The sequence below is a fragment of the Larkinella sp. C7 genome, from assembly GCF_006149005.1.
Classification (GTDB): Bacteria; Bacteroidota; Bacteroidia; order Cytophagales; family Spirosomataceae; genus Larkinella.
On the sequence record NZ_VBSL01000002.1, the window covers coordinates 1 to 57218 of the forward strand.

A 57218-nucleotide genomic window follows, 5' to 3' on the forward strand; every position below is an offset into this window, starting at 1 on the left:
CATCATGGCCCACGAAGTGGCGCACCAGTGGTGGGGCCTTTTTCTATCACCCGCAGCGGTCGAAGGCGCCGGTGTACTCGTCGAAAGCCTGGCGACTTACTCGGCGATGCAGGTGGTGGAAAAAACACTGGGTTATGAGCACCTGCTGAGGTATTTATCCCAGATGCGACTGGAGTACGAAGTGCCGCGCTCCCGGGCGGCTCCACCCCTGCTGCGCGCCAACAACCAGTTCATGAATTACCGCAAGGGACCCTTCGCGCTGTACGCGCTGAGAAAGTACATTGGAAAGGATCGGGTCAATGATGCGCTCCGGCGGATGCTTCGCGATTATTCGCCCAGTCCGCCCTTGCCAACGACGCTCGATTTCTACCGGGAGTTGCAGTCAGTAACACCCGATTCCTTACAAACACTGCTGCATGATCTCTTTGCGGCAAACACCTTTTGGGAACTGGAGACCCAAACAGCCACTGCCAAACAACTCAAGGAGGGTACCTGGCAAGTAATCCTGGAAGTGGAAGCTCGGAAGATGACCGTCGACAGCATCGGCAAGGAAACCAACGTTCTAATGAAGGATTGGATAGAAATTGGCGTTTACGCACCACCTGTCAAAGGCCAGAGATCGGAAAAAGTTCTCTACCTTCGAAAGCATCGAATTGGCACTGGTAAGCAGACCATCATTCTCACGGTTCCAGAAAAGCCCGGGCGTTCCGGCATTGATCCGAATCACCTGCTGATTGATTTGAACCTAGAGAATAACGTCAGCAAGGTGTCGATCTAAAGTCAAAATGAAGTGGACTTGTCGGACGAATAAGGCAAGACATTGTACCGATCGATAAAAAGCTCGATCACATAACTAGGATTCTTTACGGTGGACATTTAGAATTTAAGACCTGGATACATTTGCTTATACTGTTCCTTGAGTTCAGGAGTCAACTTAGTTACAAAGTCTGCCTGTTTCCGGGCATAGTCGTCGTTCGAATCAGGGGTTGGTTGCGCCAATATACGGTTGGCATTATTCAGCGTATTCTGAATAATTATCTTCTGGTTTTTAACGGATTCTTTTGCCAGATCAATCTGGCTTTGTTGGAGTTGCTGAAACGTAGAATTCGGGCCGTAAGCCTGGTTATACATTTGACGATCATGAATATTTTGCATTCCACCCGCGATGAGCCCCAGTCCGGCCACCTGCCGCCCTTGCTCCCGTTGCAAATCATTGCCGTACAGGGTTCGGGAAATTTCCAGGTCTTGATTGGCCATACTCCCGTACTGGGCAAAGTTTTGGTTTCGCCGTGCCGCATCGGCTGCGGCCAACACAGACTGCTGACCGGCCTGCTGACTGCCCAGGTTATTCAATCCCGCGAGCACAACGCCCGGGTTGGCACCGCCCCCGACACTTTGCGTTAAAGCCCGCACACCTGCGCCATAATTACCGGCAATGTTCTGATTGGCCAGCGCCATTTCTTCGGATGACAGCCCCTGATTCTTTCTGGCCTCCACGGCGCGCTGCCAACTGGTAAATAGGGTCGATGGCTGCCAGTTTGAAACCGGTTTTCTGGCAATAGCTGCCCCGGTAATAATGCGGCTAATATCCATCATGGTACCTAATCCAATGCCGGGTGTCGATGATGAAGACGAGGACGTTCCCGCTACCGGCGTAATTGCCCAGTTTGGTATCTGCGGTTTTCCCATTGTAAACATATTGCCAGCCTGAACCTCCTTCCCGCCCACGCGCCGGGTGGTAATCTCACTCATTGGAGCCGCAGGCACATACGGCTCTGGCCTTAACCGAAGTACCTGGCCCGGTTCGATCAAATTCGGATTGGCAATTAGACTACGGTTGTAATTGAGCATCTCGGGCCGCGTTGTTCCCGTCATCTTTTCAATGCCTGACACTGTATCTCCCTGTTTCACCGTATACGTATCACCTACATACCGTGCAAGTGGCGTGGGCGACGCCGAAGCCCGACGGGAGACCTGTGGAATGGTGGTTCTGCCACCGGTTAAATTGCCACTTCCGGAAGTATCGGTTGGAGGTGGCGGAGAGATGCTCGCCGGACTTGAATTAGAAGAAACCGGTGCAGGGGAATTTGCCGCATTTAACGCCCAGTTCAACACCCGGCCATTGGTCAACCAGGTCGAATACCCACTTTGCAGGGGAGTCTGTACGCCAGACGAACGTAGATGCTGAATCTGATCCCTGTAGAAAGATTCCTCCGGGCTACCTGATTTAGCGGTCCGCAATAGCTCTTCAATTTCCGCAAGCTGGTTGCCTTGATCGATCCCCGGCGTAGGAGCCGGTGGCAAAATACCCACCGCTCGCATCTGCGGAATAAAGTCGGAGGTGCGAGCCGTTTTTTTTGGTTCGACCGGCCCAATGTCGGCAAACCGGGCAAGATCCATCATCCAATGTAGTCCGGGCATTGGATACACTTCACCACCCCGGGCAAAACGCTGGGGGGCAGGGTCCGGCTGGGAGGTCTTCATGGGTTGTTGGGAGATTGCCGGATTTGTACCACGGCTCCCAAGCAAACTAATCTCCTGATAAATGGCCCACTTTTCTTCCCGCTCCTCTTGTGTTTCAGTCGGTATACTTCGCAACTCCTTCAGGCGTTTTTGAAGCTGTTGAACTCTGGACAAGTCGGGCGTATTTCCCGTGTTAAGCATGTTCTTTGTTGTTTATCTCGGTTGTTCAGGCCGACTAAGCTCATTTGCAAAACACTCAACTAACAATGTGATTGAGTGTATTTGTTACATATAACGTGGGGTTATCGATTGAGAATAAGCAGGCAACTGTATCAGAACCGAATACCTTAACATATCCTTTTGATTAGCCTTTTGAAATAATTAGAAGGCCCCCAGCACTATTAACCTTAATTGCTGGGCAAATTCATAGGTCACCTTAAAGCGATAATAAGTCCGACCATCTTCCAATAACTTGCATTCTCCTTCGCTAATCTCCTTTTGGAAGTGGGGAAGCACCTTGTTACAAAAAATCTCAACGGACTTGGGAGGTAACCTAAGCCTACACACGTAGACGTTTTGGCCGTTTAAGGTATCTGGAAATAGGAAAGTCTCTGTTACGAGTGGTTCCATGATGAAGTGTTGATTAATTGTTTTTCTATTCATGATACGAAGGCGGCTTTCTAAAGAGAATTAGTTTGCCGCTGGTATAATCAAAAGCGAATTTTATTTGTCCAACCTGTATACTCCCAGCCCAAGCAGCTAGACTCAGGATCGCGCGGCTCGTTAGAGCCCATGAAGGAATCTGTATAGGTTGAATTGTCTTCGATGTTGATGCATTCATAAAAATAATCAATTTCCCGGCCTAGCAGTCGCCGAGGATTAGAAAGTAATGGTCGAAACCCGGAAGATCCCGGGATTTACTTTGTAAGTTTTGCCTTTCTTTTTCTGCACGAAATCCACTCTCTTTAATTCATTCAATCCTCTTCTCGTTTGACGTGTTGACCGTCTTAATTCGGCCGCAAGCTCAATTGTGGAGGACTGAACACAGTTATCATCCTGTAATTTTTCGCCGAAAACGAATAGGATTTTCAGTGCGACACTTTCCAACGTTTTGATCACCGACAGATTATATACTGTTGGCTCGTAAATAACGATTCGGCGCTCGAATTTCGAGATTTCGCCTGTTTTCCAGTCAGATTTTGACATAAGCGGACTGTATATGACTCTTATACAGTGTGATTTTCTGTAATTGGCCTGTAGAACCCCTGAATGTGAAGATAATCACCAAGTTAAGTATTTTAACGCGATTTTGCAAACATTTGTTCTCGAAAATTGCGGGGGTGCGGCAGACGACCGTTGGTCGAACGGCGTCTTTGTAACGATCTAACAGAAAGATGGATACGGTAACTGTATAGCTAATCCAGAGAATTCGGAAGTTTCCTAACGTATACCAATATACGCTGTATGTAAACAGAAATAAATTGCTGTAGAACTCAGATCATAAAATGAGACATTTCTATCACTAGAATTATACAAACGTATATCAGATATAAAACTGCAAGGGTGAAGGTCAAAGAGAACCGGGCTGGGAAAAAACAGGGTCGGGGTGGTTATTGGGTAGGCTGTTAGATGTGATTCAATTTCTGAAGCGCCAACGTCAGAATCGTTCTTATTTTCTCTTCCTGGTCGGGAGTCATTTTGCTTTTCCGGTTACCCGCTACATTCAAAATCTGTACACCATGGTTTACAATAAAAGCCTCCAGTGCTGGGGCGGTGGGATTCAAGATATACGGCACTCCTGCCTTTGTGCAGCAATTGATTGTTAATTCGGTTCCGTTCGTTGGAGATCCGAAGATGACGGTCGCATCGGATTCGACAACATTACGACGTGTGCGGGGTGGATACTTACTACTCGAGTCTTCAACCAATCCAAAGCCCGCCAGCCATGGTGCGGGGCCATTTTCTGTAAGGTATCCTTTCGGAGCTACGCCACCGGTTTTAATTCCCAGATTTCGAGCTACGGTCAGGGCGAGTTGATCAACACCCGTCTGGCCGCCTGAAATCACTTTTTCAATTCGGTAGCCAAGCATTTTTTTTGTTTTGGGGAAGATTGAACTACATGAAAATAGCGAAAAATCTTGAGATTTCCAACAGGAATGAGGTTGAAAACGGATAAAAAGCCTCTTAAAATAATGGCTTCATTTTTAAAACTGGGTACCTGGCGCTTTTTCAGATTGGCAGCTATTTTTCCCCTACCCCCCGGGGGTCTGGGATTTGGCCGGGGAAAAAGATGTTATGCTCCGTAAAAATCGCCTGGAAGATCGTTCACGGGTTGAATACCTTTGACATCAGACAGATCATGATATTAAGGGTCTGTTAAATGTGGGTAATACCCACATTATAAAAACACAACGCGGGAAAGGAATAATACAAGGAAATGTTCCGTTTTACATTCGTAGTTCAGCATGCATGACTACCGGACAAATTGTCCTTTACTCCAAAGGGCGACAACAAGCCTTCTAAATTTGCAATTTGACTCTTGGAAAAAAACACTGGAATTTTCGGTGCGTTTTAAATGTACGCCAGAATTACTTTTACGTGGTAACGGCTTGTACTTTTTAAATGCAGTCCAGGATTGCATTTAAAAACGAAAATGGGCCGGGACTTTTACGACCCTTTCCCGAGTTAGTTTTACTGAACCAAACCTCTGTTGCCATCTCCCTTTTAAAAGTGTTTCTGGCACACATTTAAAAGGGAGTGAGAATCCCTTTTAGAAAATGGTCACACGAGCGTCGGTGGGGACTGTGGGTCGGGGGTGCCGGGGCTCACGGTACTTTTTTCCTCTACCCCCCGGGGGTTTGGCCAAATGAATGCCAATAAAGGATTCCTTACTTTTGGTTTGGCGGGGTAATTGGCGGCTTTAACATTTGAAAATCCTCCACGGTTGCGGGGGCCAGCGATCGGCGGGGCGGGGATCGGCTGGGTCAGGAGGCAGTGGGTGGTTAATTTAACTTACCGATTGATGAATAAGTATCTTTGCCTACCCATTTCCTTCTCTTGCTGCCTAAACCCTTCTTCCATGAAACTCATTGTTTACCTACTAGCCAGCCTGCTGTTGGCCGGTTTTTCAACCCTACCTGAGCTTTCGTTCTTTCCAATTTCGAACACCTCGGCTATGGTAGGTAGGGTGGCTTCGGAGCCAAAAGCACAGATTGATACGCAGTACACCCATTTTTTTACACGTTATGCTACCTGGAATGGTGGCGATGGAGTTTATTCAACTCCTCTTCCTGACGGTCGAATTGTATGGACATTCGGCGATTCATTCCTGGGTCTTGTGAAACTAGACCGGACCCGCTTACCCAACCAGAACGTTATGGTTCGCAACTCCATGATGATTCAAACTGTCGAAACATTCGACGGGTTCAAGACACTGAATAAAGGGGCCAATACCACCAATGCGGGTCAAACCTACTTTAACCATGCGAAGCAGCCAGGTGGCAAAGACTGGTACTGGCCGTTAGATGCCACGGTTTACGACCGGAAACTTCAAGTCCTGCTGAGCCACGTCCAAAAAACAGGATCAGGCTCCTGGGATTTTAAGAATGCCTCGATCGATATTGCCATCTGTTCGGCCTCGACGGGAGCCATTGAAAAAATTATTGTCAACAAATATCAGGGGCAGTGGGGATATGGTGGGGCCGTCTGTGAAGCGTCAGATGGTTTCACCTACATTTATGGCGTTATACATGGAAACCTCACGACGAACGTTGTTGTCGCCCGCGCTCCGAAAGGTGATCTGACGGCGACATGGCAATTCTGGAACGGCAGTCAGTGGGGAAGCCAGCCGAAAGACTTTTCGGTCTACAAAGATGCCTCTGATCAGTTCAGCGTGTTTCGATACGGTGCTAAGTATTATCTCTTTACGCAGGAAATCATTTTCGGCCGACGGCTGTTTCTGTCGGAGTCGAGCAGGCCGATAGGGCCATGGACTGCAAAGCGTCTCCTCTACACTGTTCCCCCAGAACATAGCACGGACAAAGTTTTCACCTACAATGCCCTGGTTCATCCAGAACTGTCGAGAAATGGGGATTTGATGATTTCGTATTGTGTCAACACTACCAATTTTGACGACCTTTTCAACATTCCGGGTAGTGCGGATCTCTATCGACCCTACTTCATTCGGGTGACGAACTGGCAATAAATCGGGCTGCCTTTTCAAGCAAGGAGGCATTCAAAAAACTCAGTTCTTTATACCAGAATTTCGTCGACTGGTACGCTTCCGGCTTCGGCTTTCACCAGTGCAATAAACTGGTCACACAATTCACTCAAATCGGTTGGGAGCTCATTGTTGGTGCTTCGGACTCCGCCAGGTATTTTAACGATAATTCGCCCACCCACCTCTTCCAGCAAAATAAGGAGGCCTGGAAAAACAACTGTAACTTCCCCGGCACTATTTTGGTCAAGGCTTTGAATTAAACGGCAGGCCGGACCAAACTCAAAGCCATGCTCGAGCTGATAGTGCAATTTGCTGTAAATTTTATTCATCACCTCCATCTTTCCATTCTCGATTTGGTCGGCAATTTACTGATTCGCCAGGAACATCCAACTGATTGTTGGATCCCTCATCGGATTCTCACGACGTCAATTTTTCTGACGTTGTCAAAGCCTGAAAGAACCTTGAAAGTCAAGACCCAATTAACCACATTTACGAGGTAAGTCTGTCTTACCTCAGCAGGTTCCGTCTATGCCAAATGGATGGAAATTATTTAGCCCCAAATATTAACGGAGAGCCTTGATCTCATTTTTAACTTAGACTTGCCTATTTTAAACGGGATCGTTCAACAGAGGGGCTATTTTGGCTGATTACGCCCAGTTGTTTTTATTGGGATTCAAAATCCCTTTTAGATTTGGTGCCAACAGACAGATCGCGCGTCAGTTCAATTATAGGTTAAACAGTCATTGGCATTTATGCTAAAACCTGAAAGTGGTATCTTGTTGAAAAAAACGGAATGAGAGAGCAATACAGTTTGGTTAAATTCCTGGTGACAACGCCCGACAACCGGGTTGAACACTGGACCGTTCCGGTTGTGTTTTATGACATACCTCCGCCATCGGTATTGGACGTTATGGAATTCCGGCATCCCGATCATTTGTTTAAAGTGATTGATATGCTGGATTCAACCCCAGAACAACACAAGGAAGTTGCTCAGAAAGGTGGCAAGCGGGCCATTACGTACGACGAAATTGTAGCAGTGGATCGGCTGAAGCCAGATTAGCCCCCGTCTTGTTTTAGCTATGGTTGCTGATGACAGAGTTTTGAAACCACTTGCGCGATTTTGAGAAGGATTAAGAGTAACGAAAGGTATTTTTCGGCGTTCCGGCTTCCTTTTGGTTCTTCATCTTCCCGGGCGTCGTGTATGCCCAAACGTAGGAACGGTCAATAGGTGGACGGGTCAATAGCTGTGCCGTATAACAGATACCAAAAACGCCGTAACAGACGTTCGTTATTAAGACTGATTCACAACGTTATGAATATAAAATACGCCTACGCCGTCATCAACCAAGCCAGTGGCGGAACCTACGAGTCCAATTCGGCCCTTACGGCGTACCGGATATTAAGCGCAATTGAGCGTGAGTATACCGAGGGAAGCGAAACCGTTGCCTACAAAGCGGTGCTTCGTCAACTTGATGGGGTGCACAGACTACAAGCGCAGTTGGAAATCGAAAACGGTAAGGTTGTCAAAGCAAACGTAGAGCCCGAGTTCAAGGAGCAGGTTGAAAAGAAGAGACAGGAAGAGAAAGAAACTGGGGAGGATCAGTAAGCCCGATCGCGCGCGTTTTTTGTTGGTTTTCCGCCGTGCAGTCACCAACCAGGACCGCAATTCCTTTTAATCGGGAATCGCCTGGGGTCTTAACTGCAAAACCTTTTTAAACCAACCAGACCAATCCCAGCCACTTGGCTCCTCCGGATTATTGGGTAATAGAGAAGTTATTAATTCTTCTTCGTTGTTTTTTTTCAAAAAAGCCAAAAACGGCAGCAAGACGGTTTGGTTTTTTTTGTTTTCTTCAATTAGGTTTTATTCGTCTAAGTATTATATAAAAAAGAAAGTTATAAATCAGGCAACGCGTTGCATGAAATCGGGTAATACATTACTGGGTTTCAGGCAACCGCTACCTGGTTTCAATATACCTTATAGGGATACCTGATTTCAAGTAACCCATCGCGCGCATAATTGATCACATTACATAATCATTACTAAAATCCGGCGCTTTATAAATAGTGGCTGATTGATTCGGGTCTGGTTGTGAAATATCAGACTTTTCGGAAATAAGATCGGCGTGACTGTCTTTAACACCATGTCGGAAGTGTGTTACTGCATAATTGCCAAACCGGTAGATTACATCAAAATTATTTGCAACGCCTTCACTATTGTTTTTAAGATTTCGAAGAAAATAACTTATTACATCACGAGGTTTTTGGGGAAGCAATTCGTGTTCGTTACCAAGTATCACATGGATAGCAGTATAAGCATAGGCGTGAAAAGCGTTATGAATAAATTCATCGTCTTCAAAATGACGCATTGCCTCCTCTAAATTTTGAACTTGTGCTGGAGAGAACTTGACCATTCCTTTTACTTTCGTTCGCAACTCTGTATGGCATGTATTGTACCAATTTCGTTGTTTTATATATAATTCTTCCAGTATTTTGGCCAGTGCCTTAGCGCCCTTTTGTTCGGCACCTTGTTGATTTTCAGAATTTTCTAACGGACTTTCTGTTGTAGAAAGCTTTGCAAGTTGTTTAGCAATTATGCCGTATTGATCCGCTAAACGATTAAGGTCAATTCCTTTTCCTGTAGGTGTTTTTTCGCGGTAGAATAATTTCAGTTTCTCGGGGGTTGCTAATTCTGCAAAATTTAGCCGATAGGACGTAACTCTATTATTGGACGAGTTTCTGACAATTCGGGTCTTAAGAATACCTGAGTTAATGAAATAATTACGAACAGTTTTTAAACGTTGCTCTCTTATTCCAAGCTCTTTTTCAATGGCTGGATCCGAATGTGTCCACTCACCAGTACTTCGGCAATGGAAAACAAGATATTGAAACAACACAACATGGTCGTTTGTAAGGTCGTCGAGGTTAAACTTTTCCCACGAAGGAAAGTTGATTTGAATACCCAAATCGGCTATCTTTACCGTGTCATTCATTTTTATTGTTGCTGATTTAGAGTTGGTTAAACCCGGCACAGCGCAGACGTCCAAATCCAATCGCTACCGGTTGTCCTAAAAGTACTCCAATGACCATACTTGCCCGGTATGGTCATTTTTTGTTCTGTGGTATAAATATACAGAATGTCTTGCAATGTAAGCCACTGGATACTATTTTTAGGTAAACAAATAAGCACATGGCGAAAGAGTCAGGAACATACAGGCTGCCGATAGAGACCAAAGGCAAAATAACGGAGCTTGGAACGCTATTTAAAGAAAGCGGAGCGGAGATTATTGAAAGGGCGGTGAATCTTCTATATGATCAAAAGGAGCCCGAATTTAACCGGGAAATAGCCGAAAGGCTTAGTCGGTCAAAATCCGTCTAGTCGAAGAAAAGTCGCATTTTGCATAATTCTAATACAATACTTGGGGAGCGTCACTCTTATATGGGCTTTCTATCAATTTTCAAATAATGTAAGACAATGGCTTGCGCTTTGTCTATTAATTGCTTAAATTCGTTTATTCGATTCAGAGACAGACTGAAAACCGCATAGGCCCGAAAGGGATGCCCGGTCAATAGGAGCGACTTTGAAGGAGATAAAATAGTGATCCCCGTACTGTCTAAGTTTTCGCGGACCAGTCAGTACGGGGATGCAAGTCAACCATTTTAAACTTTCATTCAAAATGTCAACGGACGCAAATTACGTACCGGGGAGCGAAGATGCAACCCCAAAAGCCAATTTTGAGCAAACGGTAGGTCAAAATCTACCAGGCTTCCTGCCCAATCCCATCGGCGGTGCCGGTGGAGAATTTGAGATCACCATCGACGCCCAGCCCGGCCCAAACGGCGAAGACTCCCCCGCTGTTGTACTTCACTACGCACTGGCCCTCTACCACCAGCGCCTTTTAACCGAAATCAAAGACGTTCTCCAGTTCCAGGAATGGTCTGAACGCGGCCCCGCTGATTCCCAGGAAATTCTCGGAATCGTGCGCAAACTGAAAATCGTGGCTAATACCATGGACTGTCTGGCCGATGGCACCTATTTGCGCCTTCGGGAAATGTACTGCCAATTGACCAACCTGTTGCCTTCTCCGAATCAACCAGTCGATCAGACTGCTGACTCCACGAAAAAGTAGTCCTGCGTACTGCCACCATAAACACCCCTTCGCTTCATTCCTGGCGAAGGGGCAACCCATCACGTCTTACTCTTCACAAAAATGAATCGTTCACCAGAACAAACCTACGATTCGCTGCTCTCCGCAACGACCGCTACAGTTATGAACCCCTTCGGCAAAACAGCCGTAAACCCAATTGCAAAACCGGTTATTACATCGACAATCCTACGGGCCATTTCACCCCAGGAATCCACGGTAATCGTTCAGGAAGTCGCAAAGCTGCTCGATGCTTTTTCGGGCTGCCAATACGGCGAAGTCCTCCGGTGGATACTGGTTTATATTCAAGAGTCCAAAAAGTTAAGGAAGCGCTTTAAGGCAGACGAGATGTCCGCCATACTGTTGTTGATTGAATCCTTCACGCGCATCGATCAAACGTTTGCGCTTCGGAAGAAAGGAGGCCAATCATGCCGCTGAGACAGGCAACAGACAACCTAATACAGCAGAAGGTTGCCGACCGACCAAAACCGACCATAGGCGAAGTATTGGCAGCGCAGGATACACTCGCTCACCAAATCTTTGACCTGTATCTGACAGCAGACGAGATCGCTCCAGATCTGGACGAATCCACGGGGATGGTGGAAGAATTCAGTTTGGACCGATACGCTTAAAGTATCCAGGGGCAATACGTTGCCCAACCCGCACCACTAAAAAATCATCTATTCCCATGAAAAAACAGACAATTCCCGCAAGGGTCTATGACGGCGCTATGTCCGTAGCTGACGCAGCCAAAGAACTCGGCATCGGTCAAAAAGCACTCTTCACCTGGCTGCTTAACGAAAAAATCTGTAATCACAATGGCCACAGCTACATCGCCGATCAAAAATACGTCGACCAGGATTGGCTCAAAGTCAAACACAAGACCTGGTGGTCCGGCGGTAACGAGTTCAATCTTCAGACGGTTTTTGTAACCAGACTGGGGGTTGAAGAAATCCGTAAACGTATGACTGAAACACCCACTGACCTGAGTTAGGCTGCTGAAGTCGAACCGCAGCCAACAGCCAAAGCGGAATCATCGCGAAGAAAAGCACCCATTTTCCCAGGGTTGATTTCGATCTGATTGAGGAGATTGATTGTTCTAATGCTCCCTAAATACCCTTAATCTCATATTTTTCATTTTTTTACTGCATAAAAATTAGAGATTAATTCAAATAAAACCTCATATAAATACTAGTCATTATCCTGAAATAATATCTAATTAACTTTAGGTATAAAATTCAATAGAAATATACATTTTCTGCATATGCATTTTCTTATTATTTTATGCAGAAAGGAGTCGTACGGTCGATTTTATTTCTAATTTATTCCTCATTATCATTGCAAAAATTATTTATTAACGACTTCTAAAATGTACAACCCTTTCGAAGATTTGTTTACGGAAATCATGCATCTACAAATGACATTGGACCAAGTATTGACGACCGTCCGTTCTCAGCCGACACAGGCCGAAATCGAAAAGCCTTTAAGCCGGAAAGAAGCTGCCAAGTTTCTGAATGTCAGTTACGGCAAACTGTGTAGTCCCACATGCAAGGTTCCGTCAATTAGAAAATTCGGTAAGTACTACTATCTCAAATCTGACCTGCTGAACTACCTCAAATCCGATGATAGGGAATAGAAATTGTATATCATGGCATTCACACCTTTCTTGATCCTGAACTCCTATGAGTAAAGTTACGCTGGCCCTGGTGTTTGAAGCAAGAAAAAGCAAAAATTCCGAGGAAGGAATGTTAAAGATTCGCGTGACCTACCAACGCGACAAACGGCCCTACATTTCCCCTTTTCATACCGACGCAATGGATGCCGAGGGCCAGACCAGCGCCATTGGTTTAATGCTGGGCAGCGTCAACCGGTGGATGAAAAAAATCGGGGTAAAGCTGGGGATCAGTCAGAAACTGGTGACGTATGTGGCCCGGCATTCATTCGGGACCACGATGCTGCGATCCGGCGTTCCGCTCAAACATATCAGCAATTCGTTCGGACACGGAAGTATCACCACAACCGAACGATACTTCGGGGAGTTTGATGACGTCGATATCAAAGAGTTCTTAAAAGCGCTTTAAGTGATCCTAATGACACTGGAACAACTATTTACTCATTTTTTCAGTACCTTCCCAGTGAGAATTTAAAGCGGAAAGATGCATACATAGGTAAACGTCAGAAGATTGTCAGCGTCCAGAACCTGAATAAGTCAGCGATGCGATTGCAATCTCGTACGGACATATTGTTCCCTCAACTGAAGCTTTTCCTCATTGCGTAAAAACTCTTCACCTTGACCGGTAAGGAGTTTTTACAATTATATGTTACCAATCCGAATACAGATACATCCCATTCACTGCGACCTTATCCGACTGAGCTTCAATCTCCCGCTCGACTGCATCCGACACATTGGCCAGCAGATCAAAACCCGTTAACCGCTCGATCTCATCGACGCTGACCCGGTAGTCACTCCAGGGCTTTTCTCCGAAGGCATTGGTGTTCGGTATAAATACGGCAATAACCCGTGTCTGAGCGTTGATCCGGTTCAGATCGACACTTCCTACCGGTAGGACTACAATCACCTTCCAGAGCGCAGAGGGAACCGTTACTTTGCCGCCCGCCAGGGTAGTGGCTTGCCCGTTGTCACCGATGCCACCTTTACCGTACGTCCCCGCAATAATATACGCTTCGTTGCCGTCGGCGATGAGCTTCCGGGTGTAGCCTTCCAGCAGGCTCCAGCTTTCGCGGTTATGGCGGGGAGCCTGGGGGACGATGTTCGTCATGAAAAACGTGGTGCGATTTTCCTCTGCCGTTGAGTCGCGATCATCCGACGGGCAGAGGTGGCCACGGTCGAAGCCGCTGAGCGTATAATCATCATGTCTTACCTGGTACCATCCGGTTGGCAAGGTTTGATCCGGAATGAAGAAACCCGCGTACCGCTTCGCCGATCCCTTCCAGGCGGCTGACGAATGCCAGGAGCACCAGTTGGCAATACCGGCGCTGCGGTTATAGCTGAGGGCGTAGGTTGGCCGATCGATGAGGTAATTGTTTTCCTGGACACCTGCGTTACTGGGATTACCCAGGGCAAGGTTCTCGTCACGGGTGGGCATGGATGTGTCCGGAGCTAGTTGCAGTGCTTTCTGGCAGGCAACTGGGCCGAATAGAACAGCAAATAGCAGTAAACGGACTATCCGATTCATAAGCTGCTCAATACTAGCGATTATTCAAAAAATTTACGTGAAGCGTCGGCGATTTCTTCAAAATTTTCAATAAGGTATTTGATACCGCTTTTCATCAATTCTTTGATTGCTTCGGACTTGAAAATCTCAAGATATTTTAGACCCTTTTTTCTCGCGTAAGCCCATATTCCTGTTAACTCCTTAACTGTCTGATTTTGAGATTGGGTAGTTTGGGTTTCTTTGAGGTGATTTGTCTTAAAAATTAAATCAAGATAAACCTGCCTATCTGCATCAGAAATTTCGGGGTCTCTGGATTTGGCCTGCAATCGGTGAATAGTGTCGCCTAAATAACGGTCGATTAATACTTGCTTATCTAGATCGAATGGTTTTGTCTCAGCATCCTCATCTAGCATTTCAAAGTTTTCAAAAAACTCATCTTGGTACTGCTCAAGAATTGGGTCTTTACTTCCATCGAATGGGTCTACAGTTCTGTAATAATCAACCAATCCTACCCATCGCTCCCAAACTTCCTTCAAGTTTCTTTCTTCTATCCAACTCTCTTTAGGATCCACAGAATCGGAACTATATGGATATCTAGTGATCCGAAACAGCATTTTACCTGTATCAGTCTTCCAGTCAGTGACTGCAAAGTGAAATTCAAAGCCATTTTGAATATCCTTGACCAAAAGTAAACCGTCCCCCGGTGGGCTTCGCATAAATGGCCTGGTGTCAAGATTTTTCACCTGGGCCAGCTTTTCTAATTCTGATACAGTATGCAGTTGAGGTATTTTGGGCTTCATTGGAAACTTCATCTAAATGTTTCCCTTCAACCTACAAAATCTCAGCAGTTTTCGCAAACGAAATTCCTGATTACGCCATGAAGAGAACACCAATTGTCCTTTCGTCTGATTCGTGACTTTCCTAGCGTCACAGCGTCTAAGCAGTATGAAAACGCTGCTCCTCTACTCTGTCCTTATTTTCGCTCAGCCAGATACCGTTCCACCGACGGACACAACCCATTATTATGATCCGGTGCAGGCTCGGGTACAGGAAGACTTGCAAGCTCAGAAAAACGCCTGGAAGCCGATGGAAAAACGCATCAGTCGGGTAATCTGGGTTTTTATCGGAGTGGTCGGCACATGGACTTTAGTAGTGATCACCAGGCGGGGGCTACGGTAAAGAAAAAGCCCGCCTGGTAAGGGCGGGCTTAGAGGTGTATTTGTATCCGAATTTGTAAGAAGGAAAATATACTAAAAATCGGACTATTTATCCGATTCTTCTACGATGCCCTCTGAATCCTCTGAAATTTCTTCATCGGCTTGATTCTCTTTTGCTTGATTCTGCTTACGGCGCTGCATATCAACAAAATTGAATGGTTGGACTAAAACAGTGGGAATTCCAGCCCTCGCTGTCAACGATGCTATAGTCTCGCGTACGAAAGGAAAAAGTATGGCAGGAGCATTGATGTCACTAAAATTTTCAAGCAACTTTTCGTCTACCCCTTCTGCAACCGAAAACTGGCCTCCCATTTTTATTTTGGATTCCATCACTTTGTCTGTCCCATGTTCCTGCCAAATTTCGACCTCCAGAATGACGAATAATAAGGGCAGTTCAGTCCGCCGACTAATTTCAAGCTGTAATCTATTTTGGACATACTCAGATGGGTAGACATCATTGCGCCGGAAAGACGCTTCTAATAAATCTACCTTCTGAAGGGTAAACGGCGGTTGATTAGATTCCATACGTGCAGATCCTAAGCGGCCATTGCATAGTTATAGTCCCCTGGAGCAAAACTATCTCCAGGTATAGTCACGGTAGCAGTGGGTTGTTGAAAAATTTCTTCTTCGTAAACCAAGCTATCAAACAGTTCCCGCGCAGATTCCAAATCGGCTTTATGAGGCCATTTTACATCTAAGTCAATTAGATGGATATCCGATTGGTAGTAAGAATGCTCTGTCCATGCTTCTTGAACAATTGCATCTTTTTTATACAGGATAGGGGGCGCAATCGGTAGGCAGTTTTCCGGATCAGTAAATAAAATACCTTCTTCAGGAAACGCCATTAGAAAATTATGAGTTTCTTGTCCTGCCAACTCTCTAAAATGAAAACTCTCAAGAGCCAGTGGATCAGTTACTTCGATAATATGTAATTCGGACATTTCTTCGTAAACATATGAAAATCCGCAATGCAGAAACTGCTCGTGTATGCGGTTGATGAGGCCAATGATCCATTCGTTAGCAATAGTCATAAAATTGTAATTATACGTGTCAAGTCGGAATTATGTACTAGTAATTGACGACAATTTATTGGTCAATTCGTCAATGATAATGTTCAGTTTGCGGGCCAACTCTAAGCTTTTGAGGCTAAATTTTTCATCAAACAAATCATTTTTGTAGTCGGCATGTACGCGGTTGCGTTTCAAAGTGTTAATGTGCTGGTTGAAATCGAGTGCTTGGAATCTATAACCGCTATCGACTAGTTTCTGTTCAACAGTGGTTATAACATGCACATGACTGCTGGCCTCTTCGGTTTTCTCGATTAAGCTTTTGGGAAAGTGTATTTGAAGTAGATAAATCGAACGTTGGAACGAGCTGTAATAAGCATGGTGAATGCTACTGGTGTAAAGATTGTGTTGTTCAATTAACAGCTGACACGCTTGAATGCTGTCGTTTGATTTTTGTAATAGTTTACTCATGCTCGCCTAAGGGTCGCAAATATATGTAATATCTTCAATGCACCTGCTATATATCTGGCATTTATTTATGTAACGCCAATAAAGTCAAGTATTTAGCATCTTTTGAAGGGATTAATCTATAGTCATGTAAGGTAAAATAAATAATATTTCTACTCAAAATATTTATGGTTTATTTATGTCTCACTTATTTAATGGTAGCAAAAGTCCATTCCATATCAGATTACGCGTTGTAGGTTGGCCCTATCGTCAAGACTGCAAGAACAAGCAATGTGCTATTTAAAAGCTCTTTTACTATATTAATACGATCACTGAATGAATGTCAGTAATTTATTTCAAGAATATTTCACACTACAATTTGCTTGATTTACACACTGGGCGCGTGCTCGGGAATCGCAATGCGCAAACTGCGAAACACCTGATCCCGGACGTCAGCATCGGAGAGCAACGCGGCAACCTGTCCCGATACATTCAGCTTCTGGCAGAACAGCAGGGCTTCGTTGCCACTCATGGCCGAATTCGCCACCACCGTGTAGCAGCAGCCGGGAAGCATGGCAGCCAGGTGTTCGCCGGAAATGATGAGCATATTGATAACCTGATTGGTCGAAAAGAAACTTGGCCGGCAGCAACTGACCGTTTCTTTACCTGGAAGAAATGACAAGAATTAGGCTGCAACCCGCAACTGCGGCTTTGGGGGTTGCAATCTTGAAATATGTTCTTCTTTGAGCACAATGACGTCCCGTTGCGGCTTACCGCTGTTGATAGAGTCAACGAGTGCGTCCAGTAGACGCGTCGCCCAGTCCGGAATGTATTTACCACCTACTTCAATAAAAACCTTTGGAAAGTTATACAAACTCCGTCCCAACCCAAAATGTACAGCGGCCCTTTTCATGGCATCGGAAATGCCCCCTTTCACGGGTTCAATTGCGGTCCGGCTGGCTCCATCGGTTTTGCTGACCACTTCACCCGTTGCAAGCTTGACCGTAATGGTGCATAAAAAGCCACCCTCGACTTCTTTAATTTCATTGGTCCAGTTAGCCCAGCCGAACTGTTCATCGAACCGCTCCATCACCGACCGGTTATTGATGTAGGGGACAACAATCATTTTTGCCGGTTTATTGTCTTTGGATTCAATCAGAGTCTGGACCCGCCATTCAATATCGGCAGGTAGCAGAGGGGCAGTTAGTTTTGAAATGTCCATTGTGTTTACTTGTTGTTTATTCCCAATTTATCATTTCTGTACACTTTCTAAAAGTTTTCCCTGGCCGCGCTGAAGGTCAATCATTCCCTCGCTAAGCCGTCGCATTTCCGACAACAGAGTGCCAAGCGAAGGTTCCGGATCGGGGAATTCCCGGGAAATATACGAGTCGTACTTCCACAATTGCAGAATATCATCGTGGGCCATTTCGTAGGACTCGTAACTTGGGTTCAACGAGTGAAGGATCAATCGCCCGTTCGTGGACAGTTCATTGACTACTTTCTTTAAGACGATGCCTTCTTTGCTGATGACGATGACTCCGCTTCCATCCTTGATGGTACCCCATTTTTCAATGTATTCGCCCACCACATACGAACCCGATGGAATCGGCAACATGGAATCTCCCTTGGTTGGAAACATCCGGTATTTGCGGCTTTTCGAAAGGAAGGGCAGCCGGAATCGGGGCAGTTCCGCAATAAAATCAATATCGTTGTAGCCTCCGCTACAGTATCCCATGATGGCAGTAACCGGTACAAACTCGACATTTTCTTCATTGTCTTCGCCCACCGTACGAACTACTTCATGAATCTGCTGCGCCTGTCCGAACAGGTTGGTATTACCGCTTTTGAAAAGGTGATCGAGTTGGGTGGCTGATAAATTACCCAGGTTTTCATACAGCAGCGCATCCACGGTAACATTGTAAAATTTCGATAACGTACCCGCCGTATCGATGGTGGGCATCGCTCCTTTTTCATACGAAATGAGGGAAGGTCGGCTAATCCCCAATGTAGAGGCTACTTCCCGTTGGGAAAGACCTCGATACTGTCTCAAAACCAATAGATTACCGGCCAGATACATACACGTTTCAGATTCCGTTAATGACAAACAAAGCTAAGAAGTTTTTATAAAAATCCTATCCTGTATGTCAGGATTCTTTACAATTGTAAACTGCCAAAATCCGGTTTAATTGTGTAAAAAACAGATTCCCGTAAAAAAAGTTAAGTATTCTGACTTGGATATGTAAAAAATCCTGACATATATTTGTCAAAAATCCTGACATAGTGTAATTCAATTTAAAATGGTGGTTGAACGCAACATACTTCACCTGGACCTCGACACCTTCTTCGTGTCGGTCGAGCGGTTGCGGCAACCGGAGCTGGTAGGCAAACCCATCATGGTCGGCGGATCTGGGGACCGGGGCGTTGTATCGGCCTGTTCGTACGAAACGAGAAAGTTTGGGGTCCGATCCGGCATGCCCATGCGCCTGGCCCGGCGGCTCTGTCCGGATGCATTAGTGCTTAAAGGTGACTACGAAGCCTACGGCAAGTATTCCAGGTCCGTTACGGAAATCATTACCGAGCGGGCTCCTGTGGTGGAGAAGGCGTCGATTGATGAGTTCTATGTGGACATGACAGGGATGGAAAAATTTGTCGGATGCCTGAAATGGTCGAAGGAACTGAAAAGCAAAATTGTCCGCGAAACTGGCTTATCGGTTAGTTGGGGATTATCCAACACCAAGACGGTCTCCAAGATAGCCGCCAATGAAAATAAGCCGGATGGGGCACTTTATATTCCTTCGACCGATGTCCAGCCGTTTCTCTGGAAATTGGATGTCTCGAAGCTACCGGGAGTCGGCGAGAAGATGGCGCACACCCTCCGCTGCATGGGCGTCACCAAGCTGGGAACCCTGGCGCAAATTCCCCGTAAACTCATGGAGCGGACCTTTGGCAAAACCGGGCTGTTTCTCTGGGACCGCGCTAACGGTATCGACCCTTCTCCCGTACTGCCACACGATAAGCAGAAATCGATGTCGAAGGAGCTGACGTTCCAGACCGACACCACTGATGTTCAGATGCTCCAGGCAACCTTAAGCAGGATGGTGGAAGGTCTGGCCTACGACCTGCGAAAAGACCGGTGGTGTGCGGGCAAGGTCACAGTCAAAATCCGCTACAGTGATTTTCAAACCTACACCCGGCAAATCACCATTCCGGCCACCTCGTCGGATCACCAGCTTACCCTGGCGGCCATCAAGATTTTCAATGCGCTTTACAACCGGCGGTTGCTGGTCCGGCTGGTGGGGGTCAGTGTCAGCAAGCTGGTGCGGGGAACCGAGCAGCTTGCGCTGTTTGATGCCAGCGGGGAGGTGGTCAAAACCCGGCTGCCCAACCTCTACCAGAAAACCGACCTCATCAAGTTGAAGCACGGTGAAAACCGCATCGGACATGCCAACAGCTATCATTTGGGAATTTAACCGCTAAACGTCGCACATTATGTCATTTGCCCTACACTGCCGCGTCTGGGATGTCCAGAACCAAACCATGCATTACCTGTCATCCTTGTTAGCTCAGACGGAAGACTTCCAGGTCGTTTTGCTCGAAGATGCTCTGGTTCTGATCAACACCTTTAATTCCTCGGAGAAACGTCTGTACGAGGCTGGAACACCCTGGCGTCTGATGCTGTCGGTGGGTCAACCCGACCGGGACGGAACCCCGATTTATGACTATGACATCGTGGAAAGTGAAGGGTATTTATGGGTGGTCCAGAATCATCCGGACCGTTGTGGCTACAGCCTGTTCATGCCTAATTGCCTGGGGTTGCCACCGTTTCTGACGCTTGACCGGGTGTTGGCGAGTAAAGTCAAGGTCGTAGGGAATTTCTTTGAGGACCCGCACCTGATTCTGGAGTTTCCGGACTCGCCGTATCAGCAGGCAGCCTAACCGCCAGACGGACGGAACACCATGTATCTCAACGCCCATAGTTACTACAGCTTACGGTATGGCACCTTATCCCCCGAGGATCTGGTCAATCAGGCTGTGGCTATGGGCATTACGACGCTGGCACTGACGGATATCAACAATGTTTCGGGCATCTTCGAATTTGTCAAGTTCTGCCGCATGGCCGGTATTCAACCTGTAGTGGGCGTTGAGTTTCGCAATCACAATGAACTGGTATATGTCTGTCTGGCGCGCAACACCGCGGGATTTGCCGAAATAAACCAACACCTGTCGAACTGGTTAGTAGCCAGCAAAGACTTTCCGATTCGGGCACCCTCGTTTCAGCATGCCGTGGTGATTTATCCGTTGCACCGTCTCAATCACTTCACTGACTTGGCGGAGCATGAATTTGTGGGGATTCCGGCCGCCGGGATACCCCAACTGTACCGGTACCGCCAGAAGCTGAAACCCCACCAGGTAGTGGTTTTACAACCCATGTCGTATGCGGACAAAACAGGTTTCAGCCTGCACCGCCTGTTGCGGTGCATTGCGCACAACTGCCTGCTTTCGAAGCTGGCCGAATACGAAACGGTGCTGGAAAACGAGTACATTCTTTCACCCCGGCAATTGGAAACCGCTTTTCAATCGTGGCCCCAGATTATTACCAATACCCGAGCGCTGCTGAATAGCTGTTCGTTCGGCTTTGATTTTGATACACCCAAAAACAAGAAACTATATACCCCCAGCAAGGAAGACGACATGGCTCTGCTGCGGAAACTGGCCGAGGATGGTTTGCGGGACCGTTATGGACCCGATCATCAGGAAGCCCGTCGGCGCGTCGAGGGGGAATTGAAAATCATCGACGATCTGGACTTTACCTCGTATTTTCTCATTACCAGGGATATTATCAGTTATGCCCACGGGCGCGGGTATCACCACGTCGGGCGCGGATCGGGAGCTAATTCAATCGTAGCCTACTGCATGCAGATCACCGATGTCGATCCGATCGCACTCGATTTATATTTCGAGCGGTTTATCAACCCCGGGCGCACGTCTCCACCCGATTTCGACATCGATTTTAGTTGGGACGAACGGGATGAAATCATCGATTACGTCTTCAAGAAATACGGACGCCATCACGTTTGCCTGATGGCAAATTACGTCACGTTTCGGGACCGGGCCGCTTACCGTGAATTGGGGAAGGTATTTGGGCTTCCGAAGGCTGAGATTGATGCACTCGTTAAAGATCCCCGCTCCGCCCCGCCGAATCAGTACACCCGGTTCATTTTCCGCTACGCTCCCCTGCTCGAAGATTTTCCCAACTACCTGAGCATTCACGCAGGCGGTATTCTGATCTCGGAATTACCGCTTTACCACTACACTGCGCTACAAATGATGCCCAAAGGCTTCCCCATCTGCCAATTCGATATGCGGGTAGCCGAAGACATCGGCTTTGCGAAGTGGGATGTCTTGAGCCAAAGAGGACTGGGGCATATCAAGGAAGCCGTCGATCTGGTACGCAAGAACCGGCAGATCAGCGTCGATATTCACCGCATTCAGGATTTTAAAGACGACGAAAACATCCGTCGGCAGTTGTTGTCCCACGAAACGATGGGTTGCTTTTACATTGAGTCGCCCGCGATGCGCCAATTGATCTGGAAACTTCAGGTGGCTGACTATCTGACGCTCGTGGCCGCATCATCGATCATCCGGCCGGGCGTCGCGTCGTCGGGCATGATGGCCGAATACGTCCGAAGGCACCACAACCCGGCGGATTATACCGCTGTCCATCCGAAGATGCAGGAGTTAATGGCCGAAACCTACGGGGTGATGATCTACCAGGAAGATGTCATCAAGGTGGCCCATCATTTCGCGGGTCTGACGCTGGGGGAAGCCGATATTCTGCGCCGGGCCATGAGTGGGAAATACCGCAGCAAAGGGGAGTTTGTCCGCATCGAGCAGAAGTTCTTTGCCAATTGCCGGGATTTAGGCTACACCGACGAGGTGGCGCGCGAGGTCTGGCGGCAGATCCAGAGTTTTGGCGGTTACAGTTTCAGCAAAGCGCATTCGGCTTCTTTTGCCGTGGAGAGTTACCAGAGCCTTTTTTTGAAAACGTATTACCCGTTGGAATTTGCCGTGGCTGTAATTAACAACTTTGGCGGCTTTTACCGCACCGAGTTCTACGTGCACGAAGCCCGGCGGTGGGGGGCGCATATCGAAGCGCCCGATCTTGCATCTAGTGAGTACCTGACGCGTATTGAGGGACATACCATCTGGCTGGGGTTTGTCCACATCAAAGGGCTGGAAAAAACCGTGGTGCAGGAATTGCTGCAGCAGCGCCGACAGCAACCCTTTGCCAACTTGGACGATTTTACCCGGCGGGTTCCGGCGGGTCTGGAGCAGTTGATTATCCTGATCCGAACGGGCGTGTTTCGATCCTTTGGTTCCACCAAAAAAGAACTGCTGTGGATCGCCCATGCGCTGGTCAACAGTTACGTGCAGCACGAGGGCATTCAGGAATTGTTCGCGCTGGAAGAAACCAACTGGTCGCTACCGGTTTTATGGCAGGATGAAATAGAAGACAGCTACGACGAGATTGAATTGCTCGGTTTTCCGCTGCGATCCCCGTTCGACTTGCTGGCCTCGAAAGTGGTGGGTACCTCTGCCCGGCAATTGGCACAGCAGGAAGGACGGATTGTTACACTGGTAGGGTATCTGATCACGCACAAACTCATCAGGACGAAGAATGGAAAGCCCATGACCTTCGGGTACTTTGTGGATTACGAAGGTCATTATTTCGACACCACCCATTTCCCCCAAAGTCTGGAAAAATACCCGTACCGGGGTATGGGCATGTACCGCATCGAAGGCAAGGTGGTGGTCGATTTTGGTTGCCCTTCGGTAGAGGTACGGAAATTTGAGAAGCTGCCGGTAAAACCGGACCCGCGGGGTGGCACCGAGCTGTTTTTGAATTAATTGACCCGTTCTTATCCCTCAATAATTCATGCCATGTATCAGCAACTCTACGTTTATGCCGGACCCACCCGGAAGGCTTTCAGTTATGTCAGCGACGTGGAAGCCATCGACAAGTTTCCGGAAGATTGCTACGTTGGGTCGGTTTGGACCATTCAGCAACCGGATCAGGCCCTGCCCGGCCGGTTCGTGGTGGTTGACATTCCCATTATCTGGCAAACAAAAAGGAGCAACCAGGATCGGGTACCGCGAATTGAAATCTTTCTGGCACCGATTCAGGATCAGTGGCTTTACGGACCACCCGAGTTTCCGTTCCTTCGGGCAGCCTGAAACAGGAAAGAACAGAAAGCAATGGCTTACAACGAGAAATTAGCGAATCGCGTCCGGGAAGAACTAGCGAGTTTCCCGACGCTGGAGGAACAGACGAAACGGGGTGGTTTATCGTTTCGCATCGATCACAAGCTGGTGGTGCATGTAAAAGACGATGAGTTGATGATCCGCTGTGAAAAAGAGATGACCGACGAGCTATCCGGTCGGCCCGGGGCCCGCCCGTATGTCATGAAGGGCCGACAGGTGATGAAAGGCTGGCTGTTGATTGATCCGGTTGGCACTTCTCGACAGGCCGACCTGACGGATTGGCTCATCATCACGCTAGCGGCTACCGCCAGAGCAAAAACCACTCGGAAGCGAGCGAAATAATTGACGATCATCACCGTGTAAAAGCTGATGGGATGTCTCCAGGAAGTGTCAGTTGAAGTCGTGATTGACACAAATATTCTTACCTACGATTTTGTAGTTACATTACATTTTATTAATTGCAGATGATTTTAGTTCTCACTGGAACATTTTCTATCTAACCTAGACTGGATTAGAATCATACTGTTGATTAGACCTTTGACTTTCTTCAATATGGGCGTGTTTATTCCAGCTAGATTCGGGTATTATAAAGAAATTGACTACAAAAATTTTGGTTTAGGTAGCATTAACGACATTGCAAAGTTTTTCAACTATAATCCCGACCAATTCTACCTTTGCATGGGACCGCTGGATAGCGACTTTCAGGTTAAAAATGTGTGCATTGAGGTGTTTAGTGGTAAGATAATATTTGTTCTGGCTGACTCAACGAAAGGGCCGCTTAAGCAATCTAAAGTCGATTATTTCATGAAAGAACATAACCTCAAGCGAATCTTTGATGGACCAGAGGTTGAGTCGATATTAACTTCAGGAATTGAAAACAAGACTTTAGATATCAATTTTTTATCAAGAGTACTAAAGCTAAAAGACCCCAGCCTTACTGGAGTATTTCATGCCAGTTCAATCGGGTTGAACCTGATATTTGAACAAGGCTACCTGACTGATTTTATGTCGTCTGATGGAATGAATAAATGGGCAAAGCTATGGTATCAGTTAAATCCCGCACTCATCCGTGACTATGAACAACAAGCTATCAAGTTTTGGGGTAATAATCCAAGCCGAGTACTGTTTGAAATCAACGCTCAGGCCGAGGCATTAGGCGAGACTCCAGGTGCATTAAATAATCCTTTTTTGGAGCTTCACCGGACAGATTATGGCTTAATAGACTTTTGCATGTTGAATGTAAAACATCATAGTCGGCCTATCACGCATGATGAATTTTTAATTCTTAATCACGGACGGTTTATCCAATTGGATGAAAAAATGAAAGAGTATCGGGTAGGTCTGTTCACCTATCATTTCAATGAAGAGGGCGAACTCTTAAGAGATTTGGACGAATCTCAATCGTAATGCCCTTTACAAGAGAAAACGTATATATAATTATCATCCACCTTGTAAACCAGTCGATGTTCGTCGTTTATTCGGCGTGACCAATACCCACTCAGGTCACCTTTAAGCGGTTCAGGTTTACCCCTACCCTCGAATGGCGACCGTAAACACTCATTTAAGAGTTCTGATAACTTAGCGATTAGTTTGGGTGAAACTTTGGAAAGTTCGGCCAGTTGGTTCAAGGCTTCAGGAGAAAAGTTGGCACTACGCGACTTCATTGGCCATTGAGCGTAGTTCTTCAATAGTCATCACTTTGCCTTTCCCTTCTGCAAAATCCTTCTCGCCTTGCTCTATGACTGAACGAAGGGTTTTCGTACCAACTGTTTCGATACTGTATTCGGCTTTACAGAGACGAATAAGCCAAACGAATAACTTTACAAATTTGCTTTGTGTAGCGATGTGAATAGTAACTGCTGCCATGACGCCGTACTTAATGGATAATACTAACGTATTTTTCATCAAATAACGCAAAAAATATTGATTTAGTTGTTACTACAGGATCTGAGCCTGCTGTCAAATACAAAAGATAGTGTGAAAAGCAGGATTTGGGTGGACAATTCTTAATACAGAATAGGGACATTTCGATCCGATCATAAAACCAAAAATTCTTAGCTTCAGGTTCTGGTTTTCGATTCAACGTGGACAAAAATAGCTTCTCTTTGTGGGGCCGCAAGCGTCAGATGATCAACAAAATTGCTATTTCTCAATCACCTCGGTTTTCATCAGCGATTCGTCGAGCGGTTGCATCAATTCTTTGATTTCGGCTTTGGTCAGCTCCGGGTCGATCCAGCGACGCTGCTCCTCGTGACTGAGCATCAACGGCATGCGCTTTTTGGTGTTGTGGATGTATTCCATGATCGGGTTGGCCGCCGTCGTCACAATGGAGAACGTCGGCCGGTTTTTCCAGACCGAATAAATACAGCCCAACGCAAACGGTTTCGGGTCCGACAGGGTGATGTAATAGGGGATTTTCGATTTCCCTTCATGGCGCCATTCGTAGAAACCATCCACCAATAGAATACACCGGTGATTTACAATGCTGTCCTTGAAAGACGGTTTTTCGAAGATGGTATCCTCGCGGGCGTTCAGCGTCATCTTGGCCAGTTCAGCCGCTTTATCTTCTTTCGCCCAGGCCGGGATCAGACCCCACTTAAAGAGCTGGATGGTTTTGGGATCGTCTTCGGTGATGACCGGGAGCAGGGGATGCGCAAAACCAGACACCCGGCCGGGCGGGGTGTAGTCGTCCGAAGCGGCCTGAGCGGCTTTCACCTGCCGGACCAGTTCGGCCAGGGGTGTTTGGGCGTTAACGGTGTAGCACATAGAGTGAAGGTTTAGTCAGTAGGATAACCGGAAATCAAACGAAGTGTTGCCTTCGTTCTTTGCTATGCCGTACCCCGGTAGCGAAAGATCAGCTGGTCATCGGTTTCCTCGACGAACTTAAAATTCAAATGACCGTCAAAACCGTTCGTGGTAAACGGAACGCTATAATTCAGCCAGCCGTCCTTGTAGGCGGTGCCGGTTTCGTTGCTAATATGGAGTTGCAGCAATTGCAGAATTAATTTGGTTGCAACCCGGCCAAAATCACCGGTAACGATGTTCTGATTCTGGATCGAGACGACTTTCATGAACGGCGAGCTTTTCTAACGCCTAATCTAGTGAGAACCGTTCAAAACACCAATCCCTGACCGGGTTGGATTATGAAGTTCTTGATTTGAAAACGGACGGTTCAAATAATGCAAGAATTTTTTTTGCACACTCTTCTACATCTCCGATTTTCCGGTATTCATTAATCAGACTGAGGCACCTTGCGTAAAATTCATCATACCCCTTCAATGACGGCCCGATTTCAATGTCGATAACTACGTTGGATGAATAATTGGTTCCGGTGTTGTTTTTCCTTATACCCTCTAATTGCTCGTTCCGCTCTTTGGGGTAACCGCAGTCCATATAAACCAGGCAGTCATATTGTTCAATTACTGCGGGTAAAGCGGTGGTATATTCGGCATTAAAATAATGCGCCAAATGGGCAAAAGGATCATATCCCCATGTTCCGCCCAACTCTGTCCGATATCGGTTAAAAAGATCCAGATAAGGTTCGAAATTTCCAACCGAGTAATCTTTGCAGGCCTGGTGTAGTGACCGCAGCTGATTATTCAGATTTGTAGCCTGAAAGTGGGCTGTCATCATGCCCCTGAAGGCATCGTTATCAATATCTACGTTGGCCCATCCGAAAGATGATTCTCTCAGAAAGCGGGCCTGGTTGTTTGTTTCGTCTTCCAGATACTGGATTTGCTTTAAATCAATTAAGGCGTTCATGGTATGTTGTTTTAAGTGGTATAAACTGGGTGCCATTGACCTACAGTAAGTTAACACTTAAATCTAAATAGTGCAAAGCTAAAGGCAGTGTCTTTCAGGTAAGACCGAATCCAATCTAAAAAAGAGTATTTGGCTAAATGAGAAAAGCAAGCAATTTCGTTATCAAGTAAGTATGCGAAAAGTCGTAGCTCCAGATACAAAGTTGATTATTTTGATTGATGCCGCTGTCGCCTTTCATTTTGTGATCGTTCCCATTCCAAATCTGAGTTGAAAGAATCACGGTTTAATTTGATTCCAAACTCAAAATCCTCATCAACCTTTTGACATTCTCCGTCTAAAGAGTCTTTAATAACATAGTGCAAAAAATGAGAAGCCATTATTGTAGAGCAATATTCTACTTCATTTAAATATAAGAGTTTTTTATCATCGAGAGAATTGTAGTCTTTTTTGACTATTATTTCACTCTTTGATTGCAATAAACCTGCTTTTTCACAGTACGGTACATGAATATTTAAATAGGTTGGTAGGCCTAATCGGTGGAAAGAATTAAGGCGGGAATGTGCAAGGATAATTAGGATTTCAATAAGATAGTGTATTTTAATGGAGTCGATCAAAATAGCCAGATCCATAAATTCGCCATAATTTATATTCCCTGTAATATATGCGCCGAATGCTTTTGCCAACAAGGCTGCTTTCTTTTCATGGTCAAATCGTTCTAAATAAATAATAATTTGTTCTCCCAACTGACCTCTTGCCTTTTCATCATTGTTGTGCCTTTCCCAGAACTCTTCTTTCTGGTTTTCGGTAAATTCATCAAGATTATCAAGGAAGGATTTTACTTTCTTGAAAAACAGATGGTCACGAATTGAATTAAAGGCCTGAATACTTTTCGCGACAGTCCCCAAAAAAGGAATTTCTTTAATGAATGTATCTGGGAGATTAGAGTCAATAATGGCTTCCAGGGAATCCGTTATAATTTCTTCAATTGGTTTGGAAGGCGATTCTTGGCCACCTATAGAGACTGTTCCCATGGTTTCAATTTGAATCTGTCAAATCTACCAATAAGCGCAGAAAGTTTTGGCGCTCTGGTAATAAAAAGCAATGGTGTCAGCTGTCAAAGCCTATATAAGGGGGTTTAACAGCTGACACCATCATTCTACCCAAAAATAGAGTATCTGGCCAGACCATTGATTAGTCAGTATTTTATCTTACACGGCAAAACCGGCAAAAGAAGAAACGGGGAGTTCTGCCGGTTTTGCCGGTAGGTTACCTTAGTCGTGGAGATAAAAAATGGTTGTATTGGACAGATAAGATCAACTTAATTATGGGGCATCTTGAAAGGCCGCCAGAATGATGTCCCAAAGAAATTGTGTATCAAACGGTGTATCAAAGAAAAAGCCACCCCGTTTATAGAGTGGCTAATTCACTGATAATCAAGAGCCCCCAGTCGGGATCGAACCAACGACCTACTGATTACAAGTCAGTTGCTCTACCAGCTGAGCTATGGAGGCAATTCGATTTGAGTGTTCTGCCACCGGGGCAGTCAACCGAAAACCGGGCGTGCTGGATGGCTTTCTTTAAATCTGGTGCAAAAATAGCAAATTTGCCTTTTCGGTCAAAGAAAGACTCCTTTATTTTTCCATCCGAAGCCGTTTTTTTGTTTACTGGGCTTCCCGAATCACTTTCAACTGGTGCTTCAGATCATCCAGTTGCTTCTGGGCCACCTGAATCTTTTTGTCGATGTCGGCCCGCAGCTTATCCGCACCTTTCGAACGGCTGAAAAATTCGATGTTGTTGTTATACACCGCAATATCGTTTTCCAGTGTCGTCATTTTCCGGCGAATATCGCCTTCTTTTTTGTACAAATCCCGCGATGAACCGGTTTCGCGGATCATCTCCGCTTCATTCTCAAGCGTCAGCCGTTCTTTCTCTCTTGGCGAAATTTTCCCGTTGGCCCCCACAAACAAGTTGACCGCATTGATGTACCGCTTCTGAATCGACTGCATGTCTTTCTTCGGCACATAGCCAATTTGCGACCACTCTTTTTTGAAGTCGTTCAACTGCGCCAAATCCGCATTACCACTGTTTGCTACGGTTTCGATCCGCTCGCAAAGCGCTATTTTTTTCGCCAGATTTTCTTCAAACTCTTTTTCAACCTCCTGGTTCCGGGAGCGTTTTTTGTTGAAGAAACCGTCGCAGGCGGCTTTGAAACGTTCAAAAATCGTGTCCTTAAATTTCTCCGGAACCTGACCGATGTTTTTCCACTGACGTTGCAATTCAATGACTTTCTGGGTGGTTTCGGCCGATTCTTCGCCCGACTCCAGAATGCCTTCTACTTCTTCGCACAACTGGGTTTTGGCTTTCAGGTTTTGCTCCCGCTTGCTTTCAAGTTGTTTGAAAAACTCACCTTTATGGTGGAAGAACTGCTTGAGGGCAGCCCAGAATTTCTTGCTCAGTTCTTTACCTTCGTCGCGCGGCATCGGCCCCCGAATGTTGTTCCAACGATCCTGGATCGTCATCACTTCGCGGGTTTTTTCGTTCCAGTCGTTGATGCTGTTCGAGGTGAACGACGTAAACGGAATCAGTTCTTCGTAGAGTTTGGATTTCTCTTCATACAACTGTGCGCCTTCTTTCCGAATCTCTTCGTTCTGCCCGCGACGGCGGTCGTAGAGCGTATCGAGCGCTTTTTTGAAGCGTTGCCACAAAACTTCCTGCTCCGCTTTCGGAGCCGGCCCGACGTGTTTATATTCTTCGAAAAGCGCGTTGGCTTCGTCAATAACCGCTTTGGTTACCGGACTGCCTTCGTTCGCCTGAACCATCGCTTCCACTTTTTCACAAAGCTCCGCCTTCTGGGTCTGGTTCTTTTTCCGATCTAGTTCTTTTAGTTCGAAATAAATATTCCGGTTGCTGTAGTAGCGGTCAACCAAGGCATGATAAGTGGCCCAAAGCGTCGCATTGTGGGGCGACGACACATTCCCGGCGGCTTTCCACTCGTCCTGAATGTGCTTGAAACCGTTCCAGCTCGTCTTCGGATCACCGGCGTTGTTTTCGTCGGCTTCCACCAACTCCCGCAACCGGCGCAGCAGTTCCGTTTTCAGGTTAAAATTGTTATCCTTGGCCTTTTCGAGTTGCTGGAAATACTGATTTTTCTGGTCTTTAATCTGCTTGAACAGACTATCAAACCGCCCTACCAGTTCATCGGGTTTGAACTCGAATCCTTCTTCTGAACCGGTTTCCTGCACGTACCGCTGCAGGGCTTCGGCCCGGTCCGACGCTTTCGATTGATCAAACAACGGACGTAATTCTTTCAGGACGTCATCTGCCCGACGATAGTCCGATGCCGAAACCGCATCCGTCTTCAAAGAAGCCAGATTTTTTTCGAGCAATGCGACCATGTCCGCCCGGGAAAGCTGGCTGTAATCGGCAGCCGGAGTTACCTCCTCCAGTTCCAGTTCGGCTGATTCGGTGGGTTCAACGTGCATTTCTGCCACCGCCGAAGTCTCCGGTACGGATTCTTCAACAGCCACAGGTTCTGCAACCGGTGCCGCTTCAGCAGAAACCACCTCCTGGCCGGATTCGTCAGCAACCGTCGGCTCCGTTGCCAAAGCTACCGGCGTTTCCGCTCCTTCCGGCTCGGGCGCTCCCAAATCGGTTGTTTCCTGATTGAGTTCCGGCCCCACCGTGTCAGCGGGTTCCGGAGCCGATTCTACTTTGTCAGCCGGTTTTTCGTTCGATTCCAGTTCCACTTTGTCAGTCGGTTCCTCGTTTGATTCTACCGCATCAGTCGGCTCAGTCTCCGGTTTTATCTCGTGAGATGCGTCCAGATTCTGTTCCTTGCGTTCAGTTATTTCTTGCTCTTCGCTCGCCATACGATCTTTAGGAATCGTTACTTTTGCAAAAATACGAAAAAAAGCGGATTATTATTTCTTTACAGACCGCATCACCGGATCGAATCCCAAACACCCATGCTATCTCCCCTGGCTGACCTACGCAAAGAGTACACCCTAAACGGGTTGGACCCGTCAGATGTTACCCAAAATCCGTTCGATCAATTTCAACGCTGGTTCACGGAAGCCCTGAATGCGGGTGTTCCGGAGCCCAATGCCATGCATTTGGCCACGGTTGGTCCGCAAGGACGGCCTTCCGGACGAATTGTGTTGCTGAAAGGCTTCGACGAAAACGGCTTTTCTTTTTTCACGAATTACCAAAGCCGCAAAGGTTTTGAGTTGGCCACACACCCCTTTGCCGCACTGACCTTTTTTTACGCCGAACTCGAACGCCAGATCCGGATCGAAGGCGCGATTCAGAAAGTATCCCCGGAAGACTCTGACATTTATTTTCAGAGCCGCCCACGGGGCAGCCAGATCGGGGCCTGGGTTTCACACCAGAGTTCAGCCATTGAAAGCCGTGAGGTACTCGAAAACCGCCAGCGGGAACTGGAGCTACTCCATAAGAACCAATCCATTCCGCGCCCCCCACACTGGGGCGGATACCTCCTGATTCCCGATCGCATCGAGTTTTGGCAAGGCCGGCCCAGCCGTTTGCACGACCGGGTTTTGTACCGAAAAGAAGAAGATAATTGGGTAATTGAGCGGCTGGCGCCGTAGTGGAAGGATGGGTTATGAATGATGAGTTATGAATTTTCGAGCCAGCTCGTTCACCATTCATAACTCATCATTATTTTAAATCAAACAGATTTTTCACCCCAATCGTCCGATCCACGGTGAACCCTTCACCGTATTTGACGCCGATGACGTGGCCGAACTCTTCGGCGCGGGCGCGCAGAAATTCCATGAATTCCTGGCTGGCAATGTAACTCATGGGTTCGTTGCTCTTCGGATCATAGAACTGACTCTTGTAGGCCAGCAGCGACGCCTGTTTCTTCTCGTAGAAATCGGTAATATCGACAATGAAATCCGGTTTGATGTAGCGATCCTGAATCAGGTGATACACCAGTTTCGGACGCCAGGCCTCCTGCTCCAGCCCCGTCGCGTCAGCACCAAGATTATCAACGGTTTTGATTTGCCGCAGCCCCGAATAAAAGCACGCATCCACCACCAGTTCCGACGCCCGCCCGTGGTCGGGATGGCGGTCGTAAATGGCATTCGTGATCACAATATCGGGTTGATAGCGCCGGATTGCTACCATCAGCGCCTTCTGGTGTTCTTCATCGTTGCGAAAAAAACCGTCCCGAAAACCCATGTTTTCGCGTGCCGACAGCCCCAGAATCCGGGCAGCCGCATCGGCCTCCTGCAAACGAATTTCGGGCGTTCCACGCGTTCCCAGCTCTCCGCGTGTTAAATCCACGATGCCAACTTTTTTACCCTGTGCAACGAGGGAAAGAATGGTGCCGGCGCAGCCTAATTCAGCATCGTCGGGATGAACGGCAATGACAAGTAAATCCAGTTTCATTCGTTAGTGGACTCTCAGTTTTTGTCCCGGCCGAATCCGTGAACGGGTTGAAAGGTGGTTTTTCCGGGCCAGCGTCGAAGCCGTCAATCCATACCGCCGGGCAATGCTGGTGAGGGTTTCACCCGATCGAACACGGTGGAGAACCGTGCGTTTGTAACGCGGCTTGAACCCGGACAAGTTGACGCTACTTTTCCCGCGTAAATAATCCCAGACCGAAGCGGTCAAAATGAAATGGTCGGAAATCAGGGAGTTGGTTGGGAAGTCGTAAACGAACGTGGGGCTGAAGGGGTTGCCCTCATACCGGGTTTCGAAGTGGAGGTGAGAGCCGGAACTGCGGCCGGTGCTGCCGCCTAGGCCAATCTGATCGCCGGCCTTGATGAGTTGGCCGGATTCGACCAGGGCCTTGGACAAGTGACCATACACGGTTTCCAGACCGTTGTAATGCCGAAGCAGAATATACCGGCCAAAGCCGCCACCGTCCCAGCCTGCCACCCGCACAATCCCGTCAAAAGCGGCATAAACCGGGTCGCCGGTTTCCAGATCAAGATCCATTCCCTTGTGCCACCGCCCCCAGCGCGGGCCAAACATGGAGGTTACTTTTCCGTCGACGGTTGGGGCCGACCAATACCGGTTTTCGGCCGGGTCGTATAATTTCAGATCAATTACTTCGTCAAACTGGAGGGGGTCGATGCCATATGGATCGACGTTGTGAGGGTCCCAGATGGCATAATAATCCGCAATTTTCACCCAATCGTCACCCACCTGAACCGAGTCGATGTATTCGACCACGGCCGGTTCACCTTCATCGATGGTAGAAGTGTCCTCAGCAACTACGGGATTCACCTCTTTTTTGGGTTCAAACTGATTATTAAACCGCAGGTTGGAAGGTTCCTGTTCAAATTCCTCATCCGGCACCTGAACCGGCGATTGCGTGGGGAAGTTGGGATTTTCTTTCTCTGTTTTCTTTGGCTTGATGCTCAGGTTCTTCTTGAATTTTCCACGTTCCTGTGCTTCTACGGTCGTTACGCTTGCCAAACAGCAAACGCTGGCGAACAGCCACCAGACTGCCAGTTTTCTCATCCTTGGGGATAAAGTTTGACAAAAAGAATGATGAATAATGAATGATGAACGATGAATTGGCTGACGCTCACCATTCATCACTCATCGTTCATCATTCATAACGCCCTTTGTGGTGGTTACTAATTGTGTATCGTTTACGCTTCCGCGTGCATTTCAACTTCTTTCATGGCCAGATACCGCTCGGCATCCAGGGCGGCCATACAGCCCGTTCCGGCGGCCGTAACCGCCTGGCGATACGTGTTATCCTGCGCATCGCCACAGGCGAATACGCCCGGCACGTTGGTCCGGGTGCTGCCTTTTTCCGTCAGGATGTACCCGGTTTCATCCATATCAACGAACGGTTTGAAAATGGCCGTATTGGGTACGTGACCAATGGCGACGAAAAATCCGGAGACATCGATCACCCGTTTTTCACCCGTCACCGTATTTTTGATCAGCGCACCGGTTACTTCCTCCTCACCCAGTACTTCTTCCGTTTCACTATTCCACAAAATTTCAATATTGGGGAGCGATTTCACGCGGTTCTGCATGAATTTCGAAGCCCGCATTTCGTCCCGACGGACGATCATATACACTTTTCGGCACAAATTGGCCAGGTAACTCGCTTCTTCTGCCGCTGTATCACCCGCGCCTACAATGGCGACGTCTTTCCCCCGGAAAAAGAAGCCGTCACAAACCGCACAGGCCGAAACGCCCAGGCCGTTCAGGCGCATTTCCGACGGCAACCCGAGCCATTTGGCCGAGGCTCCGGTTGAAATAATCACCACATTGGCACTAATTTCCTGCTGATCGTCCACCATAGCCTTGTGAATGGTTCCGGAGAAATCAACGGCGGTGACGACACCATACCGGATGTCGGTTCCAAACCGGCGGGCCTGCTCTTCGAGGTCCGTCATCAGTTGGGGGCCGTTAACACCGTGGGGATAGCCCGGAAAATTATCAACTTCGTTGGTGATGGTGAGTTGGCCGCCCGGTTGCATTCCCTGGTATAAAACGGGCTTCATGCCTGCACGGGAAGCGTAGATGGCGGCAGTATATCCGGCCGGGCCGGAACCAATAATAAGGCAATTGACGTGTTCGGTGGTCATCGTCTGACAAAGAATAGAATGTTTAATCTGGTCGGCTTTTGCTTAAATACGGAGCCAGACACTGAAAAAACAAGCGCAAAGGTGCAAAAAATTCCCGGCGAAACCAAGTTAAAGGAGAATGAGCCCTGAACTCTGAATAATGAAAAAATAAGGCAAAATCCTGCTCTTTTGTGGCCATTTTGCCCTTCCCTGCTCCGGCTTCACCATTCAAGCTTCTTTAAATTTTACAAAATTCGCCATTCGATCCGCCGGTTTAGCTTCCGGTTTTCGTCGGTGGTGTTGGGAGCAACGGGCTTTGTTTCGCCGTATCCGGCTGATTTAATCCGGTTTGGGGCAACACCGGCTTTGGCCAAATAACTCACCACCGATTGCGCCCGCTTTTTAGACAGTTCCAGGTTGTTGGCCGTACCGCCCTGATTATCCGTATGCCCGGAAACCTCGATGTTGACCGTTGGATTGACTTCCAGAAACTTCACCAGCCGGTCGAGTTCGGTGCGGGATTTGTCGGCCAGGTCGTATCGGCCGGTTTCAAAAAAGAGGTTGTTCAGCGTCTCTTTGGCCGGTGCCTCACCCTCCGTCGGCTTGATTGGTTCCAGCGGCACGCTCATCGTCAGCCCCTCCCCTTCCCGTTTCCGGGTAAAATCGAACGAAAGACTTTTGAACAGATATCCCGGCCCGATCACGTACAGGGCGTACTCGCCACCAGTCGGCAGAATGGCGGTGTATTGCCCGGTTTGCGGATCGGACTGAACGCGGGTAATCAGTTGATTGGTCGACAGGTCAATGAGTTCAATCGTGGCATTCAGCGGTTTTTTGGTGCGGGCATCCGCCACCAGCCCTTTCAGGTAACTGACCGGGCGGACTTTCTGACGCAGGGCTTCGGGCAGATCAAAAACGTAAAGTTTGGAACGCTGCTTGCCATCGCTGGCGGCCTGTTCCTGCGAATAATAAGCGTGAGCACCGTTGGCCGAGACAAACAAAGCTGCCTGATCGTCGGAAGTATTGATCGGATAACCCAGGTTTTGCGGATTCGACCAGCCCGAAGCCGTACTGTCGGCCACAAACAGATCGTAACCACCCAGGCCCAGGTGTCCTTCCGAAGCGAAAAACAGGCTCAAACCGTTGGCGTGAATAAACGGCGATGCTTCGTCAAAGGGCGTGTTGATGCTTTTCAGATTATAAGGCGGTTTCCATTCACCGTCGTCGCCCAGATCGCTGCACCAGATATCGCGCCGACCCACGCCCCCTTTCCGATCCGAAACAAAATACAGACGCCGGCCATCCGCTGACAAGGCGGGTTGCGATTCCCAGGCGCGGGTGTTGACCACCGGCCCGATGTTCTGCGGTTCCGACCAGGCATTCCCGGTTTTATGACTAATGTACAGGTCACAACTTCCGTAGCCTGCGCGGCCCTGACAAACCGTAAACACGAGTGTGCGGCCATCGGCCGACAGCGTGGGCGTCCCTTCGTTGTTGATGGAATTGATGAGGGGCGAAATGGATTCGGGCGGACTCCAGGTCTCGCCCTTCTGGGTCGAAACCATCAGGTCCTCATCCCCTTCGGGTTTCAAAACCGTGTACACCAGCGTCTGTTCATCAGCCGTCAACACCGGAAAATACTGGGACGGAAACGCCTGAACGGTTGGCGATAACGGTTGCGGTTTTACGGGCAACGGATTCTGAATCGCCTGTTCGCCAAAATGGGCGGTTTGCAGCATCCGGTCGATCCGTTTCCACTGCAGCGACTGGGGCGGAAACAGCTTCTGATACCGTTCGATGTGCGGGATGGCGACCCGATAATTGCCTTTTTTGAGTAGATAGGCACTCACAAACTGATACGCCAACCCTGTTGTGGGTTTGTCGGGCTGCTGTCCGATGGCCCGTTGGTAGACCTGAAAAGCCTGGTCGGGCTGGCGCATGAATTCGTATACCTGCCCCAGTTTCAGATACGCATCGGTATAGCCGGTATCACGTTCCACGGCCTGGTGAAACAAATCCAGCGACTCGGTCATTTTCCGGTTCGACAAGGCATCGACGGCCTTTTTATATAATTCGACGGCCTTCTTATTCTGGCAATAGGAAGGAAGAAGAAAGGGAGGAAACGAAAAAAGGAATAAAAGGAGAAACAGGCGGTTTGGCCGTCGCTCCCTTCTTCCTTTTACCCACTTCGGTTCCTTTACGGAATGTCCATGAATTTGTGTGTTTGCAACGAAACCTGCCATTGCGGATGCTGTTTTACATACTCAACGATCAGAGGTAGCATTTCATTTGAACGACTCCACTCCGGTTGTAAAAACAATTTGCAATGCGGTTGCAGCGACGCCACAAAGGACTCCGCAAACGCAAAATCGCTTTTGTTGTAAATAATGGCTTTCAATTCATTCGCCTTTTGGAAAATATCCGGATTGGGCTCCTTGAACTTCTTGGGCGAAAAACAGATCCAGTCCCAACGCCCGGTGACGGGATAGACCCCCGACGTTTCAATATTCGTCTGAAAACCGGCGTTCCGAAGGGCCAGCGTCAAACCGCTCAGGTCGTGCATCAACGGTTCTCCCCCCGTAATGACGGCCATTCGTCCGGGGTATTGCAAAGCGCCTTCAACGAGTTCATCGATCGTGTATTTCGGGTGGGCGTTCACATCCCAGGATTCCTTCACATCGCACCAGTGACACCCAACATCGCAGCCGCCAAGCCGGATGAAGTACGCAGCTTTTCCCGTATGTGCACCCTCTCCCTGCAACGTGTAGAACGATTCCATGACAGGAAGCCGCTCCAGGGTGTCAGTTTGTTGATTCAGTACTTGATTCATGGGGCAAAGTTACGGAATTTGCGGGCGAAGGTTTATCTATTCCCACGGCTTTCCGCAGCCTTTATGAAGTATCGTCCGTTTCCGTTTCTGCTTACCGGCCTGATTCTCGCCGTAACAAGCACGTTTTTCCTGAGTAATACGCCCCCTTTGGCGGCTCTAAAGCCCAATGTCGTCTTCATCTTCGCCGACGATCTCGGCTGGGGTGACCTTTCTTCTTACGGGGCCACCGACCTGAAAACACCCCACATCGACACCCTGTTGCGGGCCGGATTACGATTTACGAATTTTTATGCCAACAGCCCGGTTTGCTCCCCCAGCCGGGCGGCTTTGCTGTCGGGGCGTTGGCCGGAAGCGATGGGCGTTCCGGGCGTTATCCGCGACGATTTGGCCGATAGCTGGGGCTACCTCGCTCCGGGTCTGCTGCTCCCCAGCTACCTGCAAAAAGCGGGCTACCACACGGCTTTGGTCGGAAAATGGCACTTGGGACTGGAACCCGAAAACGCCCCCAATGAACGCGGTTTCCAGGAATTCTACGGTTTTCTGGGCGATATGATGGATGATTATTACACCAAGCGACGCAACGGCCACAACTTCATGCGCCACAACCGCCAGGTCATCGATCCGCCCGGTCACGCAACGGAGGTGTTTACCGAAGGGGCGATCCGGTATGTGAACAGCCGGAAAAACAACCCGAAACCGTTCTTTCTGTACCTCGCTTACAACGCTCCTCATAACCCGTTGCAACCACCCGCCGACTGGCTCGACCGGGTGAACAAGCGGGAACCCACCATCGACCCGACCCGGGCCAAACTGGTGGCACTGATCGAACACCTGGACGCCAACATCGGCCGGCTGCTGGCAACGCTGAAAGCCAACCGACAGTTGGAAAATACGCTGATCGTTTTCACGAGTGACAACGGCGGCTGGGGTCCCGCCAAAGCCAACAACGGCCCCTACCGCGCTTTTAAGGGAACGATGTACGAAGGCGGGATTCGGATTCCGGCGGGAGTGGTCTGGTCGGGTCACATCCCGTCGGGCCGGGTGTCGGACGAGCGGGGGCAACTCAGCGACTGGATGCCCACGTTTCTGGAACTGGCGGGTCAACAAGCCACCACGCCGGTCGATGGCAAATCGCTGGTACCGGTCTTGCTAACGAATCAACCGGATGCGCAGAAGCTCGACATACTCCGCCAGCGACCGCTTTTTTACATCCGCCGGGAAGGCAACGACGCCTTTAAGGGACTGACGACCCAGGCTGTTCGGCTGGGCGACTGGAAATTGCTGCAACCCAGTCCGTTTTCGCCCTTTGAATTGTATAACCTGAAGGACGATCCGAAAGAAACCACCGATCTGGCGAAGCAGGAAAAAGCGAAAGCCGATGAATTGACCCGCCTGTTAATGAACCACATCCAACAGGGCGGGGCCGTGCCGTGGCAGAAAAGAAAATAAGAAACGGTGCAACTTTCCGATTCAGGACGGCATCTTCTTCGCAGAAATCTTACCATTCGCTAACCACCATGCAAACCCATCGTTTTTATTTATCCCTCTTGCTTTCGACGCTGATGGCCGGTTTTTCAGAAGCGCAGTCGGTGACAAAACAGTTCAGTATCAAATCGTTCGACCGCATCGACGTGGCCAATGCCATTGATGTCGAAATCCGGAAAGGCTCTTTTGACATTGTGGCCGATCTGTCGCCCGGCGAAACCGAATACCTGTCCGTCAAAAGCGAAAACGGCGTGCTGGTCGCCCGGTTCAACCGACCGGCCGGCAACTGGATGCCGGGCAAAAACCGCAAATCGCCCCGCTTGCTGGTCACGATGCCCGCCCTGCGTGGCATTACCCTTTCCGGGGCTTCCGACGGCGATGTGAATGATGCGTTCGACAGTGAAGAGCTGGACATTACGCTGTCGGGAGCCGCCGACCTGACGATGAAAGACATTTCAGCCAACCGCATCCGGCTGAAAGCCTCCGGCGCTTCCGACACCAAACTGCGGGGCCGCGTGAAGCAACTCGATGTTGACATTTCGGGGGCTTCGGATTTGCAGGCCTATGAACTAACGGCCGATGAAGCAATGATCCGGGCGTCGGGAGCGAGTGATGCCTCGGTGACCGTAACGAAACGACTGGAGAAAAACACGCGGGGCGGAGCGGATGTCTCACACCGGGGCAATCCGCAGACGGTGATTTCGAATCAGAAAAAATCAGACGACTAGACCGACGAACCGCGCATCCAGTGAACGGATTCGGGTGACATTTCCAGCCCGACCAACTGGCCAACTTTGATTTTTTCGTGGGAGGCCGCGACAAACGTCAGGTTGACAAACCGGTTCATTTCGACCTCTACTTCCAGGTAAGCGCCTTTGAAAAACACATTCCGGACGGTTCCACCGAAGCGTCCTCGGTCGCTCAACCGGATGTTTTCCGGCCGAACACACGCCAGGGCGTTGGGTTGGTAGGCGTGAATGATGCCCATCAACGGCAGGTGTTTGGCCCGAATCAGATTGGCCGGGCCGGTCATTTGCGCGGCATAGGCGTTGTACGGACGGCGGTAGACATCCATCGGCGCACCCATCTGAATCAGTTGGCCATCCTGCAAAATCCCGATGCGATGCGAAATGGACAGGGCATCGGTCGAGTCGTGGGTGACAAACAGACAGGCGGTTTTTTCGTTCCGAACCAGGTCCAGCAACATGCTGCGGATCAATTCGCGGTTGGGCAAATCGAGGTGACTAAACGGTTCGTCGAGCAGCAGCGCGGCCGGTTTTTCGGCAATGGCACGGGCAATGGCCGTCCGCTGCTTTTCGCCCCCCGACACCTGGCGCGGGAGCCGGTGTTGCACCGCTTCGAGCCGACACAGGTTGATCAACTGCTCGACCCGGAAATTCTGGTAGCGTTTTTCGTAAAACCGTAGGGCGTAGGCAATATTTTCGCGAACGGAAACATGGGGCATTAACTGGTATTCCTGGTGCACCAATTTGATATGAGGATGCCCCGGAACCAACTGTTCAGATGGCCCCTTAATCCGTTCATTATTCAATTGTACGGCCCCTTCCGTTGCATCGAGTAAACCCGCCATCAGGTTGAGCATGGTACTTTTCCCCGAGCCACTCGCCCCGATCAACCCCACCACCTCACCCGGTTTTATGACCAATGAAACGCCCCGAACGGCGGTTACGTCCCCGAAAGATTTTACAAGATGGATAGACTCAAGCAATGGATATTGACCTTTTTCAGTGCACGCAATATATTGATCGACAAGGCTTTACGTAGATAACAAACGAAAACCGTCTTTGCCGACGGTGTAAAATTAAGGAATTACGGGAACAACCGTGCGATAAGATTTTATCATATGTGCGAAAAATCTCCAAGCATTTTTACCGTTTCCCCAGCCAATAAAAGAATAGTACCAACAAAAGGAAAGCAAGTACCACCAGCGCAATTTTCCAGGCCGATTTGGGTCGTTCACCCGCAATCTGTCCGGTTTGACCATTGACCAGGAACCGGTATTGCTTGCCGTTGTAGAGATACATACAAATCCAGAGCGGCAACAAAATGTGCTTGAACGTCTGATTCGTCAGGGTCGTGTCGACAGTCAGGTTGCGTTGCGTATCCCCGCCCATTTGCGAGGCACAGGCATTTTCTTCGCGGCTCCGAATCTGTTCTTCAGCTTTGCGGGCGCTTTCAGGCAAATCGATGCTGTACACTTCGGCTTCCCAGCCCAGCAAGATCCGCGGATCATAATCGACGATTTCCTTCAAATCGTAGCGACTGGCTTCCTGCACCTGGCTTTCCCGCTCCGACAATTTTCGGGACGCCATTTCGAGCATGTCGTCGTAAAACGCCTGGTGCGACCCACTGCGGTATTCCCACCGAACCCGTTGCTGTTGCTGGGTCACCGTCTTGCCGTTGGCATCGCGCACCTGCACCGGAACGTAGTAATAAAACCCGGCTTCTCCGGTGTAGTTCGAGTGAGCCTGGGCGTCAAAGGTCCAGAATGGAATGTAGATACCGTGCAGGTTATCCAGCATCGCACCGGCGGCCAGATCCGACGGCGCCAGCCAGCTATCCCCTACCCAGCTCTTGAACCGCTGCAATGCCTGCTCTTTCGAAATCCGGAACGGTAGCAAACCGGCGGGTTCGATCAGCCGGGTTTTCTGCGCATCCGGGTTCACGTTTTTGGAATTGCAAAAGGCACAGGTAATGGTCGGTGCGTCGTAATTTACGGTCGTTTTGGCACCGCAATTCTGGCAGGTAAACAACCGCTTTTCCTCGGTGGGCGCGTTGGGTAACTGCCGGTCTTCGACCCGAAAAGCCAGCGGGTTCTCGTGCAGGTTGCTTTTGGTAAACGGAATGTCTTCGGTATTGCCGCAATAATCGCAGCTCAGTTTCTGTTTCTCGGCCGAAAATTTCAACTGCGCTCCGCAGGCCTTGCAGGGAGCCCGGACCAGGTCTGAAAGTTCTGATGGTTGCATGGTGGGACGGGAACGCGGACGACCCGCGTTCCTACCGGTTTGGGGCTATAATCGGGCTAGTAACTCGGCTTTTTTGGCGTTAAATTCCTCTTCGGTCAAAATCCCGGCGGCTTTCAGTTCGCCCAGTTGTTTCAGCAGGTTCATGACCTCAGTTTTGTCTTCTTTGGGCGCCTGCGGAGCGTTGGCCGCGCTGGTGTTCTGCATGAAATTGCCCAAACCGCCCAGCAACACGGCTGCGCCACCGGCACCACCGCTTTCGGCGGCATCTTCCAGGGCAACACCCGCCTGAAACTGCTGAAAACGAGCCATATCGCCCACCATATTCATCTGCGTGGTTTTGTCGAGAAACGCTTCGACTTCGGGCGGCAGGCTCGTATTTTCAATGTAAAATTTGGTCAATTCCAGACCGTAGCCCGTGAAATCTGACTGCAGTAGTGGCAGCAGTTTGTCGCCAATTTCCTTGTAATTGCGGGATAAATCGTAGACCGAAATACCGGCTTCGCCAATCGTGTCCGTGAAGTTGGTGATGATGGCCGAGCGGAGTTGGTCTTCCACATCGCCGATCCGGACAACGGGCGTCGTTCCGGCGTATTCCTTGATAAACTTCCCGGCATCGACCACCCGCAACGCAAACACCCCGAACGCCCGAACCCGCACCTGCTTCAGTTCGGGATCGCGGACGATGAACGGGTTTTGCGTCCCCCATTTGAGGTTCGTAAACTGCTTGGTAGAGACGAAGTAAATATCGACTTTGAACGGCGACTCAAACCCCATTTTCCACGACCGTAACGTGGTCATGATCGGCATGTTCTGCGTGGTCAGTTCGTAGCGACCCGATTGATACACATCGGCTATTCGGCCTTCATTGATGAAAACCGCCACCTGCGACTCCCGTACGGTCAGTTGAGCGCCGTATTTGATGTTGTTGCCATTGTCCGGAAATTTCCAGATTACCGTATCGTTCGAGTTATCGACCCAGTCGATGACCTCGATAAATTCATTGCGAATGAAGTCAAATAGTCCCATATGCTTGTCTTCGACAACCGCAAGGCCATCGGGTTTTTCGGTGTTGCTGTTTTACACGTTCAATTCTACGCAAAAAAAACGAACCCGCGCGGGTTCGTTTTTTTGAACGGCAAGAAAAAACCGCCGGACGTTCCGTTTTCAGGAATGACGGAGCGACTGTCTGAATTCAGAAGTCTACTCCCGCCATCCGTATTTGTTCTCGTCAAGAAGCAACAAACTCATCAACTGGTGCTCCCGCAGGTCTTCGGGCGTTGACGGCCCATAGGTAAGAGAACCGACAGCGGGTCGTTCACCCAGGTATTTCTTGTAATTTTCCTGATTTAAAGACTTCAGCTCATCAAACTTCTCCTGAATAAAGTGGTACACTTTATCATCAATATGGTAAAGCTTTCCTTTCAGGTAATTCGCCGTGGCTTTGGTAGGTTCGTCCATTCGGTGTTTGAAATAAAAATAGTCCGGCCATAGATAATCGAATTGATGCTGTAGTAACGTTATCTTTAACAGATTGGGCATTAGCGTTCGGGCAAACCGAAAATGCTCGACCAATAACCGGACTTTCATCTCATTTAAATACCGCTTGTACTCCGCTTTTAAAAAAGCAATCTTGGACTCTTCCTGAAACAATCCTGTCAATTTTAACAGAGACCTTGGACTAAAAAAATCAGGCAGAATCTTTTCGTAATTGGTTAGTAATGATTGGTTATACGCAATTTCGCCCAGTTTGCCATTGTCTTCTTGCACCAGACTTTCTTCGTAACTCCGAATCCGTGTTTTTAGATTCGCTTCATACCGTTCGAACTGCTCGTCTGCCAGAATGTCTTTAAAAGTCGCCCATTCAAAATCCCATTCTTCCCATTGCGAAAAGTACGTATCCTTGGAAGAAAGCCTTTTGTCCTGTTCATAGTGATGAATGCGTTCGGCCTGTGCCAGATCCGGATTACAAAAGGCGTACCGTTCCTGCACCAGTTTTATCAGCCAGTCGGGGTCTTCGGGGGTAATGATTGTGCTCATTTTTCAATTGTCCGGCTACGAAACAGCGACGAAAGAAGCGTTACGGTTTTAAGAGAGTGAAGCGTTATACCGCCAGCGTCAGAAAAAAATCAGGATCGGCCGTGTTTTCAGTCGCTATGGGTTCAAAAAGGTACCAAAGCAGAAAGTCGGGCAAATAATCCGGATTCTCCGGCTGGGAATGGATGGCTACTACCGTTTTCCCCCGATCAACCGCTAAACCGTACGATAAAACGGCTTGCTTTCCCGCCAGCATCGACCACTCTGCCAACGGATTATTTCTTATTTTTAATTGATAGGTTCGGTCTTCATATTCGAAAACCATCGCATTGCCATACCACGTTTCAGGATAAGCCCTGGCTACCCGTCTTTCGTCCCGGTCACAAATTTCCAGTGAACTTTGCCAGAATCCGGTTCTCCTGATCGTGAATTGTTTGCTACCCACAGTTGCGGTTGCTTTCCCGCCCGCAGTATTCATACTGAGTGATCCTTTCTTTTCGTTTCCGACAAAAAATGTATAGATCCCTTCGTTTATTTTACGCCATTTCTTTTCCATTTTTCAGCTTTTATCTACCCTGTTTTTGCATATTCTATAAAGATTCCAGTAATCCAATGAGCCGCTAATGTTATGAAATTAATTCCAACAAGAACATTTGATAACAATTCAATAATACACCTGCTAACAGTCACGTTTATACGTTAAATAATTTTTTAAATAGTTAATTAACCTTTAGAAACTTAAATAAAATATACCTTATTTCCAAATTAATTTTCCGGTAAATTTGATAAAAACAGGCTATTCCTGAATCTGATGAAAGCAGAATAAATGCCCGATAAACAAGGTCGAAAACAAAAAGTCCCGGCTATCGAATACAGCCGGGACTTTTTGTTTTTGGATCTCCACGTGGTTTATGCTTCTGCGTTTTCCAAACGTGGGAGATCTTTCATCGCTTCATTGGCATTTTCAAATGCTTTCCGGTTCTTATACTGAAACCACGATTCTGTAAAGTATTTTTTCATAAAATTGTCAATCCGCATTTCCCCCAGCAGATTCCAGGCACCCTGAATCCGTTTCAGCCAGGATTCATTGAGAACCCGGAGCGACAAAGCGTAACCGCCATCGATGTACTCGATGTAATGCCAATAACCGGCTGGTATATAGAGCGTTTCACCATAATCCAGGGTACATTCATAACCTTTGACGTGCTGCAGGCCGGGGTATTTCTGGTAATCCGGGTTGTTGACGTTCATATACGAAATGACCGAAAACGGGAGCCGATACAGCAGGGGCGTGTATTCGGGGGCAAACAACACCACCCGCTTCCGGCCCACAAACTGCGTCAGGAAAACGTGCGACAGGTCAATATCATAGTGCATATGCACCACCGACCCCGCTCCCCCGTAGAACATAAACGGCAGACTCATCGCAAAACCGTCTACCAGATCCGGTTTCAGAATGTCTTTTTTGAGGGAAGGAATATGCTTGAAAATATTGAAGAGAAAAATGCGCAACTGGACGGGCTGATTGGAAGAAATTTTGTCCAGATAATCGCCAAAATTCATACGCTCATCGACGAACATCGTGCTTTTATCTGGATCTGCCGGCTTGTTATTGTACAAATCGACCGTTAGATGACCGGCCCGTTGTTTGAGTTTCTCAAATGACCAGTTTCTATACGCAGGCCAGTCGTGGCAAAAATCCCGGATGATGGCGGGCTGGTGTTTTTTGAAATAGTTTTGTTGAAAAAGAGTTTTATCCTGTTTGCTGATGCGATCGATCGGAACGAGTTCAAGTGCCATAGGGTAGATGAATGCAACGTACAACCCAAAATTTATTGGATGTAACAAGATTTCTACCAATGAGTTCACAAAACCGTTCGAAAATGAGGCAGAGATTGAATTAAATTTCGATTAATGCAATCCTACTATAATACAATCCGGCGTTACTGCCGTACCTTCTTCCAATCAGCATCGAACACCAAGACGATGTTGGATAAAAGGCACGGCAGACCCGGTTATGGAAATGAATTAAAAAATAAATTTCGTCGATAGGAATTCGGATTGGTGCTGCTCCACAATGTCGTTTAGAATGGCCTTGTTCTGGGCCGTATCTTTCGTAGCCACCACGGTACGGATGGAAAACGACCGCAGCGCATCCTCTACCGACAGAGTGCCTTCTGCCGAATCTTTCCGGCCCGTAAACGGAAACGTATCCGGGCCGCGCTGGCATTGTGCATTGATATTCACCCGGCTGACCTGGTTGACCAGCGGATCGATCAAACGCGCGAGGGGTTCGCTTTCGCTCCCGAAAATGCTGACCTGCTGGCCGTGATCCGCATCGATGATGTAGGCAATCGGCTCATCAATATTGTCAAAGGGAACCACCGGAACCACCGGCCCGAACTGCTCTTCGCGGTAGAGTTTCATACCGTCTTTTACCGGATAAACCAGGGCCGGAAAGACGAAAGATTCCACGGTCGTGCCGCCCCCTTCATTCATAATCCGGGCTCCCTTCGCTTCGGCATCCCGCAGGCACGCATCCAGGTAGGCCGGTTTTCCGGGCTCCGGCAGGGGCGTAACCTGCGCGCCTTTGCTCCAAGGCATTCCGGGTTTCAGTTTGTTCAGTTCTTCGCCCATGCGTTGCAGAAAAACATCCGCCACCGACCGGTGTACCCACAGGATTTTTAGGGCCGTACACCGCTGCCCATTGAACGACATTGCACCCAGCATACACTCTTTCACGGTCAGCTCGATGTCGGCATCGGGCAGAATAATGGCGGCATTTTTGGCATCCAGGCTCAAAACCGCCCGCAGGCGGTTGCTTTTGGGGTGCATTTTTTTGAGACTGTCGGCCACCCGGCTCGATCCAATGAGCGCCAGCACATTGATTTTCCCCGACTTCATCAGCGTTGGAACCACCGTGGCTCCCCGGCCATAAACCGTGTTGACGACCCCTTTCGGAAACGACGTCCGGAACGCGTCCAGCAGTGGATGGTGCAGCAGCGTGCCGTGTTTCGGGGGTTTGAACAAAACCGTATTGCCCATCAAAATGGCCGGGATCAGCGTGGTGTAGGTTTCGTTGAGCGGGTAATTGAACGGCCCCATGCACAAAACGACTCCCAGGGGCGAACGCCGGATCTGCCCGATAATACCCTCCTCGATCCGGAAACGCGAACCGGCGCGATCGACGTCCTTGAAAGCGTCGATGGTGTCGTAGATATACTGCACGGTGCGGTCGAACTCCTTGATCGAGTCGGCGAGGGTTTTCCCGATCTCCCACATCAACAGGTTGACGACGGCTTTTTTCTGCTCCATCATCTTCCCGACAAAGCGTTCCATGCACTCGATCCGATCGGTTACCGACATCGTCGGCCAGGCACCCCGCCCACTGTCGAAAGCCCGAACGGCTGCGTCCAGCGCATCCAGGGCTTCGTTGTCATCCACCGGCAAGGGGTAACTGCCGATCACTTTCCGAACCAAACCGGTGGGCGTCTGAACAAAAATCGGAGACACCACCTCCTGCGTCGGGCCGTCCCACTGCCGGATTTCGCCATCCACGAGGTAGTCCCGCTGATGCAATGCTTCGATCCGAAATTCCTCCGGAATCTGGTCTTCTGCCGGAAAAAGAATTTCCAGTTGCTGTGCTAAATGAGTCATACTATCAAATAAGAAATGGTAATTGCAGCGTAAAAAGGCACAAAAAAACCGTCCTCAAGTCAGGCAGGCCGGTCGGCAAATCAGAAGTCGATGAAGAATGAACAGAGGCTGGCCTTTCGGATCAGCCCCGCAAAAGTACAGAATACAGGACGAAACGCGACTACCCAATCACTAGAATTATAGCGGGTGTCGGACAAATACTACTCTATTTTACCTTTTTTTTTAATAAATACGACTTTGTAAAGCAAAAAAACAGCCCAAACGATGCAGTTGGGCTGTTTTTTTAGAAATAGGCGTTTTTAGGGTTTCAGCAATTTTACGGTTACCGCCTGCTGACCCGATACGACCCGTAAGAGTAACAGACCCGTCAGTTCATGGTCGAGATTGAATTGCTGTTTTTCAACGACGCCGGCGGTTTCTACCGCTCGCTCGCTGATGATTCGCCCGCGGACGTCACTGAGTTGAAATCGAATCGGTTTCCCTTCCACACCCCGGACTTCCACGCTCGTTTGCTCACCAACGGGGTTCCCCAACACCGTCACCAACAAACCCCGTTCTGCCGATTCCACTGCGGTTCTTGCCGGCGAGGGGCAGGTCAACGATTTGGGCGCATACTTCAAGGTATAGGTGCTGTTCCGTACTTTGGCACTAATCTGGCGGGGTTTGCCGTCTTTCAGACTCACCGGCGTCGGAAAGCTGTAGGCGTGTTTCCCATTCCCCTTTCCCGCATCGTCCAGATCCGTTCTGTAAATATCCGCTTCCGCCGTTCCGATCACCTTGCCGTCGGCCGAAAATTCAATCGTCACCGACTCGTCGGGCTTGTTCCGATCCCAGGCCCAGCCACGCATGGTACCGCACTCTACTTTATCCAGATAACCGTCGAAACTCCCCGTTACGGGTCCTTCCGGCTCGGGTTCCGGCTCCGGGGCTGGTTGCGTAGCCGAATTCACCCGAATCAGAAAAGCGTCCGTGACGGTTGCGCCGTCATTGTCGGTTGCTTTCACCGTCACGCTCAGGGTTGTCACCGACGTTGGCGTACCGGCAATGAGGTTCGTAGACGCATTGTAGCTCAAACCAGCCGACAAACCGCTCACTTCGACTTTAGCGATGGTTCCGTCCGGGTCTCTGAAATGGCTTTCCGAAACAGACAGGCTAAACGATTTGCCAACGGTGGCATCGCGGTCCGAATACGTCGTAATCACCTGGGGTGCCTTGTTCACGTCGGGTTGGGTTGGTTCATCCATCTCATCCAGCAAATCTTCGATGAGTGTAACCTGGACCGGTTTTTTCCCGGACTTATTGTATTGATCCGTCCAGCGATTGGTGATGGGTGTATAGGTGTCCCGAAGGATTTCCGACAGTTTGTAGCTGATGCTGCCGCCAGTTTGTACCTGCGTCACGGGCTGATTCAGCAAACCGGCATCCACCACCCGATCGACCAACTGTGTGAGGGTGGCGCGGGCGTCTTTTCCCCCGAAATTAGCCAGCGTCAGCATGGAAGCCCCGTGATCAAAACATTCCTTCACCTGATCGTAGTACGTACCGATCGAAACCGTTTGCCAGAACATTCCGTCGACCGCATTGATCATAAATGCACCCGGTTTTAAATTGCTGCGCACAATATCCATCGAAAACCGGTGGTTGTAGGTGGGGCCGTCGTTGAATTTCAGCCCATCCGCGTTCTGGTTCAGGCTCTTGAAAGCGTATGTGCCCCGCAGACCACTCAGCCGGTCCCAGACCGCCCCGTGCTGATTGACCACCCGAATCGACCCATCGACGCTTTTGATCGTGTTCGTAATGTCGTTCAAAAACCGTTCGAGCAGGCGGTGCCGAAAGACGTACCAATCCAGCCCCCGGCGATTGGCGCTGAAGATACCCCGTGGATCACTGGTCGTGTTACCCGGTGGCACGACGGCATTCCAGTCGCTAAAACCGGTGTTCCAGCGCTTGTTGAGATCCGATAGCGCGAATTTTTCCTGCAGCCACTGCCGGAAGGCGGTTTTCATGGGATCGCTGTAATCGAAAGCAATAACAACCTTGTCGCCATCGGCCTTGTCGAGCACCGGCGAATATTCGGATTCCAGGGCAGGCGAAGCCACGACGGAGAAAAACAGCAGCTTGTTTTGCTGTTGTAAATAGAGATACCGCCGGGTGGTTTCCTTCACGAAATTCTTCGCCAGTTCGATGGTCGGCTGGTGGGCGTAGCTAAACTGCGTGATGCCACTGCCCGTACTCCGTGACCCGTCAGCCGCCTGCATGGTCTCGTTGGTCTCCCAAAAATCGCCCAGCATCTTAATTTCACGACCGACATGAATTCGCAGGGCAATCTTCAGGCCCAGCCGTAAGGCGGTTTGTACGTGAGAATCGACCACTTTCCAGTTGGCGACACTCTGACGGGTGGGGTAAACCCGGTCCCAGTTGATGGTGATTTCAACGGCATTACAGCCCGCTGCGGCCGAATGTTCGATGCGCTCATCGTCGACCCGGGGGTCATTTTCGAAGTTAAAAATGGTGACGCCCAGATACCGTTGCCGATTGACGGGAGCGGGCTCGGAAACCAGGGCGTTCGATGGCAATTTGATGGCGTGACTGACTCCCTCACTGCCCCGGGCGGTACTAAAACTCAATCCCAAAAGGAGGACAAGGCAAGCCAATAGATCGTTACGGTTTTTCATACGTTGCGTTAATAAATTAAAAAATGTTACTATATTGATTTATTAAAATCCATAGTTATCCGATCGGGATAAATCCCGTTTTAAAAATTAAAGGGCAAAAAGGTTTCGATCCGACAGTCTGCAACTGTCGGGGGCTACACGTAAATCGAAATGGTAGGGTGACTAACTACGCTCAGGACGCCACGTTCTACTTCACAGTAACAGCAGGATTTTCGTTCGAAAGCGTGGGAAGCTGCCTGCTTCAGCGCCCGGATTTGATTTCGAATCGTGCAAATTTAGTACGGCAAGATTTCGCCGAAAAGAAAAATTTTACTTTTTTTGAGCATACATCAGCATATGATTGCGGAGTGCCGATGAAAGTTAACAGACTTATTATTCATATGAAAATAAGCTGAACACCCAAAGAAGCGTTGGAAAAACTATCTATCATCGAAGGTTTAAGATCCTGATAATAAGATCAATTGTTCACAAGCACGATTGAACAATAAATGTGCCAGATCCCGAAAATACAGACTAAAGAAGCAATTATCAGACAAGTATTTTACATTAGCTGCGCAGGCGCTCAGCAGGGCAACACAATCGTACAAAGCGTATATTGATTGAGTTTGCTCTCGACGTCGAGTCGTCCTCCGTGTTGCTTGATAAACTGACGGGATAAGGATAGCCCCAGCCCGATGCCCGAGATGAAAGAGGTATTCGACGCCCGGAAGAAGGTCTTGCCAATGTGTTCCAGTTCTTCGCCCGGAATCCCGATTCCAAAATCCCTGACCGAGATGCGAATTTCATGATCCAGCGTATCGATCCCCACTTCTACCGGTTTTTCGGAACCGATGGAATACTTTAATGCATTGCTCATCAGGTTTTCCAGCACCTGCTCCAGAATGACCAAATCGCCTTTTGCCCAAACCGTTTCCTGACCGCATTGAAACTGAATCCGCTGGTAATCCGTATGCTGTTCGAGTTGTTGCGTAATCAAATTCTTACAAAAGGCCACCAGTTCCACATCTTCGATCCGGAGCGCAATCTGCAGCAACTGCATCCGATCCTGAAACAACACTTTCGTCAGTAGCTTGTCGAGCCGCTGGATTTCCTGGCGGGTCAGGTGGGCATAATGCACCACCTTTTCGGCCAACACCGTCCCCGTCGACCGTTCACTGAATTTAGCCAGTGCTTCGGCGGCCAGCAAAATACCCGTCATTGGATTGCGGAACTGGTGCGAAACAAAAGTAATGAACTGCGATTGGTGGGTGTTGATTTCCCGTTCGTGCCGCAGCACCCGGTTGACTTCTTCCTCGGCGATCTGCAAGCGGATCAAATCTATATCGGTCTGATTCTTAGCTTCCTGAAGGTTTTGCATCGTTATCGCCAACTGCCTTTCCGCTTCTTTTCGGTCGTTGATGTCCAGATACGAAGCCACCACGCCGTCGTCATTTTTGATGATGGATATATCGAACCAGCCGCTCAAGGGCTCACCCGCGTAATATCGCTCGGTGCGACGGGGTTCGCCGGTTTCAATCACTTGTCCATAATCCGCAAAAATCATCTCGCGGGCTTCCGGGAATAAACCCAAAAACCGCTTTCCAACCAGGTCACTGACCGAGCGTTTGAGCAGCAAGGCGTATTTTTCGTTGGCCCCTTCGTAAACAAAGTCGATGAGATTCCCTTTCCGGTCGCGGACGGCTTTCAGTTGCGATATCGCAATCGGTGAGCCATCCAGCATCGTTTGCATGGTTTCGGTCACCTTTTGCAATCTGACCTGCACTTCTTTCAGGGTGGTAATATCGATTGTCGTTACAATAATGCGGTGGTCATACCGGGAAATACTGATTTTATACCAGCCCACCAGACCATCGCGGTGGTGAAATTCGGTTTCGAACTGGTAGGTTTGCCCGGTTTGAAAAACCTGAATGGACAAAGCACACAAATCAATGGTAATCAGACTTGGCAACAGGAGTTTCATCGACTCATCGATCAGGGCGTCCGACGGACGATCCACCAGTTGGGCCGCCAACGGGTTCAACAACACCAGCCGAAAATCCGAGGGCTGGCCTTCGTCGTTGAAAACCGGATCATAGACGTAAAGACCTGTTGGAATATTGATCAGGATTCCCTGCAATAAATCGGACTGGTCCTTTGGCTGCTTTTCGGACGGGAGGGATTTTTTCGGCTTTTCATTCTGGGAGTCCGCCATGTTCTGTTCTCAGTAAGCCAGACCAAGGAAAAAAGTAGTCAGCCGCACAGTTAAAAAAATACCTATACTTATTGTACTCCTGACCGCCACCTGGCTACTTTCTAAACCAGTTTGGAATGGTCCTTTATTGAAGACAACCCAATTACCGGACGAATGTTCTGTAAACTTAAGCTAATTGCTTAAATTTCAATAAACTACTAAAATTATCTGAATACTTTACGAAGTTTATTTTCCCCCAAGACAGCGCTTATTCCGGATAAATTTTACCTAAAAGCAGCCTCACAACCGTGCTAACGCTATTCCTTACACGCAGCACGATCCCAGCCGACGGGTATTATTAACCGAAAAGACCGGAAAACGCTATGAAAATAATTTACTGCTTGCGGATAAACCGAATTAGGTTCGGGTGAGTTGATCGGACATTTCCAGCCAGTAGCGGCAGATCGAGTTGACAAAGTAGGCCAGATCGTCAAACCGGCCGGGCTTTATTACGTAAGCATTAACACCTAGCTGGTAACAAAAACTGATGGTAGCGGGTGAAGCAGAATCACTAACAATCAGCACCGGAATGTGCTTCCCCCGCGGGTGGCTTCTGATTGCCGACAGGGTTTCGATCCCAACCGGTTTCCACGATTGTAATTCCAGCAAGATCAAGTCAGGAAGTTCCCCACTTTCATCCTCCAGTTTTTCCACCAGCAACCGACCGCTGAGGAAGAAATCCAGTCGGCTTTCGAGTTGTTTCTCGGAAAACGCCCTTGTGAAAAAGGTGCCATACTCCTCATCGTCAACGACGATCCAGGTAAGATACGTTTGTTTGCCGGACATGGGGAGCGGGGTTCAGGACTTGCTTATAAAGATAACAATTATCCCACTGTATTCATGGTCGGTCTGCAATCGTTTCCATAAACTTATTTGATTGGTGACACGCCAGCCAGCCCGGCCAGGCGGTTGATTTCCTGCCAAATCAGATCCGGAACGGAAATAGCCCAAAGGCCCGGCAAACCGTAGACCATCTGCGACGAAGCCCCTTCGTAGCCGCCTTCTTTCAAAACCGTTGCGGACGGAATGTAGCCCATTACGTCGTTGGAATACCCCAGCACGAAGAGGTCGGGGCCAAACCGCTTTTTACACGCAATGGCGTATTCGATGACGAGTTCACCCCCAAACGCCAGCAGAGGCTGGTCGCCCAACTGCCACACCTGCAACGGATACGGATAATGGGTCAATACGGGCTTGCCCTGCTTTCTTTCGGCCAGCATCCGGATCGCCCAGCGTTTCATGTAACTCTCCCCTTCCTGGCTGGTTTTCGTCAATTCCGCTTCCGAAGGCGGAGCGGCCAGCGGAAGGTCAATTTCTGAATAGGCGGTCCGAACCTGGGCCGTCAGTTTTCGCATGGGTTCTTCGAGCACGCGATCCACGGCCACGGCCAGTTCCCGACCGTGTTGCCGGGCCAGCGGCACGGTCCGGCGGGGCATCGGGTTCTGATCTCCGGCGGCTCCCTGAAAAAACAGAGCCATCGCACCCGGATGGGCTTTTTCCAGCTCCAGTTGGGCAAACCCGACGTAATCACCCGACCACTGGTACTGATCCAGCACGGTGGGGTGGCAGGCATATCCGAAGGCAATGGCTTTGAGTTTCCCGGCCTTGCCGAGCACCTTGATCACCGGAACCGCGTGATCATTCGGGCCTTTCAGTTCCGTCTGCTCCCGCAGCGAGCTTTCCTTGTTGTTGCGCCGATTGACCTGAAACCGCGTTACGCCGTTCTGGGCGAACAGTTCCGCCGGTTCAAGGTCTTTCAGGGCTTGCCCAACCAGCGTCACCACCTGTTCTTCCAGTTGGCGGGTATAGCGGTCGATCTTCGCCAATTCGCCGGCATCGAGCGGGTAAATATCGTACAGCGCGTCGGCCAAAACCGGTCCGGAATGGGTGTGCGAACTGTTCAGAAGAATTTGGGCTTTCGACAGCCCGAACTGGCGGTTCAGGCGCTCCCGGATTTGATCCGATAGTTTTTTGGGGAAACCCAGCAGATCCGTAGTCACCAGCACCACCCGGTTTCCTTTTTCATCTTCCAGCGCCAGGGCTTTGGCCCATAAATCATGGAGTTTGCCCTCGGCGGGGCGGGTTCGGGCTGCATAGCCTGCCATCCACTGCGAAGTTTTGGGCGTAATCACCACCCGGGAAACACCGGCTTTCCAGCCCTGCGCCCAGACCGTATTGATAAACAGCAGCAAGACGATCACCCAGCATATACGTTTCATCGCTTACTTCGCCAGAAAAGTCTGGATCAACGCATTCCATTCGTCGTCCAGCGAACCGACAAAAACCGTTGCGCCCGCCCGGCGATACCAGTAACCGGCATTCCACTCATCGCCTTCCTTGCGGTGCAGATAGGCGTGCAGCCGGTCGTAGTCGCGGGTTCCTTCCTTACTTTGGGCAATGTTGTGGGCCTGTTCCCAATTGCCTTTGGCGTCATACCAGAGGGCTTCGGCAACCGGGTGCAGACCAAACGGCGGTTTGGTGTTCGTCAGGGTTTTGGTAAATTCAGTCAGGTTCATGGGGGGTGTTTCCAAAAAATTGCGGCATAAAATTCATCAGAAATGCTTCGTCGGTGGCCCGGGTAATGGCCGTGTAGAGCCACCGCACAAAATCCTGGTTCACCTGCCCGTCGGGCAAATATCCCTGATCGACAAAAACCGCCGGCCACTGTCCGCCCTGCGCCTTGTGGCAGGTCAGTGCGTAGGCAAACTTCACCTGCAACGCACTCAGGTAGGGGTCGCGCCGGATGGCTTCGGAACGTTCCTTTTTCGATTTGATGTAAAAATAATCCTGCTGGACACTCTCATACAACTGCTTGTTTTCCTCCCGCCCCAGCGAAGGCTGCGGGGAATACAGCGTATCGAGAATAATCTTGGTTTCAAACTCGGGTTGCTCTTCCAGATCGACCAGCCGCAGGGTGACGGTGGCAAATTTGAGGCCGTGCTGCTCTTCGCGTTTGCGGATTTTCATCACCTCCACAAAATCGCCGTTGGCCAGAAAACCCGCCGGAGAATCGTCGTCGAGCACCGTATAATTGTTCTTGACAATCATCAGCATATCGCCTGCATCAAGTTCTTCTTCACACTGGTTGATGGCCCGGCGAATGTACTGGTTATACTGCACAGCCATCTTGTTGGAACGCGTGATGATGATGGTATTTTCGCGGCCGTATTTGTCGTAGCAATACCGGATTCCGTCTTCCAGCTTTTCGCCGGTCATTTTATAGATGTCCCGAAACTTCCGGACGTTCAGATGAATCTTCGGATTCGGGTCGTTCAGCACATCCCGCAAGTTGGTCGCATTCAGCAGAATACCCGAATGTTCGTCCTGCCGCATGACTTCCATCAACTCCTGTTCCACCACCACCATGTCGAAATGCCGCTCCAGGTAGCCTTTGTCGAGCGCCGGACTCAGTTCCTTGCCCACGGGCGGAAGCTGCGCCACATCTCCGACCAGCATCAGGCGGTTTCCGGGGTTTTCAAACACGAAATCGACCAGGTCGGCCAGCAAACCGTTCATGCCGATCTCCGAATCATCGCTGATCATCGAGGCTTCATCGACGATGAAAACCGTGTCTTCATGGTAATTTTTCTGCCGCTGAAACACCAGATTTCCCGAACTGGAGTCGGCCACCTGGCGGTAAATTTTCCGGTGAATCGTCTGGGCCATGCGCTTCGAATAGTTCGCCATGACCTTGGCCGCCCGGCCCGTGGGTGCCAGCAAAACGGATTTGAACCCAAACTTGGGCAATACTTTGATCAGTGTACTGATGAGGGTGGTTTTACCGGTACCGGCATACCCTTTCAGCAAAAAGCAATCCCGGTAATTTTCATGCTCAGTCCGAATCATGAACGGATTCATCTGTTCAAAGAAGTGCTGCTGCCCGGGAGTAGGCTTGAAAGGGAAGCGTTTCGCCAGCAATTCTGCGGGCGTGAGAGTATCATTCATTGTACGAATATACGGAATAACAGCCGGTTTTTTTCAACCGATTTTACATTCGCCGATAGGGAAACCGGCATCCCTGCTCATCCTCAAACGTAACGATTTCGTTCTTGATTACAAACCGAT

55 protein-coding genes, 1 tRNA gene and 1 pseudogene (1 of these 57 running past the window's edge) are annotated in these 57218 nt (G+C 49.0%); 18 read left to right on the forward strand and 39 right to left on the reverse strand.

Features of this window, described 5'->3' with window-relative positions; all coding sequences use genetic code 11:
- A pseudogene (locus FH871_RS05035) lies at positions 1 to 778 on the forward strand (hypothetical protein); the annotation flags it as partial.
- A 98-nt stretch (positions 779 to 876) separates the two neighbouring features.
- Here the strand turns inward: FH871_RS05035 and FH871_RS05040 are convergent.
- Together FH871_RS05040 and FH871_RS05045 are read right to left on the reverse strand one after the other, a co-directional pair.
- On the reverse strand, positions 877 to 2484 hold the full coding sequence (locus FH871_RS05040; protein ID WP_171062764.1) for a LysM peptidoglycan-binding domain-containing protein: 1608 nt from the start codon (positions 2482 to 2484) through the stop codon (positions 877 to 879).
- A gap of 1604 nt (positions 2485 to 4088) precedes the next feature.
- The gene (locus FH871_RS05045; protein WP_138990268.1) at positions 4089 to 4553 is read right to left on the reverse strand and encodes a putative molybdenum carrier protein; all 465 of its coding nucleotides are present in this window, start codon (positions 4551 to 4553) and stop codon (positions 4089 to 4091) included.
- Positions 4554 to 5542: 989 nt separating this feature from the next.
- On the opposite strand from FH871_RS05045, the gene FH871_RS05050 reads away from it, so the two are divergent.
- On the forward strand, positions 5543 to 6667 hold the full coding sequence (locus FH871_RS05050; RefSeq protein ID WP_171062765.1) for a DUF5005 domain-containing protein: 1125 nt from the start codon (positions 5543 to 5545) through the stop codon (positions 6665 to 6667).
- Positions 6668 to 6714: 47 nt separating this feature from the next.
- Here the strand turns inward: FH871_RS05050 and FH871_RS05055 are convergent, their stop codons facing one another.
- A complete protein-coding gene (locus FH871_RS05055) occupies positions 6715 to 7011 on the reverse strand; it encodes a hypothetical protein (RefSeq protein WP_138990270.1) in 297 nt (98 codons plus the stop codon).
- Positions 7012 to 7475: 464 nt separating this feature from the next.
- Here FH871_RS05055 and FH871_RS05060 point away from each other — a divergent pair, with 464 nt between their 5' ends.
- Together FH871_RS05060 and FH871_RS05065 are read left to right on the forward strand one after the other, a co-directional pair.
- A complete protein-coding gene (locus FH871_RS05060) occupies positions 7476 to 7742 on the forward strand; it encodes a hypothetical protein (RefSeq protein WP_138990271.1) in 267 nt (88 codons plus the stop codon).
- A gap of 252 nt (positions 7743 to 7994) precedes the next feature.
- Positions 7995 to 8288, forward strand: coding sequence for a hypothetical protein (locus FH871_RS05065; RefSeq protein ID WP_138990272.1), 294 nt, complete (start codon positions 7995 to 7997; stop codon positions 8286 to 8288).
- A gap of 415 nt (positions 8289 to 8703) precedes the next feature.
- Here FH871_RS05065 and FH871_RS05070 read toward each other — a convergent pair whose 3' ends face one another.
- Positions 8704 to 9672, reverse strand: coding sequence for a hypothetical protein (locus FH871_RS05070; protein WP_138990273.1), 969 nt, complete (start codon positions 9670 to 9672; stop codon positions 8704 to 8706).
- 684 nt (positions 9673 to 10356) lie between these two features.
- Here FH871_RS05070 and FH871_RS05075 point away from each other — a divergent pair.
- From FH871_RS05075 to FH871_RS33460, 4 genes are all read left to right on the forward strand, one after another.
- Complete coding sequence (locus FH871_RS05075) at positions 10357 to 10809, forward strand: hypothetical protein (RefSeq protein WP_138990274.1); 453 nt, start codon at positions 10357 to 10359, stop codon at positions 10807 to 10809.
- A gap of 81 nt (positions 10810 to 10890) precedes the next feature.
- Positions 10891 to 11262, forward strand: a complete 372-nt coding sequence (locus tag FH871_RS05080) for a hypothetical protein (protein WP_138990275.1) — start codon at positions 10891 to 10893, stop codon at positions 11260 to 11262.
- A 250-nt stretch (positions 11263 to 11512) separates the two neighbouring features.
- Positions 11513 to 11818, forward strand: coding sequence for a phage antirepressor KilAC domain-containing protein (locus FH871_RS05085; protein WP_138990276.1), 306 nt, complete (start codon positions 11513 to 11515; stop codon positions 11816 to 11818).
- 688 nt (positions 11819 to 12506) lie between these two features.
- Complete coding sequence (locus tag FH871_RS33460; protein WP_212768201.1) at positions 12507 to 12905, forward strand: tyrosine-type recombinase/integrase; 399 nt, start codon at positions 12507 to 12509, stop codon at positions 12903 to 12905.
- Positions 12906 to 13145: 240 nt separating this feature from the next.
- Here the strand turns inward: FH871_RS33460 and FH871_RS05095 are convergent, their stop codons facing one another.
- Both FH871_RS05095 and FH871_RS05100 read right to left on the reverse strand, forming a co-directional pair.
- Complete coding sequence (locus tag FH871_RS05095; RefSeq protein ID WP_225309363.1) at positions 13146 to 13931, reverse strand: DNA/RNA non-specific endonuclease; 786 nt, start codon at positions 13929 to 13931, stop codon at positions 13146 to 13148.
- Between the two features lie 110 nt (positions 13932 to 14041).
- Positions 14042 to 14800, reverse strand: coding sequence for a hypothetical protein (locus FH871_RS05100; protein WP_138990278.1), 759 nt, complete (start codon positions 14798 to 14800; stop codon positions 14042 to 14044).
- Positions 14801 to 14945: 145 nt separating this feature from the next.
- Here FH871_RS05100 and FH871_RS05105 point away from each other — a divergent pair, with 145 nt between their 5' ends.
- Positions 14946 to 15179 (forward strand): hypothetical protein, encoded by a 234-nt coding sequence (locus tag FH871_RS05105; protein WP_138990279.1) that lies wholly within the window; start codon positions 14946 to 14948, stop codon positions 15177 to 15179.
- Between the two features lie 83 nt (positions 15180 to 15262).
- On the opposite strand, the gene FH871_RS05110 is transcribed toward FH871_RS05105, so the two are convergent.
- The 6 genes from FH871_RS05110 to FH871_RS05135 all read right to left on the reverse strand — a co-directional run bounded on the left by FH871_RS05110 (position 15263) and on the right by FH871_RS05135 (position 18721).
- Positions 15263 to 15742: a protein-export chaperone SecB gene (locus tag FH871_RS05110; RefSeq protein WP_138990280.1), complete on the reverse strand. Its 480-nt coding sequence runs from the start codon at positions 15740 to 15742 to the stop codon at positions 15263 to 15265.
- Positions 15743 to 15753: 11 nt separating this feature from the next.
- Entirely contained in the window at positions 15754 to 16248 is a 495-nt protein-coding gene (locus FH871_RS05115; RefSeq protein WP_138990281.1) for a hypothetical protein, read from the reverse strand.
- A 30-nt stretch (positions 16249 to 16278) separates the two neighbouring features.
- A complete protein-coding gene (locus FH871_RS05120; protein WP_138990282.1) occupies positions 16279 to 16695 on the reverse strand; it encodes a hypothetical protein in 417 nt (138 codons plus the stop codon).
- 364 nt (positions 16696 to 17059) lie between these two features.
- A complete protein-coding gene (locus FH871_RS05125; RefSeq protein WP_138990283.1) occupies positions 17060 to 17278 on the reverse strand; it encodes a hypothetical protein in 219 nt (72 codons plus the stop codon).
- A 78-nt stretch (positions 17279 to 17356) separates the two neighbouring features.
- Positions 17357 to 17893 carry a Rad52/Rad22 family DNA repair protein gene (locus FH871_RS05130; protein WP_138990284.1) on the reverse strand — a complete coding sequence of 179 codons (537 nt, stop codon included), beginning with the start codon at positions 17891 to 17893 and terminating at the stop codon, positions 17357 to 17359.
- Between the two features lie 30 nt (positions 17894 to 17923).
- Complete coding sequence (locus tag FH871_RS05135; RefSeq protein WP_171062767.1) at positions 17924 to 18721, reverse strand: LexA family transcriptional regulator; 798 nt, start codon at positions 18719 to 18721, stop codon at positions 17924 to 17926.
- A gap of 247 nt (positions 18722 to 18968) precedes the next feature.
- Here FH871_RS05135 and dinB point away from each other — a divergent pair, with 247 nt between their 5' ends.
- The 6 genes from dinB (at position 18969) to FH871_RS05165 (ending at position 25341) form a co-directional block, all read left to right on the forward strand.
- The gene (gene dinB / locus FH871_RS05140) at positions 18969 to 20141 is read left to right on the forward strand and encodes a DNA polymerase IV (RefSeq protein ID WP_138990286.1); all 1173 of its coding nucleotides are present in this window, start codon (positions 18969 to 18971) and stop codon (positions 20139 to 20141) included.
- Between the two features lie 19 nt (positions 20142 to 20160).
- A complete protein-coding gene (locus tag FH871_RS05145) occupies positions 20161 to 20607 on the forward strand; it encodes a YopX family protein (RefSeq protein WP_138990287.1) in 447 nt (148 codons plus the stop codon).
- 21 nt (positions 20608 to 20628) lie between these two features.
- On the forward strand, positions 20629 to 23580 hold the full coding sequence (locus FH871_RS05150; protein ID WP_138990288.1) for a DNA polymerase III subunit alpha: 2952 nt from the start codon (positions 20629 to 20631) through the stop codon (positions 23578 to 23580).
- A gap of 33 nt (positions 23581 to 23613) precedes the next feature.
- Entirely contained in the window at positions 23614 to 23907 is a 294-nt protein-coding gene (locus FH871_RS05155) for a hypothetical protein (RefSeq protein WP_138990289.1), read from the forward strand.
- A gap of 21 nt (positions 23908 to 23928) precedes the next feature.
- Positions 23929 to 24276, forward strand: coding sequence for a TfoX/Sxy family protein (locus tag FH871_RS05160; protein ID WP_138990290.1), 348 nt, complete (start codon positions 23929 to 23931; stop codon positions 24274 to 24276).
- A gap of 210 nt (positions 24277 to 24486) precedes the next feature.
- Positions 24487 to 25341: a hypothetical protein gene (locus FH871_RS05165; protein ID WP_138990291.1), complete on the forward strand. Its 855-nt coding sequence runs from the start codon at positions 24487 to 24489 to the stop codon at positions 25339 to 25341.
- Here FH871_RS05165 and FH871_RS05170 read toward each other — a convergent pair.
- The 8 genes from FH871_RS05170 to FH871_RS05205 all read right to left on the reverse strand — a co-directional run bounded on the left by FH871_RS05170 (position 25332) and on the right by FH871_RS05205 (position 31565).
- Positions 25332 to 25598 carry a Txe/YoeB family addiction module toxin gene (locus tag FH871_RS05170; RefSeq protein WP_138990292.1) on the reverse strand — a complete coding sequence of 89 codons (267 nt, stop codon included), beginning with the start codon at positions 25596 to 25598 and terminating at the stop codon, positions 25332 to 25334. The two genes, FH871_RS05165 and FH871_RS05170, sit on opposite strands and share 10 nt — an antisense overlap.
- Positions 25585 to 25800 carry a hypothetical protein gene (locus FH871_RS05175; RefSeq protein WP_138990293.1) on the reverse strand — a complete coding sequence of 72 codons (216 nt, stop codon included), beginning with the start codon at positions 25798 to 25800 and terminating at the stop codon, positions 25585 to 25587. The genes FH871_RS05170 and FH871_RS05175 overlap by 14 nt, the downstream gene beginning before the upstream one ends.
- 276 nt (positions 25801 to 26076) lie before the next feature.
- Positions 26077 to 26700, reverse strand: a complete 624-nt coding sequence (locus FH871_RS05180; RefSeq protein ID WP_138990294.1) for an SOS response-associated peptidase — start codon at positions 26698 to 26700, stop codon at positions 26077 to 26079.
- Positions 26701 to 26762: 62 nt separating this feature from the next.
- Complete coding sequence (locus FH871_RS05185) at positions 26763 to 27005, reverse strand: hypothetical protein (protein WP_138990295.1); 243 nt, start codon at positions 27003 to 27005, stop codon at positions 26763 to 26765.
- A gap of 70 nt (positions 27006 to 27075) precedes the next feature.
- Entirely contained in the window at positions 27076 to 27696 is a 621-nt protein-coding gene (locus FH871_RS05190; protein WP_138990296.1) for a hypothetical protein, read from the reverse strand.
- 206 nt (positions 27697 to 27902) lie between these two features.
- Positions 27903 to 28727, reverse strand: a complete 825-nt coding sequence (locus FH871_RS05195; protein WP_138990297.1) for a hypothetical protein — start codon at positions 28725 to 28727, stop codon at positions 27903 to 27905.
- A 407-nt stretch (positions 28728 to 29134) separates the two neighbouring features.
- Positions 29135 to 29207: transfer RNA gene (locus FH871_RS05200), tRNA-Thr, on the reverse strand.
- Positions 29208 to 29357: 150 nt separating this feature from the next.
- Positions 29358 to 31565 (reverse strand): DUF349 domain-containing protein, encoded by a 2208-nt coding sequence (locus FH871_RS05205; RefSeq protein WP_138990298.1) that lies wholly within the window; start codon positions 31563 to 31565, stop codon positions 29358 to 29360.
- A 96-nt stretch (positions 31566 to 31661) separates the two neighbouring features.
- On the opposite strand from FH871_RS05205, the gene pdxH reads away from it, so the two are divergent.
- Entirely contained in the window at positions 31662 to 32303 is a 642-nt protein-coding gene (pdxH, locus tag FH871_RS05210) for a pyridoxamine 5'-phosphate oxidase (protein ID WP_138990299.1), read from the forward strand.
- Between the two features lie 70 nt (positions 32304 to 32373).
- On the opposite strand, the gene bshB1 is transcribed toward pdxH, so the two are convergent.
- From bshB1 to FH871_RS05235, 5 genes are all read right to left on the reverse strand, one after another.
- Positions 32374 to 33108, reverse strand: coding sequence for a bacillithiol biosynthesis deacetylase BshB1 (bshB1, locus tag FH871_RS05215; protein WP_138990300.1), 735 nt, complete (start codon positions 33106 to 33108; stop codon positions 32374 to 32376).
- A 3-nt stretch (positions 33109 to 33111) separates the two neighbouring features.
- On the reverse strand, positions 33112 to 34188 hold the full coding sequence (locus FH871_RS05220) for a peptidoglycan DD-metalloendopeptidase family protein (protein WP_138990301.1): 1077 nt from the start codon (positions 34186 to 34188) through the stop codon (positions 33112 to 33114).
- 134 nt (positions 34189 to 34322) lie between these two features.
- On the reverse strand, positions 34323 to 35276 hold the full coding sequence (gene trxB / locus FH871_RS05225; protein WP_138990302.1) for a thioredoxin-disulfide reductase: 954 nt from the start codon (positions 35274 to 35276) through the stop codon (positions 34323 to 34325).
- Between the two features lie 224 nt (positions 35277 to 35500).
- On the reverse strand, positions 35501 to 37498 hold the full coding sequence (locus FH871_RS05230; protein WP_138990303.1) for an OmpA family protein: 1998 nt from the start codon (positions 37496 to 37498) through the stop codon (positions 35501 to 35503).
- Complete coding sequence (locus FH871_RS05235) at positions 37453 to 38085, reverse strand: 7-carboxy-7-deazaguanine synthase QueE (protein ID WP_229317072.1); 633 nt, start codon at positions 38083 to 38085, stop codon at positions 37453 to 37455. The genes FH871_RS05230 and FH871_RS05235 overlap by 46 nt, the downstream gene beginning before the upstream one ends.
- A gap of 63 nt (positions 38086 to 38148) precedes the next feature.
- Here FH871_RS05235 and FH871_RS05240 point away from each other — a divergent pair, with 63 nt between their 5' ends.
- On the forward strand, positions 38149 to 39534 hold the full coding sequence (locus FH871_RS05240) for a sulfatase (RefSeq protein ID WP_138990304.1): 1386 nt from the start codon (positions 38149 to 38151) through the stop codon (positions 39532 to 39534).
- Positions 39535 to 39602: 68 nt separating this feature from the next.
- The gene (locus FH871_RS05245) at positions 39603 to 40298 is read left to right on the forward strand and encodes a head GIN domain-containing protein (protein ID WP_138990305.1); all 696 of its coding nucleotides are present in this window, start codon (positions 39603 to 39605) and stop codon (positions 40296 to 40298) included.
- Here the strand turns inward: FH871_RS05245 and FH871_RS05250 are convergent.
- The 14 genes from FH871_RS05250 to FH871_RS05315 all read right to left on the reverse strand — a co-directional run.
- The gene (locus tag FH871_RS05250) at positions 40295 to 41299 is read right to left on the reverse strand and encodes an ABC transporter ATP-binding protein (RefSeq protein WP_138990306.1); all 1005 of its coding nucleotides are present in this window, start codon (positions 41297 to 41299) and stop codon (positions 40295 to 40297) included. The genes FH871_RS05245 and FH871_RS05250 overlap by 4 nt on opposite strands.
- A gap of 160 nt (positions 41300 to 41459) precedes the next feature.
- Positions 41460 to 42557, reverse strand: a complete 1098-nt coding sequence (locus tag FH871_RS05255) for a hypothetical protein (RefSeq protein WP_138990307.1) — start codon at positions 42555 to 42557, stop codon at positions 41460 to 41462.
- A 45-nt stretch (positions 42558 to 42602) separates the two neighbouring features.
- Positions 42603 to 43583 carry an SPFH domain-containing protein gene (locus FH871_RS05260; RefSeq protein ID WP_138990308.1) on the reverse strand — a complete coding sequence of 327 codons (981 nt, stop codon included), beginning with the start codon at positions 43581 to 43583 and terminating at the stop codon, positions 42603 to 42605.
- 174 nt (positions 43584 to 43757) lie between these two features.
- Entirely contained in the window at positions 43758 to 44594 is an 837-nt protein-coding gene (locus FH871_RS05265; protein ID WP_138990309.1) for a hypothetical protein, read from the reverse strand.
- Between the two features lie 64 nt (positions 44595 to 44658).
- Positions 44659 to 45147, reverse strand: a complete 489-nt coding sequence (locus tag FH871_RS05270; RefSeq protein WP_138990310.1) for a hypothetical protein — start codon at positions 45145 to 45147, stop codon at positions 44659 to 44661.
- A 353-nt stretch (positions 45148 to 45500) separates the two neighbouring features.
- Positions 45501 to 46391: a cupin-like domain-containing protein gene (locus tag FH871_RS05275; RefSeq protein ID WP_138990311.1), complete on the reverse strand. Its 891-nt coding sequence runs from the start codon at positions 46389 to 46391 to the stop codon at positions 45501 to 45503.
- A gap of 228 nt (positions 46392 to 46619) precedes the next feature.
- A complete protein-coding gene (locus FH871_RS05280; protein WP_138990312.1) occupies positions 46620 to 48248 on the reverse strand; it encodes an NADP-dependent glyceraldehyde-3-phosphate dehydrogenase in 1629 nt (542 codons plus the stop codon).
- A gap of 299 nt (positions 48249 to 48547) precedes the next feature.
- Entirely contained in the window at positions 48548 to 50923 is a 2376-nt protein-coding gene (locus FH871_RS05285; RefSeq protein ID WP_138990313.1) for a beta-galactosidase, read from the reverse strand.
- A 562-nt stretch (positions 50924 to 51485) separates the two neighbouring features.
- A complete protein-coding gene (locus FH871_RS05290; protein ID WP_138990314.1) occupies positions 51486 to 53114 on the reverse strand; it encodes a PAS domain-containing sensor histidine kinase in 1629 nt (542 codons plus the stop codon).
- A gap of 396 nt (positions 53115 to 53510) precedes the next feature.
- Positions 53511 to 53939 carry a response regulator gene (locus FH871_RS05295; protein ID WP_138990315.1) on the reverse strand — a complete coding sequence of 143 codons (429 nt, stop codon included), beginning with the start codon at positions 53937 to 53939 and terminating at the stop codon, positions 53511 to 53513.
- Positions 53940 to 54022: 83 nt separating this feature from the next.
- Positions 54023 to 55372, reverse strand: a complete 1350-nt coding sequence (locus FH871_RS05300) for a neutral/alkaline non-lysosomal ceramidase N-terminal domain-containing protein (RefSeq protein ID WP_138990316.1) — start codon at positions 55370 to 55372, stop codon at positions 54023 to 54025.
- 3 nt (positions 55373 to 55375) lie between these two features.
- Positions 55376 to 55669, reverse strand: coding sequence for a hypothetical protein (locus FH871_RS05305; RefSeq protein ID WP_138990317.1), 294 nt, complete (start codon positions 55667 to 55669; stop codon positions 55376 to 55378).
- Positions 55656 to 57098 carry an ATP-dependent RecD-like DNA helicase gene (locus FH871_RS05310; RefSeq protein WP_114404895.1) on the reverse strand — a complete coding sequence of 481 codons (1443 nt, stop codon included), beginning with the start codon at positions 57096 to 57098 and terminating at the stop codon, positions 55656 to 55658. Before FH871_RS05310 ends, FH871_RS05305 begins: the two co-directional genes overlap by 14 nt.
- A 43-nt stretch (positions 57099 to 57141) precedes the next feature.
- Positions 57142 to 57218, reverse strand: partial view of a hypothetical protein gene (locus tag FH871_RS05315; RefSeq protein WP_138990318.1) — the 3' end only. 313 nt of this gene lie beyond the right edge of the window; the window shows 77 of its 390 coding nt (coding positions 314-390); the start codon falls outside the window, past its right edge; it ends in the stop codon at positions 57142 to 57144.

What these genes read in the sequence shown, in the direction of transcription:
- FH871_RS05255 (WP_138990307.1), bottom strand. Translation starts at nt 42,557, where the DNA reads ATGCAACCATCAGAACTTTCAGACCTGGTCCGGGCTCCCTGCAAGGCC.
- FH871_RS05240 (WP_138990304.1), top strand. Translation starts at nt 38,149, where the DNA reads ATGAAGTATCGTCCGTTTCCGTTTCTGCTTACCGGCCTGATTCTCGCC.
- FH871_RS05280 (WP_138990312.1), bottom strand. Translation starts at nt 48,248, where the DNA reads ATGACTCATTTAGCACAGCAACTGGAAATTCTTTTTCCGGCAGAAGAC.
- dinB (WP_138990286.1), top strand. Translation starts at nt 18,969, where the DNA reads ATGGTGGTTGAACGCAACATACTTCACCTGGACCTCGACACCTTCTTC.
- FH871_RS05150 (WP_138990288.1), top strand. Translation starts at nt 20,629, where the DNA reads ATGTATCTCAACGCCCATAGTTACTACAGCTTACGGTATGGCACCTTA.
- FH871_RS05155 (WP_138990289.1), top strand. Translation starts at nt 23,614, where the DNA reads ATGTATCAGCAACTCTACGTTTATGCCGGACCCACCCGGAAGGCTTTC.
- trxB (WP_138990302.1), bottom strand. Translation starts at nt 35,276, where the DNA reads ATGACCACCGAACACGTCAATTGCCTTATTATTGGTTCCGGCCCGGCC.
- FH871_RS05290 (WP_138990314.1), bottom strand. Translation starts at nt 53,114, where the DNA reads ATGGCGGACTCCCAGAATGAAAAGCCGAAAAAATCCCTCCCGTCCGAA.
- FH871_RS05265 (WP_138990309.1), bottom strand. Translation starts at nt 44,594, where the DNA reads ATGAGCACAATCATTACCCCCGAAGACCCCGACTGGCTGATAAAACTG.
- FH871_RS05125 (WP_138990283.1), bottom strand. Translation starts at nt 17,278, where the DNA reads ATGCTCATCATTTCCGGCGAACACCTGGCTGCCATGCTTCCCGGCTGC.
- FH871_RS05065 (WP_138990272.1), top strand. Translation starts at nt 7,995, where the DNA reads ATGAATATAAAATACGCCTACGCCGTCATCAACCAAGCCAGTGGCGGA.
- FH871_RS05220 (WP_138990301.1), bottom strand. Translation starts at nt 34,188, where the DNA reads ATGAGAAAACTGGCAGTCTGGTGGCTGTTCGCCAGCGTTTGCTGTTTG.
- FH871_RS05300 (WP_138990316.1), bottom strand. Translation starts at nt 55,372, where the DNA reads ATGAAACGTATATGCTGGGTGATCGTCTTGCTGCTGTTTATCAATACG.
- FH871_RS05080 (WP_138990275.1), top strand. Translation starts at nt 10,891, where the DNA reads ATGAATCGTTCACCAGAACAAACCTACGATTCGCTGCTCTCCGCAACG.
- FH871_RS05180 (WP_138990294.1), bottom strand. Translation starts at nt 26,700, where the DNA reads ATGTGCTACACCGTTAACGCCCAAACACCCCTGGCCGAACTGGTCCGG.
- FH871_RS05045 (WP_138990268.1), bottom strand. Translation starts at nt 4,553, where the DNA reads ATGCTTGGCTACCGAATTGAAAAAGTGATTTCAGGCGGCCAGACGGGT.
- FH871_RS05295 (WP_138990315.1), bottom strand. Translation starts at nt 53,939, where the DNA reads ATGTCCGGCAAACAAACGTATCTTACCTGGATCGTCGTTGACGATGAG.
- FH871_RS05275 (WP_138990311.1), bottom strand. Translation starts at nt 46,391, where the DNA reads ATGGCACTTGAACTCGTTCCGATCGATCGCATCAGCAAACAGGATAAA.
- FH871_RS05260 (WP_138990308.1), bottom strand. Translation starts at nt 43,583, where the DNA reads ATGGGACTATTTGACTTCATTCGCAATGAATTTATCGAGGTCATCGAC.
- FH871_RS05095 (WP_225309363.1), bottom strand. Translation starts at nt 13,931, where the DNA reads ATGCCCACCCGTGACGAGAACCTTGCCCTGGGTAATCCCAGTAACGCA.
- FH871_RS05060 (WP_138990271.1), top strand. Translation starts at nt 7,476, where the DNA reads ATGAGAGAGCAATACAGTTTGGTTAAATTCCTGGTGACAACGCCCGAC.
- FH871_RS05130 (WP_138990284.1), bottom strand. Translation starts at nt 17,893, where the DNA reads ATGGACATTTCAAAACTAACTGCCCCTCTGCTACCTGCCGATATTGAA.
- FH871_RS05285 (WP_138990313.1), bottom strand. Translation starts at nt 50,923, where the DNA reads ATGAAAAACCGTAACGATCTATTGGCTTGCCTTGTCCTCCTTTTGGGA.
- FH871_RS05175 (WP_138990293.1), bottom strand. Translation starts at nt 25,800, where the DNA reads ATGGCAGCAGTTACTATTCACATCGCTACACAAAGCAAATTTGTAAAG.
- FH871_RS05145 (WP_138990287.1), top strand. Translation starts at nt 20,161, where the DNA reads ATGTCATTTGCCCTACACTGCCGCGTCTGGGATGTCCAGAACCAAACC.
- FH871_RS05190 (WP_138990296.1), bottom strand. Translation starts at nt 27,696, where the DNA reads ATGAACGCCTTAATTGATTTAAAGCAAATCCAGTATCTGGAAGACGAA.
- FH871_RS05115 (WP_138990281.1), bottom strand. Translation starts at nt 16,248, where the DNA reads ATGACTATTGCTAACGAATGGATCATTGGCCTCATCAACCGCATACAC.
- FH871_RS05205 (WP_138990298.1), bottom strand. Translation starts at nt 31,565, where the DNA reads ATGGCGAGCGAAGAGCAAGAAATAACTGAACGCAAGGAACAGAATCTG.
- FH871_RS05185 (WP_138990295.1), bottom strand. Translation starts at nt 27,005, where the DNA reads ATGAAAGTCGTCTCGATCCAGAATCAGAACATCGTTACCGGTGATTTT.
- FH871_RS33460 (WP_212768201.1), top strand. Translation starts at nt 12,507, where the DNA reads ATGAGTAAAGTTACGCTGGCCCTGGTGTTTGAAGCAAGAAAAAGCAAA.
- FH871_RS05305 (WP_138990317.1), bottom strand. Translation starts at nt 55,669, where the DNA reads ATGAACCTGACTGAATTTACCAAAACCCTGACGAACACCAAACCGCCG.
- FH871_RS05160 (WP_138990290.1), top strand. Translation starts at nt 23,929, where the DNA reads ATGGCTTACAACGAGAAATTAGCGAATCGCGTCCGGGAAGAACTAGCG.
- FH871_RS05165 (WP_138990291.1), top strand. Translation starts at nt 24,487, where the DNA reads ATGGGCGTGTTTATTCCAGCTAGATTCGGGTATTATAAAGAAATTGAC.
- FH871_RS05085 (WP_138990276.1), top strand. Translation starts at nt 11,513, where the DNA reads ATGAAAAAACAGACAATTCCCGCAAGGGTCTATGACGGCGCTATGTCC.
- FH871_RS05245 (WP_138990305.1), top strand. Translation starts at nt 39,603, where the DNA reads ATGCAAACCCATCGTTTTTATTTATCCCTCTTGCTTTCGACGCTGATG.
- FH871_RS05235 (WP_229317072.1), bottom strand. Translation starts at nt 38,085, where the DNA reads ATGAATCAAGTACTGAATCAACAAACTGACACCCTGGAGCGGCTTCCT.
- FH871_RS05070 (WP_138990273.1), bottom strand. Translation starts at nt 9,672, where the DNA reads ATGAATGACACGGTAAAGATAGCCGATTTGGGTATTCAAATCAACTTT.
- FH871_RS05120 (WP_138990282.1), bottom strand. Translation starts at nt 16,695, where the DNA reads ATGAGTAAACTATTACAAAAATCAAACGACAGCATTCAAGCGTGTCAG.
- FH871_RS05050 (WP_171062765.1), top strand. Translation starts at nt 5,543, where the DNA reads ATGAAACTCATTGTTTACCTACTAGCCAGCCTGCTGTTGGCCGGTTTT.
- FH871_RS05040 (WP_171062764.1), bottom strand. Translation starts at nt 2,484, where the DNA reads ATGAAGACCTCCCAGCCGGACCCTGCCCCCCAGCGTTTTGCCCGGGGT.
- FH871_RS05110 (WP_138990280.1), bottom strand. Translation starts at nt 15,742, where the DNA reads ATGGAATCTAATCAACCGCCGTTTACCCTTCAGAAGGTAGATTTATTA.
- FH871_RS05270 (WP_138990310.1), bottom strand. Translation starts at nt 45,147, where the DNA reads ATGGAAAAGAAATGGCGTAAAATAAACGAAGGGATCTATACATTTTTT.
- FH871_RS05075 (WP_138990274.1), top strand. Translation starts at nt 10,357, where the DNA reads ATGTCAACGGACGCAAATTACGTACCGGGGAGCGAAGATGCAACCCCA.
- FH871_RS05310 (WP_114404895.1), bottom strand. Translation starts at nt 57,098, where the DNA reads ATGAATGATACTCTCACGCCCGCAGAATTGCTGGCGAAACGCTTCCCT.
- bshB1 (WP_138990300.1), bottom strand. Translation starts at nt 33,108, where the DNA reads ATGAAACTGGATTTACTTGTCATTGCCGTTCATCCCGACGATGCTGAA.
- FH871_RS05105 (WP_138990279.1), top strand. Translation starts at nt 14,946, where the DNA reads ATGAAAACGCTGCTCCTCTACTCTGTCCTTATTTTCGCTCAGCCAGAT.
- FH871_RS05230 (WP_138990303.1), bottom strand. Translation starts at nt 37,498, where the DNA reads ATGGCAGGTTTCGTTGCAAACACACAAATTCATGGACATTCCGTAAAG.
- FH871_RS05100 (WP_138990278.1), bottom strand. Translation starts at nt 14,800, where the DNA reads ATGAAGCCCAAAATACCTCAACTGCATACTGTATCAGAATTAGAAAAG.
- FH871_RS05195 (WP_138990297.1), bottom strand. Translation starts at nt 28,727, where the DNA reads ATGGGAACAGTCTCTATAGGTGGCCAAGAATCGCCTTCCAAACCAATT.
- FH871_RS05055 (WP_138990270.1), bottom strand. Translation starts at nt 7,011, where the DNA reads ATGAATAAAATTTACAGCAAATTGCACTATCAGCTCGAGCATGGCTTT.
- FH871_RS05170 (WP_138990292.1), bottom strand. Translation starts at nt 25,598, where the DNA reads ATGAAGTCGCGTAGTGCCAACTTTTCTCCTGAAGCCTTGAACCAACTG.
- pdxH (WP_138990299.1), top strand. Translation starts at nt 31,662, where the DNA reads ATGCTATCTCCCCTGGCTGACCTACGCAAAGAGTACACCCTAAACGGG.